At 50.6% G+C, this 56,713-nt stretch carries 58 protein-coding genes and 2 pseudogenes (1 of these 60 cut by a window edge); 23 read left to right on the top strand and 37 right to left on the bottom strand.

The features are described from left to right. A protein-coding gene (locus tag B9Z44_RS14555; RefSeq protein WP_108402986.1) for a DUF3560 domain-containing protein crosses the window boundary here: on the top strand, positions 1-140 show its 3' end. 1,909 nt of this gene lie to the left of the window's left edge; the window shows 140 of its 2,049 coding nt (coding positions 1,910-2,049); its start codon lies off the left edge, out of view; it ends in the stop codon at positions 138-140. Between the two features lie 882 nt (positions 141-1,022). On the opposite strand, the gene B9Z44_RS14550 is transcribed toward B9Z44_RS14555, so the two are convergent. Continuing rightward, entirely contained in the window at positions 1,023-1,322 is a 300-nt protein-coding gene (locus tag B9Z44_RS14550; RefSeq protein WP_108402985.1) for a hypothetical protein, read from the bottom strand. Positions 1,323-1,606: 284 nt separating this feature from the next. On the opposite strand from B9Z44_RS14550, the gene B9Z44_RS14545 reads away from it, so the two are divergent. From B9Z44_RS14545 to mobF, 5 genes are read left to right on the top strand one after another with little or no spacing between them, the layout of a single operon-like run. Beyond that, complete coding sequence (locus B9Z44_RS14545; protein WP_108402984.1) at positions 1,607-1,969, top strand: ribbon-helix-helix domain-containing protein; 363 nt, start codon at positions 1,607-1,609, stop codon at positions 1,967-1,969. Positions 1,970-1,971: 2 nt separating this feature from the next. After that, a complete protein-coding gene (locus B9Z44_RS14540) occupies positions 1,972-2,322 on the top strand; it encodes a hypothetical protein (protein WP_108402983.1) in 351 nt (116 codons plus the stop codon). After that, positions 2,319-4,346 carry a type IV secretion system DNA-binding domain-containing protein gene (locus B9Z44_RS14535; RefSeq protein ID WP_108402982.1) on the top strand — a complete coding sequence of 676 codons (2,028 nt, stop codon included), beginning with the start codon at positions 2,319-2,321 and terminating at the stop codon, positions 4,344-4,346. Before B9Z44_RS14540 ends, B9Z44_RS14535 begins: the two co-directional genes overlap by 4 nt. A gap of 26 nt (positions 4,347-4,372) precedes the next feature. After that, positions 4,373-4,816 (top strand): hypothetical protein, encoded by a 444-nt coding sequence (locus tag B9Z44_RS14530; protein ID WP_146180639.1) that lies wholly within the window; start codon positions 4,373-4,375, stop codon positions 4,814-4,816. Between the two features lie 8 nt (positions 4,817-4,824). Beyond that, positions 4,825-8,214 (top strand): MobF family relaxase, encoded by a 3,390-nt coding sequence (gene mobF, locus B9Z44_RS14525; protein ID WP_108402980.1) that lies wholly within the window; start codon positions 4,825-4,827, stop codon positions 8,212-8,214. A 60-nt stretch (positions 8,215-8,274) separates the two neighbouring features. On the opposite strand, the gene B9Z44_RS14520 is transcribed toward mobF, so the two are convergent. The 7 genes from B9Z44_RS14520 to B9Z44_RS14490 form a co-directional block, all read right to left on the bottom strand. After that, complete coding sequence (locus tag B9Z44_RS14520; protein WP_146180638.1) at positions 8,275-8,817, bottom strand: DUF2726 domain-containing protein; 543 nt, start codon at positions 8,815-8,817, stop codon at positions 8,275-8,277. A 140-nt stretch (positions 8,818-8,957) separates the two neighbouring features. Continuing rightward, a complete protein-coding gene (locus B9Z44_RS14515) occupies positions 8,958-9,866 on the bottom strand; it encodes a hypothetical protein (RefSeq protein WP_108402978.1) in 909 nt (302 codons plus the stop codon). Positions 9,867-9,874: 8 nt separating this feature from the next. Continuing rightward, positions 9,875-10,204: a hypothetical protein gene (locus B9Z44_RS14510; protein WP_108402977.1), complete on the bottom strand. Its 330-nt coding sequence runs from the start codon at positions 10,202-10,204 to the stop codon at positions 9,875-9,877. A gap of 8 nt (positions 10,205-10,212) precedes the next feature. After that, entirely contained in the window at positions 10,213-11,631 is a 1,419-nt protein-coding gene (gene traN / locus B9Z44_RS14505; RefSeq protein WP_108402976.1) for a conjugal transfer protein TraN, read from the bottom strand. Beyond that, positions 11,628-12,698: a hypothetical protein gene (locus B9Z44_RS14500; RefSeq protein ID WP_146180637.1), complete on the bottom strand. Its 1,071-nt coding sequence runs from the start codon at positions 12,696-12,698 to the stop codon at positions 11,628-11,630. Before B9Z44_RS14500 ends, traN begins: the two co-directional genes overlap by 4 nt. A gap of 65 nt (positions 12,699-12,763) precedes the next feature. Further along, on the bottom strand, positions 12,764-13,309 hold the full coding sequence (locus tag B9Z44_RS14495; protein ID WP_108402974.1) for a hypothetical protein: 546 nt from the start codon (positions 13,307-13,309) through the stop codon (positions 12,764-12,766). Then, a complete protein-coding gene (locus B9Z44_RS14490; protein WP_108402973.1) occupies positions 13,306-14,586 on the bottom strand; it encodes a tetratricopeptide repeat protein in 1,281 nt (426 codons plus the stop codon). The genes B9Z44_RS14495 and B9Z44_RS14490 overlap by 4 nt, the downstream gene beginning before the upstream one ends. Before the next feature lie 84 nt (positions 14,587-14,670). Here B9Z44_RS14490 and B9Z44_RS14485 point away from each other — a divergent pair, with 84 nt between their 5' ends. The 3 genes from B9Z44_RS14485 to B9Z44_RS14475 are packed head-to-tail and all read left to right on the top strand — an operon-like array spanning position 14,671 to position 17,169. After that, complete coding sequence (locus B9Z44_RS14485; RefSeq protein ID WP_108402972.1) at positions 14,671-16,143, top strand: GspE/PulE family protein; 1,473 nt, start codon at positions 14,671-14,673, stop codon at positions 16,141-16,143. Continuing rightward, a complete protein-coding gene (locus B9Z44_RS15385; RefSeq protein WP_245912847.1) occupies positions 16,125-16,751 on the top strand; it encodes a thioredoxin domain-containing protein in 627 nt (208 codons plus the stop codon). The genes B9Z44_RS14485 and B9Z44_RS15385 overlap by 19 nt, the downstream gene beginning before the upstream one ends. A 55-nt stretch (positions 16,752-16,806) precedes the next feature. Further along, the gene (locus B9Z44_RS14475; protein ID WP_146180636.1) at positions 16,807-17,169 is read left to right on the top strand and encodes a hypothetical protein; all 363 of its coding nucleotides are present in this window, start codon (positions 16,807-16,809) and stop codon (positions 17,167-17,169) included. A 61-nt stretch (positions 17,170-17,230) separates the two neighbouring features. Here B9Z44_RS14475 and B9Z44_RS15090 read toward each other — a convergent pair whose 3' ends face one another. From B9Z44_RS15090 to B9Z44_RS14375, 22 genes are all read right to left on the bottom strand, one after another. Further along, positions 17,231-17,515 carry a hypothetical protein gene (locus B9Z44_RS15090; protein WP_146180635.1) on the bottom strand — a complete coding sequence of 95 codons (285 nt, stop codon included), beginning with the start codon at positions 17,513-17,515 and terminating at the stop codon, positions 17,231-17,233. A 41-nt stretch (positions 17,516-17,556) separates the two neighbouring features. After that, positions 17,557-20,535: a conjugal transfer protein TraG N-terminal domain-containing protein gene (locus B9Z44_RS14470; RefSeq protein ID WP_108402970.1), complete on the bottom strand. Its 2,979-nt coding sequence runs from the start codon at positions 20,533-20,535 to the stop codon at positions 17,557-17,559. A 7-nt stretch (positions 20,536-20,542) separates the two neighbouring features. After that, positions 20,543-22,021: a conjugal transfer protein TraH gene (locus B9Z44_RS14465; RefSeq protein WP_108402969.1), complete on the bottom strand. Its 1,479-nt coding sequence runs from the start codon at positions 22,019-22,021 to the stop codon at positions 20,543-20,545. Positions 22,022-22,031: 10 nt separating this feature from the next. Further along, positions 22,032-23,003, bottom strand: a complete 972-nt coding sequence (traF, locus tag B9Z44_RS14460) for a conjugal transfer protein TraF (protein WP_108402968.1) — start codon at positions 23,001-23,003, stop codon at positions 22,032-22,034. 7 nt (positions 23,004-23,010) lie between these two features. Further along, positions 23,011-23,517 carry a signal peptidase I gene (gene lepB, locus B9Z44_RS14455; protein WP_108402967.1) on the bottom strand — a complete coding sequence of 169 codons (507 nt, stop codon included), beginning with the start codon at positions 23,515-23,517 and terminating at the stop codon, positions 23,011-23,013. After that, positions 23,514-23,933, bottom strand: a complete 420-nt coding sequence (locus tag B9Z44_RS14450; protein WP_108402966.1) for a hypothetical protein — start codon at positions 23,931-23,933, stop codon at positions 23,514-23,516. Before B9Z44_RS14450 ends, lepB begins: the two co-directional genes overlap by 4 nt. Further along, positions 23,930-26,512: a TraC family protein gene (locus B9Z44_RS14445; protein ID WP_146180634.1), complete on the bottom strand. Its 2,583-nt coding sequence runs from the start codon at positions 26,510-26,512 to the stop codon at positions 23,930-23,932. Before B9Z44_RS14445 ends, B9Z44_RS14450 begins: the two co-directional genes overlap by 4 nt. A 60-nt stretch (positions 26,513-26,572) precedes the next feature. Continuing rightward, positions 26,573-26,956, bottom strand: coding sequence for a hypothetical protein (locus tag B9Z44_RS14440; RefSeq protein ID WP_108402964.1), 384 nt, complete (start codon positions 26,954-26,956; stop codon positions 26,573-26,575). 11 nt (positions 26,957-26,967) lie between these two features. Continuing rightward, positions 26,968-27,657, bottom strand: coding sequence for a TraV family lipoprotein (locus B9Z44_RS14435; RefSeq protein WP_108402963.1), 690 nt, complete (start codon positions 27,655-27,657; stop codon positions 26,968-26,970). Then, positions 27,654-28,886 (bottom strand): TrbI/VirB10 family protein, encoded by a 1,233-nt coding sequence (locus B9Z44_RS14430; RefSeq protein ID WP_170108518.1) that lies wholly within the window; start codon positions 28,884-28,886, stop codon positions 27,654-27,656. The genes B9Z44_RS14435 and B9Z44_RS14430 overlap by 4 nt, the downstream gene beginning before the upstream one ends. Beyond that, the gene (locus B9Z44_RS14425) at positions 28,886-29,818 is read right to left on the bottom strand and encodes a TraK domain-containing protein (protein ID WP_108402961.1); all 933 of its coding nucleotides are present in this window, start codon (positions 29,816-29,818) and stop codon (positions 28,886-28,888) included. Before B9Z44_RS14425 ends, B9Z44_RS14430 begins: the two co-directional genes overlap by 1 nt. Then, positions 29,815-30,411, bottom strand: coding sequence for a TraE/TraK family type IV conjugative transfer system protein (locus tag B9Z44_RS14420; RefSeq protein WP_108402960.1), 597 nt, complete (start codon positions 30,409-30,411; stop codon positions 29,815-29,817). The genes B9Z44_RS14425 and B9Z44_RS14420 overlap by 4 nt, the downstream gene beginning before the upstream one ends. Next, positions 30,392-30,790, bottom strand: coding sequence for a hypothetical protein (locus B9Z44_RS14415; protein ID WP_108402959.1), 399 nt, complete (start codon positions 30,788-30,790; stop codon positions 30,392-30,394). The genes B9Z44_RS14420 and B9Z44_RS14415 overlap by 20 nt, the downstream gene beginning before the upstream one ends. Next, positions 30,783-31,253: a hypothetical protein gene (locus B9Z44_RS14410; protein WP_108402958.1), complete on the bottom strand. Its 471-nt coding sequence runs from the start codon at positions 31,251-31,253 to the stop codon at positions 30,783-30,785. The genes B9Z44_RS14415 and B9Z44_RS14410 overlap by 8 nt, the downstream gene beginning before the upstream one ends. Positions 31,254-31,318: 65 nt before the next feature. Next, positions 31,319-31,819, bottom strand: coding sequence for a TrbC family F-type conjugative pilus assembly protein (locus B9Z44_RS14405; RefSeq protein ID WP_108402957.1), 501 nt, complete (start codon positions 31,817-31,819; stop codon positions 31,319-31,321). Between the two features lie 4 nt (positions 31,820-31,823). Then, positions 31,824-32,843 carry a TraU family protein gene (locus B9Z44_RS14400; RefSeq protein ID WP_108402956.1) on the bottom strand — a complete coding sequence of 340 codons (1,020 nt, stop codon included), beginning with the start codon at positions 32,841-32,843 and terminating at the stop codon, positions 31,824-31,826. Continuing rightward, positions 32,840-33,490, bottom strand: a complete 651-nt coding sequence (locus tag B9Z44_RS14395) for a conjugal transfer protein (protein ID WP_108402955.1) — start codon at positions 33,488-33,490, stop codon at positions 32,840-32,842. The genes B9Z44_RS14400 and B9Z44_RS14395 overlap by 4 nt, the downstream gene beginning before the upstream one ends. Continuing rightward, on the bottom strand, positions 33,487-33,978 hold the full coding sequence (locus B9Z44_RS14390; RefSeq protein WP_108402954.1) for a lytic transglycosylase domain-containing protein: 492 nt from the start codon (positions 33,976-33,978) through the stop codon (positions 33,487-33,489). Before B9Z44_RS14390 ends, B9Z44_RS14395 begins: the two co-directional genes overlap by 4 nt. Before the next feature lies 1 nt (position 33,979). Then, the gene (locus B9Z44_RS14385) at positions 33,980-34,195 is read right to left on the bottom strand and encodes a hypothetical protein (RefSeq protein WP_170108517.1); all 216 of its coding nucleotides are present in this window, start codon (positions 34,193-34,195) and stop codon (positions 33,980-33,982) included. A gap of 50 nt (positions 34,196-34,245) precedes the next feature. Further along, positions 34,246-34,953 carry a DsbC family protein gene (locus B9Z44_RS14380; RefSeq protein WP_108402952.1) on the bottom strand — a complete coding sequence of 236 codons (708 nt, stop codon included), beginning with the start codon at positions 34,951-34,953 and terminating at the stop codon, positions 34,246-34,248. Between the two features lie 2 nt (positions 34,954-34,955). After that, positions 34,956-35,309, bottom strand: coding sequence for a hypothetical protein (locus B9Z44_RS15085; protein ID WP_146180633.1), 354 nt, complete (start codon positions 35,307-35,309; stop codon positions 34,956-34,958). A gap of 2 nt (positions 35,310-35,311) precedes the next feature. Then, entirely contained in the window at positions 35,312-35,644 is a 333-nt protein-coding gene (locus B9Z44_RS14375) for a DUF5658 family protein (RefSeq protein ID WP_108402951.1), read from the bottom strand. A 72-nt stretch (positions 35,645-35,716) separates the two neighbouring features. Here B9Z44_RS14375 and B9Z44_RS14370 point away from each other — a divergent pair, with 72 nt between their 5' ends. The 9 genes and pseudogenes from B9Z44_RS14370 to B9Z44_RS14345 all read left to right on the top strand — a co-directional run bounded on the left by B9Z44_RS14370 (position 35,717) and on the right by B9Z44_RS14345 (position 42,444). Then, complete coding sequence (locus B9Z44_RS14370) at positions 35,717-36,346, top strand: phospholipase D family nuclease (RefSeq protein WP_245912846.1); 630 nt, start codon at positions 35,717-35,719, stop codon at positions 36,344-36,346. Positions 36,347-36,355: 9 nt separating this feature from the next. Further along, positions 36,356-36,496: a hypothetical protein gene (locus tag B9Z44_RS15285; protein WP_211308725.1), complete on the top strand. Its 141-nt coding sequence runs from the start codon at positions 36,356-36,358 to the stop codon at positions 36,494-36,496. Between the two features lie 83 nt (positions 36,497-36,579). Further along, positions 36,580-37,610 (top strand): annotated as a pseudogene (locus B9Z44_RS14365) (IS110 family RNA-guided transposase). Between the two features lie 316 nt (positions 37,611-37,926). Beyond that, positions 37,927-39,141, top strand: a complete 1,215-nt coding sequence (locus tag B9Z44_RS14360) for a DUF1173 domain-containing protein (RefSeq protein ID WP_108402949.1) — start codon at positions 37,927-37,929, stop codon at positions 39,139-39,141. A gap of 12 nt (positions 39,142-39,153) precedes the next feature. Beyond that, positions 39,154-39,339 carry a hypothetical protein gene (locus tag B9Z44_RS15080; protein WP_146180632.1) on the top strand — a complete coding sequence of 62 codons (186 nt, stop codon included), beginning with the start codon at positions 39,154-39,156 and terminating at the stop codon, positions 39,337-39,339. Positions 39,340-39,592: 253 nt separating this feature from the next. Then, entirely contained in the window at positions 39,593-39,862 is a 270-nt protein-coding gene (locus tag B9Z44_RS14355) for a hypothetical protein (RefSeq protein ID WP_108402948.1), read from the top strand. Next, positions 39,859-40,086 (top strand): hypothetical protein, encoded by a 228-nt coding sequence (locus B9Z44_RS15075; protein WP_146180631.1) that lies wholly within the window; start codon positions 39,859-39,861, stop codon positions 40,084-40,086. Before B9Z44_RS14355 ends, B9Z44_RS15075 begins: the two co-directional genes overlap by 4 nt. A 95-nt stretch (positions 40,087-40,181) precedes the next feature. Continuing rightward, a complete protein-coding gene (locus B9Z44_RS14350) occupies positions 40,182-41,744 on the top strand; it encodes a DUF5666 domain-containing protein (RefSeq protein ID WP_108402947.1) in 1,563 nt (520 codons plus the stop codon). A gap of 176 nt (positions 41,745-41,920) precedes the next feature. After that, positions 41,921-42,444, top strand: a pseudogene (locus B9Z44_RS14345) (MarR family transcriptional regulator). A gap of 928 nt (positions 42,445-43,372) precedes the next feature. Here the strand turns inward: B9Z44_RS14345 and B9Z44_RS14335 are convergent. Continuing rightward, on the bottom strand, positions 43,373-44,566 hold the full coding sequence (locus tag B9Z44_RS14335; RefSeq protein WP_108402945.1) for a hypothetical protein: 1,194 nt from the start codon (positions 44,564-44,566) through the stop codon (positions 43,373-43,375). Between the two features lie 692 nt (positions 44,567-45,258). Between B9Z44_RS14335 and B9Z44_RS14330 the strand changes: the two genes are divergently transcribed. Further along, the gene (locus B9Z44_RS14330) at positions 45,259-45,789 is read left to right on the top strand and encodes an outer membrane beta-barrel protein (RefSeq protein WP_108402944.1); all 531 of its coding nucleotides are present in this window, start codon (positions 45,259-45,261) and stop codon (positions 45,787-45,789) included. A 501-nt stretch (positions 45,790-46,290) separates the two neighbouring features. Here B9Z44_RS14330 and B9Z44_RS14325 read toward each other — a convergent pair. From B9Z44_RS14325 to kynB, 5 genes are all read right to left on the bottom strand, one after another. After that, on the bottom strand, positions 46,291-46,746 hold the full coding sequence (locus B9Z44_RS14325; RefSeq protein WP_170108516.1) for a hypothetical protein: 456 nt from the start codon (positions 46,744-46,746) through the stop codon (positions 46,291-46,293). A 96-nt stretch (positions 46,747-46,842) separates the two neighbouring features. Further along, positions 46,843-47,244 (bottom strand): hypothetical protein, encoded by a 402-nt coding sequence (locus B9Z44_RS14320; RefSeq protein ID WP_146180629.1) that lies wholly within the window; start codon positions 47,242-47,244, stop codon positions 46,843-46,845. A gap of 129 nt (positions 47,245-47,373) precedes the next feature. Beyond that, on the bottom strand, positions 47,374-48,237 hold the full coding sequence (gene kynA, locus B9Z44_RS14315) for a tryptophan 2,3-dioxygenase (RefSeq protein ID WP_108402941.1): 864 nt from the start codon (positions 48,235-48,237) through the stop codon (positions 47,374-47,376). 23 nt (positions 48,238-48,260) lie between these two features. After that, positions 48,261-49,547 carry a kynureninase gene (kynU, locus tag B9Z44_RS14310; protein WP_108402940.1) on the bottom strand — a complete coding sequence of 429 codons (1,287 nt, stop codon included), beginning with the start codon at positions 49,545-49,547 and terminating at the stop codon, positions 48,261-48,263. Positions 49,548-49,563: 16 nt separating this feature from the next. After that, positions 49,564-50,190 carry an arylformamidase gene (gene kynB, locus B9Z44_RS14305; RefSeq protein WP_108403060.1) on the bottom strand — a complete coding sequence of 209 codons (627 nt, stop codon included), beginning with the start codon at positions 50,188-50,190 and terminating at the stop codon, positions 49,564-49,566. A 97-nt stretch (positions 50,191-50,287) separates the two neighbouring features. Here kynB and B9Z44_RS14300 point away from each other — a divergent pair, with 97 nt between their 5' ends. The 4 genes from B9Z44_RS14300 to B9Z44_RS14285 are packed head-to-tail and all read left to right on the top strand — an operon-like array spanning position 50,288 to position 55,205. Next, complete coding sequence (locus B9Z44_RS14300) at positions 50,288-51,502, top strand: acyl-CoA dehydrogenase (protein WP_108402939.1); 1,215 nt, start codon at positions 50,288-50,290, stop codon at positions 51,500-51,502. A 3-nt stretch (positions 51,503-51,505) separates the two neighbouring features. Continuing rightward, complete coding sequence (locus B9Z44_RS14295) at positions 51,506-53,554, top strand: 3-hydroxyacyl-CoA dehydrogenase NAD-binding domain-containing protein (protein WP_108402938.1); 2,049 nt, start codon at positions 51,506-51,508, stop codon at positions 53,552-53,554. Beyond that, positions 53,551-54,756, top strand: coding sequence for a 3-oxoadipyl-CoA thiolase (gene pcaF / locus B9Z44_RS14290; protein ID WP_108402937.1), 1,206 nt, complete (start codon positions 53,551-53,553; stop codon positions 54,754-54,756). The genes B9Z44_RS14295 and pcaF overlap by 4 nt, the downstream gene beginning before the upstream one ends. Before the next feature lie 8 nt (positions 54,757-54,764). After that, the gene (locus tag B9Z44_RS14285) at positions 54,765-55,205 is read left to right on the top strand and encodes an acyl-CoA thioesterase (RefSeq protein WP_108402936.1); all 441 of its coding nucleotides are present in this window, start codon (positions 54,765-54,767) and stop codon (positions 55,203-55,205) included. Between the two features lie 76 nt (positions 55,206-55,281). Here B9Z44_RS14285 and B9Z44_RS15070 read toward each other — a convergent pair. Further along, a partial coding sequence (locus tag B9Z44_RS15070; RefSeq protein WP_483868533.1) for an NHL repeat-containing protein occupies positions 55,282-56,713 on the bottom strand: 1,432 nt, incomplete at its 5' end.

Here is a 56,713-nt window from a genome sequence, read left to right as displayed (position 1 = left end):
AACGCCTCGGAGGCCTTGCCCGACAAATGGGCGGCACCTTTGAGAATTTGCCCGAAGGCAGCTTTGTGGCCAGTGGCACCAATGTGCGCGCCGCAGTCTTTGCGGTCAACGCTCCGCAAGCCATGAGCGCCGCAGCCTAAAGCCCAAGGGGTCAGCCGCCAAGCTGGCCCCTTTTGGTGTTGGTTGGATTTCGTGGCGGTTCGGCGCTGAGTCGTCCAGGTCTGGATGTATCAGCGCCGAACGGTTGCCCTCTTGCGAGGACATGCGGCCCGAGGGCCTTTTTGTATTAGTTCAACTGGTTTGGTAGTTTCGATATGTTCTGGTTTTTGAGGCGGTTCGTCGCTGAGTCTCCCGTGCGGTCGTTATCAGCGCCGAACGTGTGGCCTCTGTGTGAGGCCATGCGGCCAATGGGCCTGATGCCTCGGCTCGTCCTTCGCTGCGCTTGAACCTCGCCGCACGTCTCGGCGTCATTTGCCGAGACAGTAGCCAGTTTGGCCTAGGGCCAAAATTCCTTATTCGCCGCATCGGCTTACCTTGCTACTGTCGAAGCACTCCGAGCAAGTCGGGTGCATCGACGAAAGGTTGCCCACAAGCCACACCTCCCACTCTCCGAGACTTTCCCACGCAAGGTGGAAAAGATTCTCGGAGCCCCCCACGGGGATTATGAATATCCCCGCTGGCGGCTTCGGGGTCCGTGCGTTTGTGGACAACCGCCACGGCTCGCCCTTCGCTTCGCTGGGGCATTGCCTTTGGTTGCCACCTGAACGGCTGGCAACACCTGTTTGCTTGAGCGGCCTATCGCCGCTGAGTTCTGTCTGGCAAAAATGAACGGAGGTTTCCCACAAACCCACTTCCCACTCCTTCGGACTTTCCCACGCCAGGTGGATAAGTCTCGAAGTCCCGACTACGCGAATTATTGAAGATTCGCTTCGTCGGCGTTGGGGTCCGTGGATTTGTGGAAAACCTCCGTTGGTCTGTTGACGGTCTACGGCTCGTTCAGAGCAAAGCCCTGAACATTGCCTTTAAGCGTCCGCTTCCTGCGGAAGTGCGGACTGTGCTTTTTCTAGCAACGCTTTGACTTGTGGCATAGCTGCCGCCCAAGCCTCAACGTCGAAAACATCCAAACCCTCGGTCTTATGCAAGGCTGCTACCGCCCGAGAGTTTTCTTCGCGCTCCTTACGTTGCTCCTCGCGCAATTTCTCGCGGAGTTCCTTCGTCTTCTTCTCCATCTCCGCGAGACGTGCCTCAAGGTTCTTTGCCCGTGACACTCGTGGGGCTTTGGGGTTCTTGCTGTCCGTTTCCTGATTAGCCACTTCGGTCATAAATCGCTCTCTTTCTTAAAATGTTCGTGGTACTTGTGAGGGGTTCACGTGCGTAGTTTAGTACTAAGAAAGGTAGCTGTGGGCAAAGACACCTTGAATAAAGAACACACATTACGCACGTTATCACGAGCCGCCTAAATACCCATCTAAGTCCCTGCTGGTACGGGTTTCGGTGATATCAGGTGTGCGGTGCGAAATGTAATCAAATGATATACATAAATTATTTACAAGGCCTGCGGCCCTACTTAGAATGTATATCAAAAGATAACGCCTAAGGGGAAAGAGTGAAAACTAAGTCTGTACTGTTGCGTTTGGATGAGGCTGATGATGAAGCTTTGACCAAAGAAGCCCGCGCCCGCAAGGTCTCCAAGGCCGAGCTTTTGAGGGTGTTTCTGCATGAGGGCTTGGCGGGTTTTGACCGCAAGCATGAAGACCTGATCAACCGCGTCAACACCATCGATGGAAGGGTTGCACACATTCTTGAGCTTGCTGCCGTAGGTGCCGCGATGCTCTCGGCAATGGATGTAGGGCGCAAGCCAGATGAGCGGGTAAGCGAGATGACGGAACACCTCAAGCAGGGTTTTGAAATTTCACAAGCGGTGCTGGTTGGACAGCAACGAGGGCTGTTCAAAAAAGGAGGCAATTGACCATGTTCATGAATACTAGCCCCGAAGGGGTCAATCAAATATCGGATCTGGTGGTTGGCGTTTACCGCGCAAACGCAACCGTCTATGTGTCGCCAGATCGCCCCTACAAGGCTGTTTTGGCCGAGTTTGGCCCAGAGTCTGATGGACAGGTTACGTTCGCTGAATTGCTGATCCACGCGCCCGATGGTGGGCTCTTTTACAGAAACTTCCTCAAGATGCCTGATGGGCTTTGGCGCGATAGTTGTGGTGAGAAGCGTCCGAATCTAGGCGAACTGTTTCCTGCTGAACTTATGAGTTTTCAGGAAATTGAGCAAATGCCCTTGCCCTCTCAAGTTGTGGGAGATCGCGCATGAAGAACGCCGCCGCCAGTCACGCAGGTATTGGGCGAGCTGTTTTCGCCACTCGCCTTAATTTATCCATTCAAGCGGCTGTTATGAGTTTTTGGCTGGGCGCAGTGCCCTGCTTCTTTTTGCCCTACATCCTTTGGTTCAACGGGGCTACAGATCGCGAAATTGACATTGTTCGAGTGGCTGCGGTCGCTAGGTATGCGGAGCCGGATATCCGCTCAAAGTGGGAAATCAGAGATTCAACTGGTCACTACAAAACCATCGAAGCAATTACCGATGACGGGCAACGGGCGAGGTCTCTGAAGCCTGCACAAGTAAGACAAGCTCTAAACAAAGAGTGGTCGGCTGTTGATGAATTTCACTGGTATTTCATCCTGAGCATGATCTTGCCGTTTATTGGCTACTTGGTCGTTTGGCTGATCTTGCAGCGTATTGGTGAGCGCAACATGGAGGACAAGCGGATTCGCGGAGCCCGTGAGGTTGTCAGCCAAACTGAGCTTGATCGAATGGTTCGGTTGAAGGATGGTGGGCAATACAAACTGGCAGAAGTGACACTCCCCGCCTCCGCTCCGATGACGGGGATTTTGATGCAGGGGGCACAAGGCTCGGGTAAGTCGTTGGTGATTCACGACTTGATGCAGCAAGTGTTTGCGAAAAAACGCAAGAGTGTGATTTACGACCAGAGCGGCGAATTCTTCCGCGCATATTTCCGTCCAGGCAAGGACTATTTCTTTAATCCCGCATTGGTTGGTTCTGTCCCTTGGTCCATCTTTTCGGAACTCAAGTACGTTTATGACGCCGACACCTTCGCGCACGCCTTCTTGCCTCCAAAGGGAGGCGTTGTGCATGGCGCAAGTGCATTTTTTGAAGATGCGGCTCGGGCGCTGTTTAGCGTCATGCTGCTCCGGCTTGCGAAATATGGCGCGATCGATACCCGCGACATTGCGAAAGCAATTTTCGAAATGCCAGACGATGAAATGGAAAAGCTGATTGAGAAGTCGGTGGCAAGTTCAGCGGTCGGCGGTGATTCGAAAGGTCAGCGCCAAGGTGTTATCTCTTCAATTGCGATTTACCTCAACGGTTTGAAAGCGGTCCAGCCAGGCAACTGGTCAATCCGTGATTTTTTAGAGTCAGATGACGATGCGCGGTTTTTCATTCTTGGCACGGATGACACCCGTGCCATGTTTTCGCCGTTGTATCGCCTCATCCTAGCCTCGGCGTTTGCAATGATTTCGGCAAAGCAAGAAATTGTTCATGAAGACAGGTATTGGTTCTTCTTGGATGAGGTTCACACCCTTGGCGACATCAAACTGGATGAACACCTCGCCACCTTGAGGAAATTCGGCGTTTCGATTGTTTCGGGTATTCAAAGCGATTCCCAATACTGGTCTTCTATGGGCAAAGATCGTGGCGACACGGTCATGAACTGTTTCAACACTGTGCTCATGCTTCGAATGAATGAGGCCTCCATGATGGAGCGGGCTGCGAAGCGTTTGGGCAAAGTCGAAATGGAAACGGTTAGCCAAAACCAAGCACTTGCGGTCAACGAAATGCGAGATGGCGCTGGCGTGAATATTCAAGATCACGAGAAGTGGCTGATCATGCCCTCGGAAATCGGTGGGCTAGACAGTTGCACGGGCTTTCTCAAGTTGGTCGGAAGCTACCCTGCCGCAAAGGTTGATTACCGTCACTGGTTGCCCTCTAAAGGCCGCTGGGGTCGAGCCTATGTTGAGAAGTTCGCCGCTATCCAAGACACACCCGAACGCGACCCCTCCTTTGTCATTGAACGAAATTGGGCCGCTGGTTCGGTGGACCCACTTGTGAAGATCAGCGAAGCTGTGAAAGCAGCCAGTGAAGATGATTCTGCAACGGATCAGGACCTTGCTGCAGAGGCTGAAAAGGTGGGTTCTCAGGCTATTGGAGGACAAGAGTTAAGGCCCGAAGCTCAGGAAAAGACGGTGGTGGTCACGGCTCCAGAGCAAACCAATGCGGCCAGCATGATGATCAATAACTTGTTGGGGCGGGAATGAAAACAATCCTAATTCGAATCATTTTCATGGCCCTGCTGGTGGCCTTCATCTTGGCGTGGTTCTTCATGCATGAGGTGAACATGAGGTTGGCCAACTCTGCAACAACGATGTTTTCTGAGGCTCCGCTCTCTTCTACCTTAGGTGATGACAAAACCTCGCGAATCGTTGGCTACAAGTTGACAGATGAAAGAACAGATCCAGCAATGGTGGTGGTGGATAGCCTTCAAGCCAGCATGCCAGATACATCCAATGTGGTTGTGAGCCTTCGGTTAACCAACAAAGGTGGTGCCGATTGGCCGTGGCTTCGCGTGTATTTGCAAGACGCCCAAGGTCGCACAACTCGCACCCTTGACTACTCTCCTCAGAACTACCCACACGGGACAAGTTTTATCTCTGAGGTCGTCAGCTTGACGATCCCGCTTCGTCCAGGTGAGCAACGCTTCACCGCTTCCGCATTTTTTCCAAACTGAGGGACAACATGATTACCTTTCACGCAATTGGATCTGGTTCAGATGCTGCTAGTTACCACGACCGCGCCTTTTCAGCCGAGGGGAATGTCCGCGATGCAGACAACTACTACATGGATGAGTCCGCAGGGGCGAAATGGCAAGGCAAGGGTGCGCGGATTCTTGGCATAGAAGGCCAGCGGGTTGAGCGTCAGGACTTCATCGACGCTTTGGATGGCAAGCTTCTAAACCCTGAAACTGGAAAAGTACAAAACTTGGCCAGCCGAGGCAATGAAGACAGGCGTGCTGGTTTCGATATGTCGACAGCGCCGCCAAAGTCTGTGTCGATCATGGCCCTTGTCGCGGGGGATGACCGACTCATAAAGGCTCACGAGATCGCCAACGCCAAGGCGATGGGGTGGATTGAAGAGCACGGGGCGATTATTCGCGTCAAGGACGATCAGGGCCAAAACGTCAAAGAGCAAACGGGTAACTTATTGTGGGCCACCATTCGCCACGAAACAAACCGCAACAACGAGCCGCAGCTGCACAACCACAACGTGGTGATGGCTGTGACCTACGACTTAGACCGGAAGACCTGGCGAAGCCTTACCAATGACGAAGTGTTGAACCTTCGCAATGGCGCTGATGACATTTACAAAGCGGTGCTTTTGCAAGAAATCAAGCGCGCTGGCTATGAGGTCGAATTTTCAAAAAACGGTCGAGATTTTGAGATCAAGGGTTTGAGCAAAGAACACCTTGAGGTGTTCAGTGGACGCAGCCAGCAGATTTATGACGCAATCAAAGAGCGTGGGTACGATCCAGAAGAGGCGTCTTGGGCCATGCGACAAGCGGCGGCGTTAGATACGCGATCAAAGAAACAGGAGCTTCCCTCTGGTGTTTTGCAGGAGGTTTGGACTCAGCAAGCGCAAGCAAAGGAGATGAACCTAGAGGGATTGGTTGGCGAGTCGAAAGAGCGCGCTGCAAATGCCAATCCAGCGGCTATGCGGGAGGAGGAAAAGCGTTTGTCGGTCTTGGCTGTGTCTGAGGCCATTGAACACCTGAGTGAACGCGAGCAGTCATTCACGGTCGCGCAGTTGGAAAAAGAAGCCGTTCTCATGGGCAAGGTTCCGATTGAGGACGTTAAGGTGGCAATTCGCGAACACCGCGAAAACCACGTTTTGATCGAGCGGGACGGTATGCCTTCGGGAGCGACCTGGTACACCACACAAAAGGCCCTAGACCCTGAAAAGCAAATGGCACAAACCATTTCTGAGGGCAAGGGCCAAGGGTTGCAAGTCGTGGCCACAAAGGAAGAGTTTTCTAAGCTTTTGGGTGCTTTTGAGGCACGAAAAACAGCCGAGATTGGTAAGCCCTTCAAGTTGTCGGATGAGCAGGTAAATGCCGCTAAAAATCTGCTGATGCATGGTGACAAATTCCAAGCAATCCAAGGGGATGCGGGCACTGGCAAGACCGCTGCGCTTGAGTTTGTTCGCGAAGCTGCCGAAAAGAAGGGTTGGGCGATTCAAGGGGTGGCAACCACATCCTCCGCTGCTGAAGAGCTGCAAGCAAGTAGCGGAATCAAGAGCAATACGATTGCTGGTTTCTTTGCCGAGCGCAATAACGCAAGCAAAGAGATTTCGATGGAGATCGAGGCGCTCAAGCATCAAATCAGACAGGGCGCCCCTCTCCAAAATCGCGAGGACATCCCGCGCATCGAGGTGAGAACGCTTCAGTCGAAAAGTTTTGACCTAAACTTTGGGACGAACCGATACACCTTTGACCATCAGCGCGAAACAGTTCACAAGACAGGGGGCGACTTACTTAGTCGGGTTGCCGTGGCTATGGTGGACGCTGCCGAAAAGATTAAAACCAATTCACAGGATGCAGGTGAGGCTCAAACGCTGGGGGGCAAGCTGAAGGCATTCGCGACTGAGAAGGTGACAAACATTGCGGAGAGCCTTGGGAACACCCTCATTAGCTATGAAAAGGTGGGTGTGGTTGAGGCCACCGCTGCTCGTAATGCGTTGATCAAGAGCAACCGCGAGGAACGCATGGACAAACTGGTTGGGCAACTCAATCAGAAAGAAGCGCAGTTGGCCAACTTGCAAAATCATGGCAACGTTGTTGGCAAACCGACCATGTTTGTCATGGATGAGGCGTCTATGACGGGCGTACATGACACGCAACGATTCATTGGTTTTGTTGCGAAGCATGGTGCTCGCGGTGTATTACAGGGGGATATCCACCAGCACGGCAGTGTCGCCGCTGGTAAAGCATTTGAGCAAGCGCAGGCCTCTGGTATCAATTTGTCGGTCATTGAGCAAACCAAGCGTTTTGACAATGCGACCCCGCAAACTCAGGATGCGGTGAAATCGATCAAGGGTCGAGGCTATGCCGATGCAATCGCCATGCTCGACCGAACTGAAGTAGAGGGGGCGCAGCTTGCCCCCAAGGTGGCTGAGCGCTATCTGGCCAACCTAAAAGAATTGCAGGATAAAGGCATTGCAGACCCGACTGTTGCGGTAGTGGCCGTGACCAACAAGGACCGCAAAGCGGCAAACTCTCACATCCATGATTTGCTGCAAGCAAACAACTTGTTAGGTGCTGACACCTTCGCCAAGGAGCATTTCGATGATCCGCAGTTGACGACCGCGCAGAAACGAAACGCAAGCATGCTCTCGGGCGCTGGAGTCGACCGATTGGTGTTCAACCAGGACTACAAAGAAAAAGGCGTTGGCCGAGGTGACGTGATCATCGTCAAGGGCTACGACATCGAGCACAACCGCATCCTTGGAACCATCGAGGGGAAAGGGATTCAGATCAGCATCAACCCTGACAAGCAAATGAATTTCTCGCCATACGTGCTCGATGAGCGAAAGTACTCGGTCGGGGACAAAATCGAATCTCGGGCGATTATTCGCGGCGGTCAAGGTCGAGAATCGTTTGTCATCAAGAACGGCAAGCGCGGGGTGGTGGTTGGCTTAGATGGTGGCGGTGCGGTTGTGCGATGGAAGGATGGCCAAGTAACGCCGTTGCCAAACAAATCCATGCGGTTCGCGGATTTGGGCTACGCGCACACCACGATCAAGGATCAAGGTGCTACTTATCAAAGAATGATCATCGCGGCCTCAGAAACGGGCGCAAAGGTGTTCAATCGACAGGCTACCTATGTTGCCGCTACAAGGGCAAAGGACAACACGGAAATCGTCACGAGTAACTATGAGGCCCTGCTCAAGAGTGCGGGTAAAGAAGTGAAGAAAACCTCTGCGCACGACATGGGCAAATTGGACTTGGGACGTGGCGAGTCAATCTTACGAGCTTTGGAGCAAGAGAAAGCGGTGATAAAGACGTCACAAGAGGTTGGCGCACACATCGATAAGGCTCTCAATAAAGACGCGGCTATTGAGCAAGGTCGTTAACTGAGCGTGGGCCATTTTGTATAAAAAGAAATGGCCTACGACGACGATTCATTTAAGGTTTTATGGGCGTTGTTTCCTGAATTCTTTCGGGTTGTAAATTGGATTAGATTGATTTGTCTGCGCTACGCTTTCGATGCTTACTTTGATGGATTGTCTAATTTCAATCATGTTGTAGTTGTTCTGCGCTTTTATCCAGACAAGGGGTAGCCCGACATCCTTACAAACCTTATCCAAAAAACCATCACGAGATTTCCGATCAAGCCTATCGTGTGATTTATCGTTCAACTCAATGGCGCAAATTACAGCGAGTGTCTCTGGGTGGCAAAGGCAAAAATCCACGTGCTTTTGAGCAACCTTCGCCAAGTCACGCATAGATGATTTACTGCCGTATTTGCCTTTAATGGTGATCAGATCGGCTACACGCACCTTCCCAAACACCAAGTAATCGCCATTCACGGCTCTCACCAGATGCTTATAGAAAATTCGCTCAGCTGGCGTGAATAAAAACTCGGCGCGCTTGTATGGCTTTCTTGGAATCAGAGCAAAGAAAATTAGGCAAAAAAACAATAGCCCAAGGGCTATTAGTTCAGTGTTGAGTTTCATAATTTCATTCACTTGGCGAGCATGGCAATTAAACCAATAACAAGAATAGCCAGTGAGACTTGATTCAAGAAACCGAACTTCTTCCCAGTTCTCTGGACGAAGCTATCTTTTTCTTTTTCAACCAATTTGAGCCCCTGAGCTTATTGTTTACAAGCCGGATTATCTTCGGCTACGCAAGCGGCCCACACATCCTTGCGAAGCTGACGATTTTCTTGTCTAGCTTTTTCAATGTCGACGGTTGTCGATCCTGCTGCAGTTAGGAGGTAAACGGCTTGGATCAAGGCGCCCTCTTCTGCTTCGGGTGTTTTGCCGTTCTTATAGGCGATAACGATTTGCCCAACACGGTCGGGCGCGGCTGTCGTAACACGTCGAATTTCGATTTCCTTGTAGCGGCATTCGGGCTTGGAGCACCATTGCTCAAGATCCTGGCCCGACAAATCGACGGGAACTAGGCCTCCTTTGTATTGAGAGACTGCGCTGTAGATGCTGTCTGTGATTCCAGAGCCTAGCGTAGCGTGTGAGCCGCCCACAGCACCATATCTGTCTGCTGCTGCAATCATCGTTCCAACCGAAAGAAGCCCGCCAATGAACTTATTGCGGGTTGTTTTGCCTTGCAGGTCGTCAGGGTTCCCTTGGTTTGCAATCGTCTGCTTGAAGGCTGCGGTCTGATAAGTTTGGACAGTGCCGATTTTTTCCACAGGGATAGAGACAGGCAACTGGACCGTGAAAGAGTTATCGCTGCTGCGGGGTAGTTTGAATCCTGCTTGATCCAGCTTTTGAGCGACCGCGTTTGTGATCGGGTGGTTGCTGGCTGACTGCGTTACGTTTGGATTGCCGAACAAATACTTCTGATCGTTCAAAAGAACGGTGTACCAAGCTGTTTTATTTTTATGGGCTTCTAGGCTGGACTCCAAAGCTGACTTGTCACCAGACCATTGATCAATTGGGCGCACAACAAAGACCTTCGCGCTATCGGTTTCAAAAACCAATGGCGCGGCCATAGCCGTGGTTGCGGCAAGTAGTGAAAGCACGATGGCAATTTTCTTCATTTTCAACCTCACTTTTTAACGTTTAGTTTTTTCTTGATGTCTTCACAGGCGGCAGCTTGTTTGGCAAAGGCGGCAAGATCTTCTGATTGGTTCTGGTGCTGAGCCTTGAACTCCTCAAGCTCCTTCTTGGCCATTTCCGTCTCTGTTCTGAGTGTGCCAATATCGTTTGTGAGCGCTGTAATTTGCTCTGTGCCTTTTTGAAGCTCTGCCTTCATCGTTTCGAGGGTGGCGTTCTTCTGTTGAATCAAGAAATAGCCACCCCCGAGGCTTGCGACAAGCAGGGCGCAAAGAGCAAGGGTGGTTCCGTGGCGCTTGATGAAAATTTGTGCTTTGTTCATATGGTTCCTTATGGTGCGTAAGAGGGAAGATTGGCTGAGCCGCTTTGGGATGTGCCAGAGGTTTGCTTTTGCATGATTGGCGTGTAGTTGCCCGAGATATTCGCTGGCATGTTTTTCGTGGCTTGTTGGGTCATTTGCCCTGTGAATTCACGGAAGTCGATTTTTGTGAAATCGATCTTGCTGATTTGATCAACAGAAATCCCTTTGCAGTCGCTTGTGTTCAAACCAAGTTGGGGTTTGCCTTGCATGTTGATGACGCGAGCAAGAACTGAATTGAACGAGCAATACGTCGAGGTCCATTCAATGCAGGTACCGATGATTGGGATTTTTTTCGTGCATTCCTCTTTGACGAAGGTGCTCAAATTTGCACCCATGTGCATTGAAAGCATTTGCTCTTCTTGTGAACAGCTTTTAAGCGACTGAATGACTTGAATCGCCACCAATGCCCCAAACACGTAAGGGTTGAAGGTGACGGACGTCATTGAAGAGCCCTCACCAAAAGTTGCCAGCGTTGTGTTTGCACCCATAAAGCCGGAGCCTTGTGCAGCAATGCCTGATTGATATGTAAAACCGTAGGCGCTCAGCGATGGGCCTCCTGCCGCAAAGTTTGTGGAGGTGGGAACTGTGCTTGAATAGTCAGCGATTGATGCTGCTGCGCTTTCTGAGAAGTTAGACACCAAGCCTGAGGCGTATTGCCCCCCGGTATACATCGCGTCATAGACATAGGGGCTTGCCGCGTCGACCGCGACCTGTCCGGCATATTTCACCGCAGAGTAGGCTCCGCTAAGAGCCAAATTCATCATCACTGAGTTTGATGTTGCGCCCGGGGCGCTCTTGCAGCAATTCTTGATGCCGAAATAACCCTTGCGACACGTCTCAGCAACGCCTGCAAAGATGTTCTGACCATTTGAGCCGTATGTTGCAGACTCTCTGAGAATTTCTTGTGCGAGGGCCGCTTTCTGAAAGGTGTTGTTGGTGTTGACAGGATCGGTCATTGAGTCGCTGTTGAACACGCCCGACGAACATGATAGTTTTTGTTCTTTGGTCTCTTCTTTTGTTTTGCAGCTATAGACGTTGGTGTAGCTGCTGCATTGGCCGTTTTCGGGGATGACGTCCGTACATTTTGAGGACACGATCTCGCAAGCTTTGTTTGTTTCATACGGGGTGCATGTATTCACCACCGTGGAAGAGCATGCGAAGTCATAGCTGTATTGCCAACAGGATTTCGGAATGCTGACTGCTCCGCCTGGCGTTGAAACTCCTGCAAGGCATGCAACCTTGCCGCCGATGTCCTTGCATGGGGTGGTGTCTACGCAGGTTTTGGTGTTTGGAACTGAGTGACAAGCCCCTGCCGCATATTGCGAGAATGAGCTGGTCCATGCGTAGCTGATTAGGACCGCAGTCGCAATGATTCGAATCTTTTTCATGGCGTCCCCAGCTGAATGCCTGCGCTCTGTTCAAGCGATTTACATTGGTTGTCCCAATAGCTGTTGTACTTGGTGACCATTGGCACTTGGAAGCTATTGCTTCCTACATATGACGTGCCCTGGCAATCGTTGTAAAACTCGGTCGTAATTGAGCAAGTCAAAGAGGTGCAGCTTTGCGAGTAGTAAGTTGAGTAGCAATAGCCTCCGCTGTGCGAATTTGGACCTAAGGTTCTAGGGACGGAAAAACCAACCCGACCTGCAATGTCTCTGGTTCCTAACTCAGTGTTAGTGGCACCGTTCGATTTATAAATCGTGAATGCGTGCATACGGTAGCCAGTGCTGGTGCAAGTGAAGTCATATGCAAGCTTGTCGATGCATCCGGGACACGGATCAGCAGTTACCCTTGTTAAAAATTGACCTGCCGTACACCCAGGCTCTTGAATGGCGACCACCTTTAAGAATTGCGAACAAGTGGCCACGTCTGTATTCACTGACTTCACGCAAGTGTTCTGCTCATATTCGGCAGGCCGAGTAACTACAGCCTTTTGAGTGCAAACCTGTCCTGTCATTGATCCGGCGTTAGCTTGCGCGCTGCCAGCCGCTCCAAACAATTGATCTGTTGACTTGACTCGCTCTCCAAAGTTGAACTGGTTGGCCCCCTTGCCGTATGAATCGGCACAGTAAGAGCTATTCAGTTGACTCTGGGAACTGCCTCCGCCGCTTTTGTTCACGATGGCGGCTTGTGCGCCCAATGGCGTGAGGCAGCGTTGACTTAGAAAATTAACCGCCGCACACTCTTGGTCTCGCGCCGCATCACCAGAGCCGGGTGTGTAGGAGGCGCACTTGTCCATCGCTTGATTCCCAAATCCTGCAAGACCCATTGTTTTTGCGCTGTCCATCGCTTGGCTGCTTGTTTGTGGCGCTGAGAAGCCGCCAAGCCCTGTTGGCGTCTGTGAGGGTGCAGATGTTTTGCCGCTCCATGCGCTGGAGTTCACCCCTGCAGGATTCACCACCTGACCTGGTTGTGTTGGCACGATGCTCTTACCAAAGGCGGTGCCTTGCGACATCACACTTTGGTCTTGTGCATGACTGAAGGTTGAAATTGCAATCAGACAGAGCAAAGCTAAACGCCTCATTTGCCGCCTTCCCCCGTTGGCTTTTGCGAAGCTTTAGCGGCCTTCGCCTTAACTTGCTCATTGCTCAAGCCTCCGGTCGCCAGTGCATTTTCAATTGCCGCCTCTACTTCGGCAGTGTCTTGCGCGGGGGTTCCGTCTGGGCACGATGCGCCCACCGGATAAAGATGGCCAGGATGACTCTTGCACATTTTTTTCGGGGGCAAGCCGTCTTGGCAAATATTGAGCTGTCCACCAAGGTCATCCCATGCGATGTGGGCAGATGGCTGTGAAACGAGGAAAGCAACGCGACCGCAGGTGGGCTGCTCTTTGAATCGGGTGATCAGTTTTGCAAAGACCATGATCTGGCCGTTACTTCCAGTGCGCCCGCGAATGGCTTGGACGAGCGGTGCAAATTGTTGGTCGTTTGGCAACTCAACGCTTGCTTGCCCCTTGGTCAGTGCTTCTGTGAAAACGCTTGTCGGCATGCCTTGCGACATTGCCGAAACTGAGAACGCCAGCATGGCAAACATGCTGGCTAATCGGATATTTGGACGCAGTGTCATCGCTGGGTTTCCTTTGTGAGTAATGGCTCAAACAGATCTGTTTCGGCCTGTGCGAACGGCAAATAGGGCACGGTCCAGGAGTAGTGGAATTTGTTGGACTTGCGCATGTTCTTTAACGTCTCAATTTCCATTGGTACGAAACTGGCTACGCCTGCAATGATTTGTTCGCGCTGAACGCTCCACCCCTTTTCGCTCCCAACCATCTTTCCAACTTGGTCGACGCAGCGCGCTGCTTCGTCTTTAATGTTGGGAAGCGTTGCTCTTCGGTAGTGCCTATTGATCAAAACGTATTTGCAAAACGTGAAGTTGTTGTCCGTCTTGATCAGGGGTTTTGAAATCTTGGCAATCAACGAGTAGCCATCGTCAGCACCTGTTGCAATTGAATCGCGCAGCCAACCCACACGAATTGGCAGGCTCTCGGTGTCCCCTAGCGAGGCTCGTGGGATGTGCGCCAAAGCTGAGTTGCACCCCTTCGCAAAACGAACGGCTTCGGGTTGACGGTTGGTTCTAAACGCAAGGAATGACGCGAGGCCGCACACTCGCCCTGAGGTATCGTTTGCAAGCGTCATGGCCTTTGCCATCCATGCAAGGCCGCGCTCTAGGTCTGGAGCATTCCCAGACTTGCCGTATGCGGCAATCAGTCCCAAGTTGTAAAGGGACGGTTGATAGTTTTGGGAGGCTGCAAGTTGGTAATACTTGGTGGCTTGACTGAGACTTTTGGGTGCCCCATAAAGTCCGTGCTCAAAGCTGAAGCCCAAGAAGTGGACCGCCTCTGGCTTTCCATTTGATGCAAATTCTTGGAGACGGGCAATTACTGCCCTTTGGTCTGGCTGTTGTCTAGTAACCAGCGAGCGTATCAACGCAATGATTTCTGGCCCCTCTTGGCTAATCACGATGTGCTCGCCGTACTTGAGTTGCCCGCCAATTTGAGCGAGTTTTGGAAGGGTTGCGCCTACTTGCTCAACCAAACTTGGCGTGGCGCTCGCGACAGATGCTTGATTGAGCTGTTGCTGGTTCTTCGTTTCGTTTTTGATGACGAGCGAATTCAAGGCTGAATCAATGGCCCCTTGCTGCGCGTTTGGATTTGCCGCCAAAGCCGTGGCTCGGGCTTCTTTTTGTTGAGCGGCGGCTTGCCTGTCAATTGCAACTGATTTGGCGACCTGGCTCTCCACCGTCGAATAGGTCTGAGAGCCCGATGTTTGAGCGAAAACACCACCGCTCAAGCCCATCATTACGCCTGAAAAACCCGCTATAAGTACGATTTGTGTATTCGTCATGTGAGTCGCATTAACTATTCAGTGTTAATATATCACAAGTAAATAAAAACGTTTATTTTTCAACTCCAAAAAAGGAACATTTCCATGATCGAACAGCTCTTGCCAGAGGTGATGGACATCGACCATCTAACCGACAGGGAGCAGCGTGAAGTGATGGTGGTGAAGCACGATGCTGTGCTTGGACCAATTGAGAGATTCATTCGTCGCGCCTTTGTCTGGGCCATCGTTACTCGCTCTTCTGACGTTCATATTGAGGGTCGAGGAGACAAAAACAGCCCGACCGTCCACATCCATATCCGCTCGCCCAAGGGGATGGTGAATATGGAGTACCACGGAGATCACGGGCGTCACTTTGAATCAAAGTTATTTGCTGTCACAGGCACACCGCAAGGGGGTAGCACTGGCATGACCGTATCAACGCGCTTTTCGATGGCGCTTCCTGCAACGTATGCGCGCAAGCATGGCCTCACCCCACGCGAAGACAATCCTTATGCGATCGACATGCGCGTCGAGTACATCAAAACCTTCGACGGCTTCTGCTTCATTTGCCGACTTCTTGACCAGCAAAGGAGGCCTGCGCTTGATGAACTAAACCTCTCGTACACGCTGCTCCACGCGATCAAATCTGCGGCTGAAGAACCAAGCGGTTTGATCTTGGCCAGCGGCCCTACGGGCAGCGGAAAAACCACTCTTCTCAATGCCGTTCTTGGTTACCTGAACGATGGGCAACGTTCAATCGTGACGATTGAAAACCCCGTCGAAGTTCGACTACGGGGGGCGGGGCCTATCAAACAGCTGCAAACACAGGGCGAGTTCACCTTTGCGCGTGCGCTTCGTTCCACCTTGCGCGCCGATCCTGACGTTATCTTGATTGGCGAAATCCGCGACGAAGAAACGATGAGGATTGCCATCGAAGCCTCAAAGACAGGTCACCTCGTGCTCTCGACAGTGCATGCAAACAACGCTCACGAAACAATTGCGCGCTTGGTAGACCTCGGAGCTGACCCACTGAACATCGCTGACTCGCTCAAGCTTGTTCTCGCACAGCGTCTCATTCCTACTTATGCGGGCTCTCTGCATGAACGAACACTGACCCAGGATGAAGTTAGCTGGCTCACGCTCAACGGAATGCCAGGTAAAACAAAAATCTTGGAAGTCGATTCGCACGAAAAGACTGGCAAGGTGGCCATGATCGAGGCCATCCAAATGGATGATCGGATGAAACAAATCATTCGGGCGGGGAACATGGACCCAACAGCCCTTTACAGGGTTGCAAAAGATCAATCGCAATACGAATCTTTGGCCTCTGCGGGTGTTCGCGGAATTGAAAGCTCGCACTGCAAACTCAAGGACTGCATGGTCTCGCTGGAGTCAAACACTGATGCACAAACAAATCCAAATATGCGGATTCGCTTAGCTTCTGAGCACAACGTATCGCTGTCGGAAGTTGCTGCAGCGATCGATGCGACTTACGTCTCAAGGGATAACAAAGGGGGCGATTCTGTGGAAAAAATCTTGAGCAAAAGAAAGGGGGGCCTATGCGTCGCCGCAGTTTAATTCTCGCTTGCACGGCAATTGTTGGCATGCGCGAGGCGCTCGCGCAAAGCAACTCTCAAATTGATCAGCTCAAACCATACTTGCAGGTCAAGCCCATACCCGGAGAGGAGAAAACGGTTCGCGTGTTCTTCTCGCCTGCATGCCAATACTCGCGCATGTACTTGCAGTTTTTCCGCAACCTCGCTGCAACTCTCCCCGAGGACAAGCTCTTCGTCTACACCCCGCTGGTGAACAAGGCAGATGGAATGGCTTACGCAATGGCGTTTGCTGCTGTACAGCGTTACCACCCCACTTATCTGAATGCATTCATCGAAGTGTCCATGATTGCAACTCAAGACAAGGGAATTTCCACTACAAGCTGGGCAGGAATTGACCGCTTGGGACGAGCATCGAAACTTCCAGTTTCACTGCCTGCGCTAGTCAAAGCCAACAATGCACAGATCATGAAAGATGTAGAACTTTATGTGTCTGTACGGCATAATTTGCAGGTTTTAAACACGCCTGCGGTCGCCGTGGCGGGTACTTATGTGGTTACACCTGAATTCACCAAGGGTGACGCTGCACTATTCAGTCAGCTAGTAAATGGGATTATTTCAATGGCGCGGTGAGGCCCTTGTCAAATCTTCTAGCTGACAAACCAACAATGACAGAGCAATGATGCAAATGAGCACCCTAACCCGGACACAAAAGAAAAAAATCGCCGATGCATTATTGCGAGGCATCAAAGATCCAGTTATAGCCAAGGTGCTCGAAATATCCGTCGAGGATGTTGCCAGAGAGCGCAAGAGCAAAGGTCTTAGCTGCAAACAGGTGACCGAAACGCGATACGAATACTGGAAAAAACTTCTGTACGCTGGAAGAAGTCTCAAAGAGATTGGCGAGCTGTACGGCGTGAGCCCATATTCCGTCAAGTTGATGCTCTGGAAGAAAGAGAGGTTCAGCATGATGGACGTGAGAAAGAAAATCTCTGCCGAACGCGCCAACAGTAGCAGGCAAGCCCGAACGTCGGCCAGCTTCAACTGGTAAAGAAACGCACAAAGAAGAACGCCCGTGAATCGACGGGCGTTTAGCTTTTTGGCGGGTGCGCTTAGAAGGTGTGCCCCGTAGAGCCGAAGGCGTTGCCGCAGACGTCCACGCCGCCAGCCATTGGGAGGCCGTTCACATTGGTCGGATGAACGTCGATAGAACCAAAGGAGTTGCCATTGACGTCTACGCCTCCGACCATTGGTAGTCCGTTTGCGTTCAATGAAGAATATGCCGCACCGTGGCGGATTGCGGCGCTGCTTTTGCGCCGACGAGCGACAAACACCCCCACCAAAATAAAGGGGGTGAGAATGACAGTTAAGCCTACTACGAAATCTGAATCAAGCATGGGGCTCTCCATTTGTACTGTTCATATTATCTGTAATTAATTTATTTTTTACCGTCATCCAGTTTCCCGAATTCAACTCGCTCATTCGTGCCGCTAGTGAGGAAGTTTTTGGTGTTCTCGCCAATGGTTTTCGCCGTTCTAATTGCTGTCCCATCGCCTGTCACTTGGTTTAATCCTGCTGCATCGGTTTTCGCAAATGCATCTTTCACCTCTGGAAGAGTTGCGTTGACTGTTACGGATGGGGTTGTGGGTGGGGGTGGTGTCCCAGTGCCCGTTTTAGTTGGTGCGGCGGCTCTTGGTGAAGTTGCTCTAGGTGTCGACTGAGGGACGGGCGGGAGGAATTTCCCAGCTCGCTGATCAAGGTTTCGTGCGTCGACTCCGGTCTGATCTTCGGGGCGATCTACCTTGTGGGATAGTCTGTCCGTTGGACCAAATTCTTGCTGAAGGCCTGAGATGGCCATGCCTTGCTTAGTCAGATAGTCCGAGGCCATTTTGCGTTCGTCGGTGCTGGCGTTTCCATCATTGAACAAACGAACTGCTGCGTTGTGGCGAATTGCAGCTTGGCGTGCGAGCGGGCTCATTCTGACTTGATCGGAGGCTCCAGAGTCCACCATTTGAGTGGCATCGCGCATGTGCTTCGCGGCGGCTGACGATTGTTCAAAGTTGCGCCCCTCCGTGAGTTGGAAATCGCGCATGCCTTTGTTTGTCTGGATGGAGTGCGCCAAACTCTCTGAAGAGTAGTTCTGAGCAAACGAAACCAGCGAGTTCGTATTCGAGTTATTTAGCCCTGATGAGTCCTTATTGCTCAAACTTTCCGAAAGCGTGCTTGTGTATTGCTGCTGCTTGGAGTACATGGCCTCAAGGGCTTTAACCTTGTCTGTGCTGCTGCCGTTCGTCTTGGCTGTTCGAAGTTCATCGCCAATCGCTTTTTCAACCGCTTTGGCTTCCTCGACGGACTTCGATCTTCCAGCTGTTTGAGTGCGAGTCAAGGAGTCGTTTGCGGTAGTGCCAGTATCAGCTCGCAATGATCCTCCCGCCCCTGCTCCTGTTTTGTGTTCTCCGCCAGCGCCGACCGAACCAGCAGCAGAAGCACCCGCTCCAGCTGTTGTCGAATTTATGTTGGACTTGCTGGATGAAGCGTTGTCGTTGACGTGCTCGCTGTTTGAATTCCGCATAGTTTCAGCGACTCGATTGCTGATCGATTTCGCTGTTGATGTATCAATGCCTGAACGTGTAGCGTTTGACAGCGAGCCTCTCTCTGTGAAGGCCTTTGTCAAAGACTCACCCTCTGTAATCGTTTGTTGACGAGCGGTCTCCTCGCTTTGCGCTCTATGAGCTTGTTGGGCCAATTGCCCATACTGAGCGTTCTGATTCACGGCTTTAATCGCGCCCGTCTCCGCAAGCGTGTTGTAACCCGCACCTTGTGAGGCGCTTGCAAGACTTGAATTTTGCAAAATTGGAGCGGTGCTCATCGCCTGAGGCGTTGTTGCGGGCGCAGCCTGCGAATCAGGTGGACTCATGCGACTGGCCACCGAAACCATCGCGCTTGTCGCACTCAAGCCAAAAATCATGCTCATTAATACGGGCAAGCTAGACATGATGTGAGCTGCGGTGCCAACTTGAATGCTGAATTGCTTGTAGGCCTCAACTGCTACAGCCTGAGACAAATATCCACCCTGCGTGATGCTGGTGAGGAATGTTGCAACTTGCATATAGATCATGCCGTTGATAATCTCTGCGCCCACGTTCAGCACCAAGAGTGGCCAAACCATGATGTGTACAACTGTATAAATTGATTTGCTGGCGTTTGATCCAGAAAACATCATGAACAGCACGACCACAGGGCCAAGGCCAATAATCAGTGCCATGATGTGGTTTGCAAAGCTGCCAGCATATTTCAGCATTTGAACCTCATTGGCGGCGCGCTGGATGTTGTTACGCTCGATCTCAAGACCTTGAATCGCGGCTGCTTGACAGGTCGTTTTGTTTGATGCGTCGGATCTCAAGCAGTTGAGGTCAGAGGTCACTAGCTCAGAAAACAAAAGATTGATCGCCTCGGCATTTGCTTGGGTTGTTCCATCGGCGAGTGCGCTTAGTGATGTGTTGGCCGTGCGAACTGCGGTGTACTGTTCAGCAAACTTTGTGAAGCTGTAATCAGCATTTGGGTTTGGCTGATCCGCTCCGTTCACTGCGCCTTGAACAACTCGCGAAAATTCCTTTGAGTTCAAAGTATTACCAATGTTGTCGGCCACGATGTACGCAGCATCTGCACAAGTCGAGATCGACTGCGAGCTAATGTTCATATCGGTCACCAAGCCTGTTGTGTTGAGCGAGGCTTGATACAAGAGTGCGCCTAGGGCGGTTTTAGGGATGCCATTAATAGGGATTGATTCCGCGATGGTTGCGCCCGTATTTCCAGCATTCATCACCTTGGCGATGATTTTTGAGTAGTCTGCTCCCGAGTCAGAGTTAATACAGGCACCAACAACACTTTTAACTTGTGAATCAACTGAACCAAGGCGCATGATTGCTGTCCTTGACGTGAGCAATACCTTCAAAGGGTTTACAAACCCATTTCCACTTGCGGAAATTGACGAGTAATTGGTTCCAGCACTTTGATACGCTGTTTCGACCAAGGCGCCCAGCTCTTGGCTTAATTCACTAGCCATCGCGGGGACTAGGGCAATTACAAACGGCACATTGTCTACTTTGGACAATTTGCCATTGATGGTGCTCTCAAGATTGACTGAAACCTTCATTCCAGGAGCGGTTAGTAACGAGGCAAAGATGAGGGGCATGATGATGTCGAAAGCGCCCGTGCCCATTGCGGATCCGCCGGTGCCACCTACAGATGCAAACGTAGCTTTCGTAACAGTACGGATGATGTTCCAAGTGGAAACAAGCAGGGCAAAGCCCCAAATGAATCCGGTCTGATTGACGATCATTGCCACGCCATTCAGGATGGCGTTGAGCATGGTGAGGTCGGCGCTAACCGAATAAATCGTTAGTGTTGGAAACATACTCGCCTCACTTCGTGTTGCCGTTCAGGGTGGCAGAAGTAGATAGCTCTTGTGCAATCTTGAGTACCGTGTTGTCTTTCACGCAGGCGGTTTGTCTGTCCATATAGTCTTTGCGAAGGTTCTCGATATTGCGTTTCGCGTCGTCATTCAAGATGTGGCTATTGCCGTATTCGACAGAGTTCGCCGACTTGTAGAGTGCTTCACCAAAACGCGCAGCAACACAATCGGAAAGGTAAAAACCAAGACGCTCAGCCATCGAAACGCGATATTGCGGGTTCGACGTTTTGGAAAGCAGCGCAATAACCGGGAGTCCCGATTGCTGCATGAACTGAATCTGGGCCGTTGTGAAGCTAAACATTTGTCCGCTATTGATCTTGCCCACGATAGATGCAGGGTCGACCGTTCCGGATGTGACGGACCCAAATAGCATTTGATTAACCCAGCCCTGAATGCCCTGATAGTTGAAATTAGCCTTTTGCATTTGTGTACAAATTTGTGGGTCGAAGCCGCCATTTGCCACGCCCGCACCTGATGGATTTGCACAGCGGTAGAGCGTCAGTGGTGTTGTTGCGCGGATTGACCCCGTACCACCGCCTTTGACCATGTCGTCCAACGTGAGAGTTGCAGGGCCTCTGCACTGAATGCGACCAGGTGTGCTACCGACGCCTGCTGGGCTACTGTCTTGCTGACCTGATTCGTTTGAAGTGATACATGGAACGCCCGAAACCTCGTAACCAAGGAAGGAGATCAATATTCTGTTGTTCAGTGAATTGGGATCTGTTGCATCATCACCCGTTCCATCGTAATTTCCGAGGCCGGCCATGCCGAGGATGTTGGATGCTCCAGATGCAATGACCGCCTTCACAGTAGAGTTTCCTGCTTTTGGATTTACCTCTCCCGCCTTCTTGAAATAATCATTAGCATCACTTAGATAGCCTTGAAGTCCAGACATGGCGTCTGAAAATATGCTTTTTTGTGTAGCGCCTACGCTCCCCGCCCCGCCCACAGCATCTGAAATTGTGCGTTCTGCCTTGTCTACAACGAGGTGCGCCATTTGGCAGGTGTTTTTGCTCAAATTATTCAAGTTCTGCATCAGCGTTTGAAACTCGGTCATGAGTCCGTCGAGGCTTGGTGAGATGGCCTTGATAGCCGCCTTAAACGCAAGGCCTGCCGCATTGGCTGCAACTTTTCGGAAGATGTCTACAAGCTGCTGATGGTTGATAAAACTGAAGGAACCGCCGTATAAGTCCACGCCTCCGCACCCAGCGTTGATGCGGGGAGAGTCAAATGCAATGATGGTCACCGATTTGATGGGGGCTCGCATACTGAAGCTACCGCCGAACATTCCCACCCTGTCTTTGGTGGTAATTTTCCCGCTCGATGTGGAGTTGCTCATGAACATTGAGTTCAGGTCGCCCATGATGCCTGCGTTGGCCAGCAAGGGGGTTGCGAGTGCGATGGATGCTGCGAGATGGCGTAATTTCATTTCTGTTTCCTCACTGGTACTGCTTGAGCAAAATAGGTTGCAACTTCTTCTTGAACGTTTCTGGCTTTTCTGGATCTAGCGTCAAACTCTGAAGGTCCTGAGTGGATGCAACGCCACGGGTCCAAACATCGAGATCGCGAGTCGTTTCGGCAGATAGCAACTTCATGTTGTGGCCAGCAAACGCAATTAACTTCGTCAATTCGTCTGCTGCATAAAAACCTTGCGAAACAACCAAGTACTTGTTCGGGTCTGCATCCCCTTCGTAGCCCTTTGGTTTTGGCACATAAACGATGGAGGGGGTTAACTTCAAATCAAGTTTTTTGTATAGCCCGTTATCAACAACAATCGGGCCTGCGTAGCCCTTGGGTCTTCTTCCGTCAATTGAGACAACCAATGTCTCCATGCCGTAGTTAGTCTTGAGCATGGCTAGGACGGGCACTTGCATTGCACAAAATCTGCAGCCCCCATCTACAAAGGCAACGAGTCCGCCCACTTCGCCCAGCTCGCGCACAGCCTTCTGTTGCGCGAGGTAGTCAGCGTTCCGGATGGATTGAGCGCCTGCTGATGCGTAGGGAACTCGATTGTTTTCGTTGAGCAAGGGGTCTTCGTTAACCACCTTCATGTGCATTTCTTCGAAGCGCTGCGCCTTGTCCATGATGATTCGCTTGGCATACAGGTGCGCTGAAATATTTTCTTCTGATGGGTTATCGATGGCTCGCTTTTCCAACATCGGGTAGTTTTTGATCAACCATTCGACATCAACTTTTTGCTCTCCTTTTGGCTCTTGCTTGCCCTCTTGGGTGAGTGCGGGTGGTGTGACTTGTTTTGGCTTTGGTTGGGCCTTTTTCTGAGGGGCTATGTAAGGGGTGTAGTTAGTAAATGCATCACCATACGCATCGTCTATGCGGACAGTCTTGTCACTTTGCGCGTATGAACCCGCAGCAAAGGACAGCGAAACGAGGAGAGTGATTGCATTCTTCATGGTTGCCTTAGAAAATCTTGTAGCCTTTGCCGACCACTGAGCCGACATCCAAGTAGCCCCAATATCTGGAATCGTTGGACAAGGGGTGGGTTCCTGTCATAAAAAATTTGCCTGCAGGAATCACTTCATCGCGTTCGAATGCCTTCGTAGAAACTTTGGTGACGTCTACCAGTGGCAGGCCCATTGCTACCACCTCACCATTGACGAGAACTTCTTCGTCAGTTACTTGCAAACGGTCGCCTGGCACCCCACTAACCCTCTTTAAGACATAAGCTTGTTTGATGTAGGCCAGCGCTCCTGAGGGCTCCCAGAAAAGCAAATCACCCCGCTCGACATTGGTGGGGTGTTGTTTAACCAGGAGCGAGAGGTGCATGTCTGGTAGACACTTCTCGTCATTGGGATCGAAGCCAATCGTGATGGGTGATTTAAACCAGTAATAGTTCACCGCAAGAAGCGCAACCAAAAGAGCGCCCCAGACGACCCTCCTTTGTTTTTTTTCGTCGACCGCACTCATTTCGGGCTCGCTGGAGGCGCGATCGCCTCGGGAATGGCTGCTGGTTTTGTGGTTGGTTGGGGCTTTTTAATAGCTTCGCGAAGTTCGGCTGTAATGTCTTTGGTTTCCGCTGGCAGCGCTGCAACCATGTAATGCCCCGCTTCGTCCTTGCTTGAGTCAATCACGACGTAGCCAAGGTCCGCGTATTTCTTGAGGACAGCAATGACTGGTTGAGAGATTTCCTTCTCCATGATTTCAGGCGCGGCATCATGGCGATCCAAAACGGCTTCGAGAATCACGGCACCACGCTCAGCAATCACGACTCTTGGTGCATCGCCCTTGTACTCGATGCCAGCATAAAAACCTGCCGCCATGAATACAAGCGCTGCGACATACGGCAAATCACCAGACAAGATGAGGTCTTTTAATGATTTCATTGGGTTACCTCATTTACGCAGTTGAGCAACTCAGCCTTGGTCAGCTGAGAGTCTTCAAAGAACAGTTGGTCAATCGCGGTTTTCAAAAACTGCAAACGTGAACGCTTCTTATCGCCCATCACTTGGTAGACCGCATCGACCGCGCTAATACCCTGCTGCATCAGCTCAAACACAGCATCGCGAGCATCACCTTCGGAGCTGAACAACGTCGAGGTGAATCTGTCGACATAAAGTCGGGCAGCTTCGTAATAGCGATCACCAACAAACAGAATTTCCGAAAAAACACCTTTGCGGGTTTCGATGCTTTCGACCATGCGCCGAAAGAACGGATCGTGAGCAAATCCAGTCAGGATGTTGTGCTCGAAAAGTTTTTTCACCTCTTCTGACTTCTGAGCCAAGATCAGCTTCCACGCAGACTGGTTGAGAATGATTCGACCTGTTGAGGTCTCGGACAGTTTGAGCAGGGATTGCACAATAGTCCAAACACCAACACCATCTTTTCGTCCCTTGAGGTAGATGCCTTCCATTGCAAGTGCTGCAGCTTCGTCGTTCAGGAGGTCGAGGCCTTCGTCCACCATCACCAACTTGCGGCCCTTCACAGTCTTGATACGCGACATGAGCATGTTCAGTACAAAGAACATGACACATTTACGAAGGTGGCCATCACCAGACAACCCGCCCAACTCAAACACAGTGAATTGTTTGGTTGGGTTGATCGTGCCTTTGCCACGGAAGAATTGGCCACGGGTTGGGCTTTCCAGAAATGCTTTGAGACGAGGCCCCAAGTTCCCTGCTGCTCGCTCAACTTCGTTCAAGTCGACTTTGTCGCCTGCTGAGGCGCGAATGATTTCCAAACTGTCAACAACCGTGCTGATTTCCGCATCGCCTTGTTTTTTTCCGTAGGCGGCGCGAACGGCCTCAGTCATTGCAATACGCGCACCAGAATGTGGAACCTCGCCTTCAAAGGCCATCAGTAGCAGCAAGGATGTAATGACTTCTTGTTGTTCATCAAATTCCTGATCATTCAGGCCCGTGAACGGATTCAGGGAAGGCATGTCCGTAGTGCTAAGGGAGAATTCGTTGAACTCACCCCCAACAGACGCGCATAGTTTTTTCGCGCTGCGACCGTTGTCGAATAAAAAGATGTTCGCACCTTCGGCGAGGTTGTTCTTGATCAGGTATTGCAAAACAAACGATTTACCCGAGCCAGGGGCGGCAGCAATAACGCCGTTGAAGTTGCTATCCGAAACAAAGGGATCAAAGTAATGCGCTGCGCCTCGGCGAGTGATGAACATTGAGCCTGTGTTGTTTGTGTGGACACGTGCGTTACCAGCGTGATCGCCATAAACGGGCAGCAAGCAGCCTGCGGCAGACGAAGGCATGATGCATTCGCTTTTCAATTTTTCAGCGATGCTTGGGGCGAAATTCAAAGGCAGCGCCTGAGCCCAGCGAACGATTCCATCGTTTCTCACCAAGCGGCCATCAAACCCCAACTTGTCGAATGTGCCCTTGAGGGTCGTGGCAACGTCAATTGTTTGTTCGCGAGTTTTTCCAAATACAAAAGCGGTTGTTGACACATAGACGAACTTATCTCCGTCCGTGCTGCACATATTCTTCATGTAGTCCAGGTCGACCATTGCCTGCGCTGGGGCTTCATTGCCCAGCTTGAATGGGAGAGTCTGTGTGTTTTGACGCGACTTAATGGCGTTCTCAACGCGATCCATCTCTTTGCGTTGATTCGCCACACGAACGGTTGTCGTGAAGATGAAAGGCGTAAGAATTCGCTGTCCACCACCATCCCTTGAGGAGCCGCTGTTGAATGGGGCGCCAGATAGCAAGCTCGTGAGGCCGTGATAGCCTTCTTCTGGGTACTTCTTGGCGGTCACTTCGGCGCAGTATGTCTGCCCGTCGAATATCCCGACCTTGCTGTCGCGAAAATCGATGCTTTGGTCTGGGCCAAAGACTTGGTGGCGCAACTCAAGCAGCTCGTCTAACTCGACGTTGCTCTGAGGCGTATAAATCGAGGCAAATTTTCTGTAGTAACCCAACAGCTCGCCAGCTTTAAGAATTTCTGCGTCTGCGAAACCGCAACCACGCATGTTATTCAGAAAGTCTGCTTGCAATGAGGCTGACTCTGAGAGAGTTTCGGCGTTCAAGTTCTTAACTGGCACAGCAAGAGACACGATCAAAGATCTCTTGTTCAACAGAGGAACGTCCGCTTGCCAGGCCACTTTAGTGGCGAACTCAAATACACTTTTTTGCTTGTTCACAAGCTCTGAAACCATTTCACCGCCGTGCGTCTTGCCTTTGGCGTAAAGGCGAGCAGCTTCGTAATCTGGTTCAGATATCAGGCTCACTTGAATCAATGAGTCGTCTGGGCACGATTTGAAAATGTTCTGAACAACCGTGCCGAACTCACCGCCCCCGCCTACCAGTGGACTCATCAAATAGGCGCGACCAACATAGGTCTTGTCTTGTTTTGCCTTAGAGACAATCAGATGATCATTCGCCGTGTACGTGTCCAGGTGGATCAAGTCTGAGGCGAATTGAGTCTTGAAATTTGGGGTTCGGAGAGTCACGGTTATTCCCTTTTGTTTGATGAGGGACTCAGATCGACTGAGCGTCCCCATTGCTCAACATTACTTCTGGTATTCGATTTGGGTAGGAGCAACGGTGATGGATGCTGGTTCGCCAGTGGCCGTTGCCATTGCGCGCACAACACCTGGGCCGATCAAAGCGAAACCGAGAATTGCCAAGATCAAACCAGCCGATCGGTAGCCTGCGCCATGCATCAATTGCCATACGCAAACGAGCAATGAGGCAAATGCCAAAACGAGCACCCAAGTGCTGCTGAGCATGCCTTGCAAATACGTGACCATAGAGTCCCATGAGCTTGCTGTCAGGGCGGTTCCACCGTTCAGGGCGGCGAGCGTGCCAAGAACGGCCAGAACTGAGAGGACCAATGTCGCGCTCATTTGCAAAGTACCAACGTCTTGCGACGAGAGTGGGGAGGTGTTTTTCATGAGGTTTCCTTTTACTTAGGCATGGTTTGCGATCCACTCACAGCGGGATCAAATGCTGATTCGGACTGCTCGGAATTGCTTCCTGGCTGATTGAATTCGTTTGAGGGTGCGCCCTGTGGTCGTTGAGCGTCACCGGGGGTTGTATTGGCCGCTGGAGTGGACTGCGGCTCCAAAGGGCGATGTGGATAGACGCGTTGGTCACCAATGACTGAGCTACCTTGCCCATCAAAACCAGCCCAACGATTGCCACGGATTTCCTTGTAGACAACAGTGTTTTCAGTCAAGACATCGTTGCCATCCACGAAGCGTTTGACCCATACGCGTTGCACCACTGGCCCTTCGCGAACTGGTGCGCCAAGCAATGGAGGCTCTTGACGCACTTGGTGTGGCAGAACCACGGGACGGGCTTGCTTGGGTTTGCTATTCGCATTCGATTCGCCCTTTGCTTCTTCATCGGGTGAGATGCCAATCAAACGATCAAGCTCTTCCATCTGAAAATCTTTGTCGAAGCGGCTTTGCGGGATCTCGCCTGAAGTCGAAGCGTCAACCGAGCGAAATGAGCGGCAATAGGGGCTCTTGGCGTCTTGACGACGATTGCAGTCAAACTTCACCTCGCCCACGGGATTCATTTGAGAGGCGCAACCCTGCAAAACAAGCAAGGCACAAACGCTGGCCAAGATAGAAAACTTGGTTGATTTCATTTTTGGATTCCTTTTTTCGTGCGTTTGAATTCGACGGACTCTTTCAAGATCCAAGTGATGCGCGTACCTGCCAACACTTCAATCACAGGAAAAGTCTCACGAGCGAACTCAAGGTAGAAGCGAGAGAGCTGCGAAGCGGCGTTAGACACCCCTGTACCAACTGCTGTGCGAGCAACCATTGATGGGTCTGGCGTTTGGTATGCAGTAGAGCCACCCGATGCGGTGTTGTTGAAGCCGGGTACTGCAGTCGGCGCGAGTGCGGTGCCAAGGCCTGAAGCGATGCCAGTGATGAAGGCTTGCGCCAAAATCGCGCCCTGCTTGCTCACAACCTTCCCCGCCAAACCTTGAATGCCGTCTGCGTCGACGCCATAGGCCTTGATAGGAGCCTCAAATACGTCTCCGTTGGGGGCTACGCATGAAATGGTGTCGCTGATCGCGTAAGCGCGCTCTGCGCTCAAAACCGCAATGCCTGAGCCGCCCATCAGGCAGTCACCAAGGTCGCTGAGCTTCCAGCCGTTAGGCAGTGTTGCATCGCCCTTGATCTTCGTAACGAAAGGTGCGCCCACATTAATTGCCGATGTAGACGAACCAACTGTGCCTGATGTAGCACCACCTGGACGAGCGTTAATGCCCGTGAGCATGACGCCCTCAAGCGCCGAGTTGATCGGGATCACAATCTTTGGCTCTGGTGTTTTTTCCTTCTCTGTGATTTTTTCGGCTGGCCATGTCTTGAGTTGTGGCGCTGCGGGCAGAGGCTTTGGCTCATCCAGCGTGGCAACTGCCGCTCCGCGAGGTGCCTTTTTCGGGTCCAGTTGCGCCAAATCTAAAGCTGCGTCAACGTTCGGGTTTTGTACACCACCAGGCAAGGGTCGTGATAAATCCACAGCAGGCGGGGTTGCTGCGGTTACGCCTGCTGAGGGAAACTGTTGTGAGTTCTTTGCGGCCTGAATTTCTTGCTTAAGTTGCTGAATTTCCGCAGTCAGGTCTTCTAAGCCTTGATTTCGATTCGTAGATGGCAGCGCTGTAAAGCTATACGACTCGCCGGGCTTCTTTTTCAATTCGTCAGCTGCGGCCTTTTCGATACGCTTTTGTTCTGCGGCGTTTTCTGCTGCTTTGTTCTTCTGTGATTGAACGAAGATGAACACGGAACCCAAAACGAGGATGGCAACAAATATGCCCTTCATCTTTGGGTCAAGTTCCTTCCACTTTTCGACTTGTTCTTCAAACATCATTGCCCCTTTGTTTTTTGCTCTTTACGAGCGAGAACGATGACTCTTGTCGACTCGCCCGCCTTGAGATTTGGTTTGGGGTGAACTGAAATCGCCTGAACTAAATCGCCATCAAATTCGCTTTCACGAATACTTGTTGCCGCTGGTCCTGGGTTCAGAACTCGGTAGACAAAGATGTCTGCTTCCCTGTTGCTCAGCTTCTTCTCAACCTCGACCAACAAACCATTCATGGCAATTGGTGGAACCTTGATTTCGACAATTGAGTAGCCATTGGGCGTTGCGTTCAACGCAACCGTTTCCATCAGGCTTTGAGTGGAAGCAACGTACTCGCTGCCCTTGTTTCCTTTTGCCGAGTCAGATGCGGCGCGAGGTGCAACGTCTTCAACAATGATTGTTTGGCTGGCAATGCCTTTGGGGATTAATTGCAGACCAAGAACTGGCCCGCTGCCATCGTCTGTTTCGATGAAGATCGGGACGGCTTTGGTTACGCCTTGTTTGAAAGCAACATAAATGTTGTTGCTCTTGGCTCGTTTGTCGATCATTACATCGGTGGTGCCGATGACATGCGGATTAACAAATGGGAGCTGGATGCGGTTTGGTTCAGTAGAAGACAAGTAGACGGACACGCTGCCGCCGTTGTTCATCTGAATGGTTCTTGCTCGGGTGAAATCAAGTGCGCTTGTAGACGCCCCCTCGATCTTCATGACGCCTGGGAGATTGATCTCTTTGGTTGGGATATTTTTTACCGCTATTGCCGAGTTGACTTCGGTCGAATTCCACTCTTTCTTGGGCGCGACTTTTTTGACGATCTCGACATGCTGCTTGTCGGATGCTGGCGTGCTTTCTGGGGCTGGTGCATCAGCCCATACAAGGCTTGCCAGCAGCAAACTGGCCAGCGCAACTAAAGTACGTGGGTATTTGTGCAGTTTCATTTTGAATTCGCCTTAATCCATTCGGAGTTGTGAATCTTTTCGCCGGGGTACACCTTGATGTCGTCAACCCACAGTCGATAGTTTTCGATGTGGATGGCGTACTCATAGACATAGGGCTCTGCAGAGTCCTTTGCGGCATTCACCGTGTGTTGCTCGCCCACGATGAAGTGCTTGTTAATTTGCTCGTCATAGACGTAGCGCTTAAAAACGAAATACGAGCTACCCAACTCGCGCTCGGCTTTTGCCTTCTCAACCCTCAAGTCGATTTCGTGGCTCAGGCGCGTATAGGCCTCAGGCGAAAAATACAACTCAAGGAATTTCTTCTGGTATTCCGCGTTCGCGGGATTGAGGTTTCCCAAGTTATTGGTGATTGCATTCAAGGTCGCCAGTTGTGCGTTCTTGTCGAAGGAAGTTCTTTCGATGATTGAATTCGCAGGCATTCCTGGCGTCTGCACCATGATGATTTCGCTCTGGCTCACCAGCTTGAAGGTCACGCCAACGCAAACAAGAGCGGAAGCCAAGACCGCGTAAGTTAGGTGCTTGTTTCTCGTGCGAAGCTCTGACACCGCCTCGTTACGCTGATTCATTTCCATTTGCAGGGCTCCTTGTTGCTTTCTTCGTGAACTCGTCAACGACTTGACTTGCTGCGGGGTTGATGATTTGGTTGTCGCCAATGAATACCGTTTTTTGGCTTTTCAAAGCATCCGAATATCCAGACAGGCCAACACTGAACAGAAAATTTCTGAAGGCTCCTGGAAGGGTTCTTGATTGCCAGTCGATATAGACGCGGTTAACTGCGTAACCCGCAATCGGGATGCCGAGAAAGCCAACGTTCCCCATATCCAAAGCTGAGCCGCAGAAAAGACCAACAAAGACACTGCCAATCACGATGACTGCGTCCTGTAGTTCGACACCAAGGAAGGCCACCCCCGCATCGCCACGCTTGGGAATCCGGAATGACTGATTAATCATGGAGAGGGACCTCCGTGCAGGTCAGGTGTTCGCGCCAGTCATCTGCATTTGCACTCTCCAAAACAGGAACGCATACCTGTGAATCGCGCACAACCACCTTGGGCCAGTTCATCTTTTGTGCGGCAAGGCTTGGGTTCGCCTTACGCTTTGGCTTTGGTTGCATGGCGGCGATTTGGTCTTGCATCACCAGCCAAAGGGCCTCTTCTTCTTGGTAGCTAAAAAACTCGTAGTCTTTTCGCTCAAGACCACCTATCGCGAATGCCTTGTTGGACGCGCCACCGATCACTCGGTTGGCAACTGGTTCGCCGTAAAGAAACTGCCCCTCTGGAGTGGCGAAGTTCACCCATCCGGCACCTCTCTCACCTGATATTTCAAAGCGCGCAGGAGCTGCAAATTCGGCGGCAGAGGCTGTCGCCGAGACTGCCGAAATCGCTACATAAATGGTTAGAAAAATTCGTTTCATGCAATCATTAGTATTAGTTGTATGGCCGAGATTCTACCTGACAAGTAAACAGAAACATATACTTTTCAGTTCGAAGAGAAAGATTTTGTATAAATTTCTGAAGCCTTTGTTTTGACCTCAGAATTTGTGGACCGCTGCGCAAAAAACTTGAGCGCGTTGGGCAATCCGATGTCGCCGCTTACGAGGGCGAAGTCGTTTGATGAAGGATTTATTTCCTTAGCCAAAACAAAGGCCGGGGTGAATTTGATCCCGAATGTTTCATAGAGTTTTGGGTGGATCGTCCACGATGGTGGGCTCTTCCCGCAGCAGTTCGCATTGATGTCTGCAACGTATGCTTTAGCCCCATCGAGGGTGCCTGTCTTCTCCTCAAACCCACGCAAAACAAGCGTTGACTTTGTGAGCGATGCTTCTTTTGCGAGCTGCAAAACTGCCGCCCGAGGCATAGCAGAAGAGACGAAAACATAGGACGCCCACATCGGTGGCTTAAATGAATCAGCAAGGGATTGGGCACCTGCCGCGAAGGTCGCGAGGGCGAAACAAAATGCGAGTGCGATCTTTGTCTTCATGATTTCAGTTCACCGGAAAAGGTTGGCAACAATCTTTGCGCTGGAAAACAAAATACCCGTAGTCCTTATCGTTGGGCCTAGCCGCGCCTACTTCTTGCAGAGCAAGTGGTCGACCGATTGGGGTACACATGTTGTCTGGGAATGGAAACACGCGGTTCGTTTTGTATTGCCGCTTGTCCATGATGATTTGAGGCAATCCCATCGCGCCGCAGGACTGCAGGGCCTCTTGCCCGGCTGGGCTTTGTTGCGCTCCTGCTGCGTGGAGCTTTGCGAACAGACGTGCGAGAACTAAGTGCGAAACTTGTTCTGGTGTGTTTGCAATTCCCACGTTTCCCGTTAGTGGGTACATAGGGCCCCATGCGCCTGCGGTCCAGAAGAGCGAGGCAATTGGAAAAGACGCTGTCGCAGCAATAGCATCCGGCATCTCGGCTGCAATGCTCGCAATACCAGCAAATGGATATGCGTAGGGCGTCAACATCAACGAAAGGCTGTCGTCATTCCAAGTTGGGTCCGCCCAACTAATGAATGGAACATCAAAGGACCGCGAATCAAAGCACGGCGAATTTGCAATGACGCCCAGGGCTGTCATGACGGGGTTGATGTATTCATTAACGTGCATAAAGGCCGACTTAGCTCTGCCGCCAATTTGCTTATTTATGGACTTCTCTCCGCCATATTCACTTGCGTTGTAGGGGGGGCTAATGTCAATGCCACCCAGAAGGGGCATGCAGCCAGGTTTGTTGGTTGTATCAACCATGTATCGCGGCTCCCAAAATGACATGGGGGTACCTGCTGACAAACTACTCGCGCAAATACACACGGGAAAGTGGCTCGCTCCGGTTTCGTAGTCATCTGCGCTCACGCCCAGATTCAACAAACCACCAGCCAAACCAATGGGAAACATGCAGTCGTAACAGATGTCTGTGATGAGGTTTGGGAACTTGCCATTGCATGCCGACTGTGGAAGCGCCGACCATGAGGCGAAAGATAATGCAAGGCCCACCAAAGCTTGAATAAATTTCATTGAATGACTCCGTATTCAACAGCAAGTCGATCTCCACGCTGCGTCAAGGCAACAGGGACGGAATTCAAATCAATGCCATACAACCTTTGCAAGCTAGAGATGATCATTTTTTTCTGATCGAAGTAGAAGGGAATGGTCTTGCCGCCCCACCAGTTCGCATCTTTGTAACGAACCCTTAGGTCATAGTGTGAGCCTGCTGTGAGAACGATCTTCAATGGCTCCTTGCGACCGCGCATGATTGCGTAGTCAATTTGGCGCTGGTCTCGGCCATCAATAAAAATCAAGCCAGAGGTCAATGGTTGGATTTTTAGAGGCTCAACAACCGTGCCTTTTCTCACGACCACTTGTCCACTCTCGTTCTTGTAGTCCTGGGGGATGGTGAAGCGCAATTCGCGCATTTCGAGTCGCGGGGCATAACTGCTCTTAATGCCAAGCGGCGCAGGATTTTTAATAGCGTCGATTGTTTTTGCTTGATAGTCGCGCCAATATTTATCAACCTCGCCAGAGTTTTGTTTTTTGCGAACGATGTCTTTCATTTGTTCGCGTCCGTCTTTGTCGGGTGTGTATACGGGGCCTTTGGCTCCAAGGTCTTCTGCAAGTGCTGATGCAGCCAGAAGAGCAAGCAATGTGGCTAGTAGTCTTTTCATTCGATCACCTGCATTGAATAAACAGTTTTGGGTTCGGCTGCGAGGCTTAGCGGCTTCTTCGTCAGGCGCTCAAGGTGTTTGAAAACTTTGGCGGCGTAATTGATCCTGTCCGCTTCCCGCTCTGGCTTGCCGCCAGCGTTGTAGGCGCCGACAGCGCGCCAAGTCGGCCCGTGCTCTTTGATGGCCATCGAAAGAATCCAGGCCCCTACATGCACGTTCACGCAAGGGTCAAGTATTGACTGCTCCGTGATATTGAATCGACGAAGCGTCTTGAAGTGCTGTGAGTTGATTTGCATCAGCCCAACATCGACACTGCCGTTATCATTAGTGTGTGTCGCGTGTGGTTTGAAATCGCTCTCTTGTTTTGCGATGGCCATAAGCAACCGCTCGTCGACGCCGTAGCGTTTTGCGGCCTCTGCAAAACAGAAGGCATTGGCCCATGTTGTTGCAAAAGCCAAAATGAAACCGAGCGATCGTTTGGCTCTCATATCACTCAGCTTCCTTGTTTTCCTTTGGTGCGGCATAACGTCGTGACAAGAGCTTCACAACAAAAAGCAAACCGTGTAATGCCTCGCAGATCAAGGCGAAGAACACAACAGAAATACCCAAGGAGATGATCACTGGTCCAGCAGAGCCTAGGTCTTCGGCTGAGAAAGCCATGAACAAACCAGTTAATGCCAAGGCCAGCATGACCGTGTGAAACATCACTTTGTTGTTTGACTCGCCACAAGGTTTGGTTTGACAAGCATTGCCACTCATTGCTTTGCTCCTTTTGCGGCGGCGATTTGAGCTTCGATACGTGCCAGTGGAATTGCACCTGGAATCACTGTGCCGTCTTCAAAGATCAGCGCAGGCGTGCCTTGAATTTGATGTTCTTCACCAATAGCCAGATTGCGACTGATCGGGTTGTCGCATGTAGCGAATTTGGGCCTCTTACCTTCTAACAAATAGTCTTTCCATGCTGCTTGTTTATTTGGAGAGCACCAAATGCTCTCGGCAATCACTCGGGCATTGGGGTGAATGGTCGTCAGCGGGTAAGGAAACACGAACACTTGAGTGTCTTGCAGGCGGCTCAAATCGTTTTCCAATTGCTTGCAGTATGGGCAATCTGGGTCGCTGAACACATACAGCTTGTTCTTGCCTGAGCCGAATTTGATCGCGTCTTTGGTGTTGAGCTTGGAGGCGTTGAGTTTGGGCTTGTGGGCTTCACTAATTTGAGCCGTGAGTGATTTGTTTTCTTTTAGGTCGACTACGTCACCGTTAATCAAGATGGACAGGTCATCACGTACAAAAATCACTTCGCCACCTTTGACGACTGAATAAAAACCTGGAAAGGCTTTTTCTACTTTTGCGCCTTGAGCGATTGGGAATCGCTTCACCAAGTCTTCCATGAAGTCAGCACGAGCCGTAGCGCATGCAACAAGCGAACAGAGTGCGACCACGGTTTTAAGTTTCAGATTCATGATCAATGGCTTTCTTTGGGGTTGGGTTTGTTGAGGCGAACCATGAATTCCACGATCGGGGATTCATGGCGATGAAGAAACATGAGAAGAGAGTTGAGGCTTGCCCAGTTGCGGATCAAGTTGTTGGGCGTGCTGAGTACATAAAGCTTCTTGCTGGATTTGCGCTCGGCAAATAAAGCAAAGCCGCTTGCGTATTCCTGGACAAAGATTCGTTGAAGGTCACAGGACTTCGCAGATTCGCTGAATTCACTCGTGCTAATCAATTGGGCGCGCTCACCATCGAGTTCTGGCATTCCTGACAGGAGTGAGCCAACGGCTCTTCGTATGGGGCGAATGGGCTGTGCGGAGCTTTCCATACTCAACCCACGTAGTTGTTAATGACGGTGCCCGCGTATGCCAAGCACATAACCACAAGCGCAACGGCAACTGGCGCATCCATGCCGCGAGAGCGGCTCCAGACGCGAATTAGCAAAGCGATGCTGAGCGTGGCCAAAAACTTCACGACAACAACAGCCAGCGGAAGACCGATGAAAGCTGCAATTTCAAGAATCAATTTATTGGTCTCGATCCGCTCGTTGAGAGCAATCAACGTGCTGTGCAAGTCCAGCGCCTGCAAAAGAAGAATGGCTCCGAATAGCAGCTTGACGAACGACCTGCCCGCAGTGCCTTGGGTTAGTTCAAATGTTTTCATGGCTTCCCATTTAGTAAACGATTTCGTTAACTAAGTATGCCACAATTACGGCAAATAGGATTACATTAATCCATGAATCTCGAATTTTTTAGACACCAATGGTTTAACAATGAAAAGGGCCAGCAAGTGAGCATGTCAATCCATAAATTTTTGGTGGTTCTGATGCTTTTCTGCGGATTTGTATCTTTGCCAACGACTGGAACAGCAGGTCAGGCAGTCAGGGCGGCGGGCTCACTTGAGGTGGCCTTTTCACCCGCAGGGGGCGGTGAGGAGCTTGTGATCAAGGTGATTGATTCGGCTCGATCAGAAATCAAGGTGTTGGCCTACAGCTTCACGAGTGCGCCCATTGTTCGCGCACTACTCGCGGCACATAAACGCGGTGTTGCTGTGTCCATCGTTGCAGACGAGAAGTCGAACTTGTCTGAGGGTGGAGGAAATCAAAAGGCACTAGCTGCACTGTCTGCACTAGCAAATGCAGGTGTTGACGTAAGAACCAGTAATGCCTACGCGGCCAGCCACGACAAGGTCTTATGTGTCGACAGAGTGCATGTTGAAACTGGCAGCTTTAATTTTTCAGCGAGTGCAGAAACGAGAAACAGCGAGAACGTGCTCGTGAACTGGAACAACCCGGACCTCGCCGCCGTGTATCTGAAGCACTTCGAGCGGAACTACAAGCAGTCACGTTCATTCACACCACGCTAAGGAGATGCTATGGATGCCTCCCTGCCCACGGGCAAGGAACACAGACTGTTGAACGCGATGAGTTTGAACAGCCGTTTATCAGGAAGTGAAGGCCCGAGCAATCGGGGTGGATCCTCTGATGGATACGGCATCAAAGTGCCCATGGCGTGATAAACAACAGTTTTCACTAACACCATAGAGGATCCACCATGAATCGTAATACAGGAATGAACGCAGGACAAATCATCGGCACCATGAACGGCCAGCAAGTGGTTGGGTTGGACATTGCCAAATTGGTATTTCAGTTGCACACGGTGGACATGGGGACAGGCGAGATCAACAATGTGCAGATCAAACGCGCTAAAGTGCTTGAGTATTTCGTCAATAAGCCCAAATGTCTGATCGCCATGGAGGCTTGTGGCGGGGCGCATTACTGGGCGCGTGAGCTGCTTGCACTCGGGCACAGTGTTCGAGTGTTGCACGCCAAGATTGTTCGTCCATTTGTCAGTGGTAACAAGACTGATGTCACAGATGCCAGGGGTATCTGGTTGGCGATACAGCAACCGGGGGTGAAGTTTGTGGGGATCAAGTCAGTCACGCAGCAAGCCACACTTACCTTGCACCGTCAACGCGAGTTGCTCATAAAGATGCGCAACATGCAGACCAACGCACTGCGAGGGTTGCTTTACGAGTTTGGAGCAATCTTTGCAAAGGGTAAGAAGGCCCTGTTCAGTGAGATTGAGTCGAGACTTGAAGGGCTGGCAGAAACATTGCCACAAATGGTGGCCGATAGTTTGCGTGAACAAGTGGTGCGCATCAAGGCAATCATGGCAGATATGCAGGCGATTGAGCGGCGCTTGGCACAGCAACTGCGTACAGATGAGCAGATGAAGCGCATTGCTCAAATCCCTGGCGTTGGGGTGTTGACGGCGACGGCAGCGATTGCCACGATGGGGCAAGCAGCGCATTCAAGTCTGGGCGGGAGTTTTGTGCGTGGCTTGGACTGGTGCCCAAACAAACAGGAACGGGCGGCAAGGTGCGTCTTGGCGGTATTTCCAAGCGAGGAGACAGCTATGTGAGGACATTGCTCATACACGGCGCGCGCAGTGTGCTCAGGCATGCCAAAGAGCCAGGGCCATGGTTAGAGCAACTCAAGGGACGCAGGCCAGCCAATGTGGTGATCGTGGCACAAGCGGCCAAGATGGCGCGAACGATTTGGGCGGTGACGGCCAAAGAGCAGGAATTTCAACGAGGGTTTAAGAGTGTCAGGCCGCATGCGGCGTGAGGCAAGAAAGCCTATTTATTAACACTAACTAAAGAAAGGTATGTGGTACGCCGTTGAAGGCGATGAGGTAGCAAAGAGCGAAGAGATGTGAAACGGGTCAGACCGTGGTGAGCTAAACCTGAATCAATGATCGGACATAAAGAGTCCGTTGTAGGAGATGAGGAGCTTGCCAGCGGATATGCATCGGGGCCAGTGGGCTAAATCTAGGTAACTGGGTGAATCCACGAACAAGGCCGGATATAAGTTTGCAGCCAACTTTTTCACAACAAATCGCAAATTCTGCTTGATCGCCGGGAGGCATCCATATAAGACATTGATGCCCTCGTACTTGATCAACAACACGGCAATCGATGCCGAAGGCCCAGAACTTCAAACTCTGCTGGAACACTGTTATGTGGCGAGGCTTCGCCCTTTGTGCGCCTGCAAGGCTCCAGGCGTGCCCATGTACATCAGCAAAATCGCAGGGGTTTATCACATCAAGCGCATGCCAGATTCGGGCGCAGAGCACCATGTGGCATGTGAGTCTTACGATCCACCGCCAGAACTCAGCGGCTTAGGTGAGGTGATGGGGTCAGCGATCAAAGAAGACGTAGAGTCTGGGTTGACCTCGCTTCGTTTTGATTTTGCATTGACAAAAACATCAGGACGAACAGCGCCCACTCCCTCAGACATTGAGCATGACAGCGTAAAGACCGACAGCACGAAGCTAACCATTCGCGCCCTCCTCCACTACTTGTGGGATCGGTCCAAATTGACTCACTGGCAACCCACATGGCAAGGCAAGCGCAGCTGGGGAACCATCTACAAACAGCTCACCCACTCTGCTCATGGCAACCAAGCCAAAGGCCTTGCATTGGCTGATTTCCTTTATGTGCCACAGCCATTTTTTGTCGACCGCAAAGATGAAATTGCTGGCCAACGCGCAGCGTTTTTGCACTCGCTTACTCAAACCGATGGAAAGGCTCGGCGCTTAGGCATTGTGATTGGCGAAGTTAAGGCCATCGAGAACGCTCGCTACGGCTTCAAGATTGTTTTCAAGCAAGTGCCGGATTACCACTTCATGCTGAGTGAAGATGCTCACAAGCGCATCCACAAGCGTTTTGAAAACGAGTTGGCCTTGTGGGGAGCCTTCGATGGTTCGCATCTTGTGGCCATCGCAACTTTCGGCATTGGCCCAACAGGGCTCGCAAGCATCGAGGAGATTGCACTCATGCTGACGACTGAAAACTGGATTCCATTCACTGACCTGAATGAAAAAAACCTGCTTGACCGATTGACCGAATCCAACCGAAGGTTCATCAAGGGCATGCGCTACAACATGAGCACAAAACGCCCCCTTGCGTCGGTTGAACTTGTCGACACTTCCCCCGCACCCACGGCCATGTTCATCACCCCTGCCGACACGGATGATGCCTACAAGCAGGACTTGGCAGACCTAACTGATAAGAGCAAATTGCTCAAATGGGTTTGGGACATTAGCTCCGCGATGCCTCACATCCCAGAGCGAACCAACAAACCAATGCCCCAATAAATGGAGAGTTGAATGTCTTCTAAAGCGCAATTCAATATTTGGGTCGCTGAAGATCCAACACAGTCAGGTACTGCGTTTGCATTCCATTCTGACCGCGACGACTTCCCTCTTTTTGTTCAAGAGTGGCGCGAAGAAATGCTTTCAAGCTACAACGCCCCTATCCGCCTCATTAAGCGTGAGCTAGGGCGCGAATGCTAGATCGCTGGGATCGATTCAAAAGCTTTTTGTGCCAAGTTGTAGAAACCGCATGTAGTTGTGGCGAAACCATTTACATAGAGCACGGACGGTTTGACTTAAATCGAGCCGATGGCAAGCGCCCGCACTACCGGGAGTCCGCCCCCAACACCTGGGCCCTTCGCTGTCGCAAATGTTCCGGTTGGCTGGGTGAAACGTGCGCTGTTGCATCGTTTGAATCTCACTCTCTATCCAGCAACATTTAACGGAGGTCACCATGTCACTCACCGCTCTAGAGGTTCGCTCACACTTTGCAATGGCTGTAGTTACTCGGTTCATCTATGGTGATGAGGTCGGTGAAGAGAAAGAGGCTGACGTGTACTTCGAGGTCTTCGATTTGGGCCTCCAAAGCTTTGCCCTGGGTGACCCAACCCTTCCCTTCTTGTTTCGCGATGTTGCGTTTCTCGTAAGGGTGTGGAAGGATGGATTTGCTATGGGCTTGAAAACCCTATTCAGCAATCAACACAGACAGTTTCTGAAGAAATGAATGCTGAAACACTTCATTCAATCTTGATGCAGAAGAACGTCTACGGCCTGGATGGGTTCCACCTTTCTGCTGATGAGCATGGCGTATGTGTGACAAATCCTTATGGTGTCGATTGCATGCTCTTACCAATGACGGTTGGGGGGTGCGGACAAGCACTTGCATTGGTGGCCAAAACGAAAGATCGAAAGCGTGATTGGGCCTTTTATAAATCCTGGTTGTGTTGATATCCACTTTGGCGCATGGGCTGTCGCTGCTGCCCTTAAGACTGTCTTAATCTGAGGATTGCAAACTTTCTCCATTCGTTGTTGATGGAGTTGGCATGTCACGTTCTGTTTTAAAACCAAAAGCCCTTGCCTTTTTACTAGTCGCCACCGTTTTTCTAAGCGCATGTGGTGGAGGCGGTGGCGGAGGTGACAGCGATCACAGCGATGCCGACTGGTCCACCAACCCAGCGGGTGCGGCAACATTCAATGGCGCAGCTGCCGCCTATCAGGGCTCCATCAGCGGTTTAGGCTCCATCGTGGTCAATGGCGTTCGCTTTGAAACCACGGACTCTGTGGTGTACGACAGCGATGACTTCAGCACCAACTACGACAGCAACACATCGACCTTCAGTAGCCCACTGTCACTGGGCATGACCGTCGCATTGTTTGGCGATGTCGACGATACGCAAAGCCTAGGACGCGCGGCTCGCATTCGTGTGGTCGGCGGCGTGCGGGGCACGATGAGCGCCATCACCTCTTCCGCCATTACCCTGCCAACGCAAGTCATTCAAATCAACTCTGCCACGACCTACGGCGGCACTTCCGATGGCACCTTGATTGCCGCAGCAGCGGTGACAACTTATGCCGACTTGGCAGCGCTCGTCAACACCCATCCATTGCTGACTGTGTATGGCCTTGCCCAGCCAGACGGCAGCTTTTGGGCTACCCGCGTTGTAGTTACAAATGCGGCAACACATGCGTTAGATGTGGCCGTGCGCGGCACCATCACATCCATCACAGGGAGCACCTACACAGTTCAAACGGGCCCAGCTTCGAGCATCACGGTGGACTGCAGTGCTTGCACGATTCAGCCCATAGGCAATACGCCCGTAGTAGGCGATGCGATTCGTGCATTGGCTCCACTCAGCACAGACTGGGATGGCACGACCCTGACAGCCACACGTTTGCAATTGGTCAACGCCGCTTATCTCACCCGTTTCAATGGCGCCCCCAGTGCCTCGACTTACGTCAAGATCAAAGGTGTTGCTACTCAAACGAACGGCAATTGGTATGTGGGAGGTGTTCAGGTCAGTGGCGCCACATTGACGGCCAACACGCTTTACGAAATCAAAGGCACATGGTCAGGCTCGACATTGGTAGCGTCTCGGGTAGAAATCGAAGGCCAACGTAGCTTTACCAACGGCTACAACCAGGCTGTTACTTATTCCAACGAGTTTTATGGCGCTGTCAGCAACTTGAGTGGCAACACCTTCACTGTTCAAGGGGTGAATGTGAACGCAAGCTCTGCCTACTTTCCCAGTGGCTCCATTGCTAACCTCAGCAATGGCACTTTTGTGGAAGTCAAAGGCGTCTATCAGAGCGGCACCTTGAACGCGACAAAAGTCGAGATCAAATACGCATCCAACAGCAACGCCAGCTCGGGCCGTGTGTTTGAAATGTATGGTCAAGTCGGTGGCTGGTCTGGCATTAACAGCACCTTCAACTTGACGCGTTTGGGTGTGACCTACACCGCACAAACTTCAGCCAACACCCGATTCAAATATGGCACGCCCAGCAACGGCAGCTATGTGGAAGTCAAAGGCTATATGGACGCCAACAATGTCTTCCAAGTCATCAAGCTAGAGCTGAAAAACGGCTATCACGACTACGACGATTGACGCTTTATCCATGTCCATACCTCAAAGGGGGCTCTCAAGGACGTGGAGCCAATAACCTCGCGTGCGTCCGTCATGCGCTGTACGACTGGTGCTGAAAGTCATTCAAGTTTGTATATTTTGAACACCCCTAATCGACCTGCAACCCAATGGCCATGCGGGTTTAGTAAGGAAATGTATTGAATTCGACACCTCATCAAGACTGGCGACAGGCACATTTAGGACGTTTGCTTGGTCACGCCATGCGTCGCTTTGACGAGCGCGTGTTGCATCTCATGGCGCACAACGTCGATGTGCCGTTGGCACTATCAAACCTCGCCGCCCGCGCCCAAGTAAGCGCCGCACACATTCACATCACACGCCACTCAGCCTTGAAGGCTCGCGCTTAATCGACCTCGACCAAAGTGCCGGCATGACCAAACAAGCCATGGGCGACTTGGTGACTCAATGTGAAGCATGGGGCTTGGTTCAGCGCGCACCAGACCCAAGTGACGCCCGCGCGCGGCGCATTGTGTTCACCGACACGGGCCTTGCTTGGCTGCGCGCTTTTGAGCAAGCCGTGGCGCAAACCGAGGCGGAGTTTCGTCAAGAAGTGGCAAACGACGTGGCCACGGTGATTTCTTTGGGGTTGGAGGCCTATGCGGGGGCTTACACAGACACAAAATTTGCCCTTACTTCTCGGGCTGCTGCGGAACGTCACTGAACATCCCGCACCAGTTTCCATAATTTGTTGATTTTCATAGGAACTCTAAGACTTGCGTCAAAGTTTTGCCATTCATACGTTATTTGCATCAATAGAGAAGCAAGTTTTCTAGGGCATCAAAATTAGCCCGATTGCTGCAACGACCAGTATGCAGCGATTGCAGTCGGCAGACGCAGCAAGACATGACAACAGTAATGCTACTAAGCGGCTCTTCGTTTTGGTGGCTGGGGCTACATTGAGTGGCGGCTATGCGGGGTACTGCAGTCCTAGGCAGTGAACTACACGACAAACGCGAATTTACCGACCGTACTTCGACTGCCTGTACTGGCGGTTTCAACCCCCCAGCGGACATTAAGCCTCACTAATTCGCTGTCGGCAAGCGGGCTTTCAGCGTTCGAATATAGCGAGAATGGAACAACTCTAGCTATAAATCATTATGGAGGTGCTGATCGTCGAGAACCTCCACGAAGGCAAAGGTAATCGTCGGCTATGGTCGGTTTAGCTATCCGCTGTCTTGTGTTGCGCCGCCAAGTCGGGGGGCGGGTGCAGCCTTCCTCGCGCCTTTGCCTTGGCATAGGCAAGCTTGCCCACTGTCTGCTGCTTTTTGGCATCACCGGCGGAGGTGAAGTCAACCAGTGTATGTGCGGAATTGTCGGAAATTGGGTCGGCGTAGGAGGCAAGACCGAGATTCGCGAATTCTTGTATTGAAACGCCCCACGTTCCACCTCCCTCATTCAGTTGCTTTCGCTGGAGATATCTCTCGTAAGCCTCACGGGGGGACAGAAGGCTCTCTCTGTCTGCAGATAAGTGGCCCGCATCCTTCTCGGTGGGCGTAAATGACCGCGCCGAAGGGCGACCCTCGGTGATTTGGCTCGGATGAACCTGTCTTGTCAGAAGCTCAGCGCTTGCGGGAAGGAGGGATGCGTCGTTAATTGGCATCTGGCATTTCTTCGTCCGACGACATCGCGTTGATGAACGTCATGAACTGAGACATGAGTACAGTGCTCTGCAAGTCGATCACCATGTTGATGTCGTCGGCAGTGTCTGTATTCACAGCATTTAGGGTCACTTGCGAGCCTGTCTCGTTAACTTCGGCACTCGCCTCCCATGCACCAATCGACCACTCGGCTGCAATTCCTCCGCTCGGAAGCGGATAGAGGTGTGGGAGTGGAACGGGCTGCATGGATACATCTACCAAGAGGCACCGCATTGCTTCGATTGCTGCCGTCGATGGGACAGGGTTCTCGTCGTCGTACCAGCCTGCTGGAGTTGCTCGTATATCTTCCAGCCGGGACTCAAACGGCTGTGTCGCGCCACCTTCGCTGTAGATGACGTTCACTGAAAGAAGGCGGCGTAGGCGCTCGTTCTTGTCGTACAGACCTGTGCCGACCAGTCGCACGTTTTCGGAAGCGCGGTTGTAAGCTTTCTTGAACTCGAACTCCGTTGACGGTTGGAAATCGAAACTCCCACCGTTTACGTCGAGCACATGAATTGCGCCTTGCGCAACAACGCCGCCGTTCAGCACGAACAGCGCATCGACCGCGTTCTCATACGTGGTCTCTCTAGAAAGGACAATCTTCTTCCGAATGAAGGTGTCGTAGCGAACAGCCTTGGCACCACCAAATCCCAATTCGATGAACTCATCTTCATGCAGGCTTTGACCGAACGAATTGAAGAGCCCCGCGAGTTCGACCGGAAACTCTTGAGGTACGCTACCAGTCGATCCCACTGAGTCGATTAGATTGTCAATGTAGTCTCGCGCATCATCAAAGTCTGGATAAGGAGACTGATCGAATGATGACTGATTGGCAGCAAACTGCAACGGTTGCTGCGAGGCCACAGGGCGCAAGCGCGGCATGTACGCGACCGCACTGCTGCCACCTTCAATATGTGCCAGCCCGATCTGAAACGAATCTTCAAATCCTTTTGGGACTCGAACGCGCTCGCCCATTCTTCTCCTGAAGAGCATTTTCGCCACTTCCACCACCAGCTTGCGATACGCTGCGAGGTCAGGTAAGACCTCCAGCGGAATCGTATGAGAGTCGAAGCGGCCTCCGGCGAACCGAAAGCGAGCAAACGCATCTTCGGCAGCAGCTTCAGAGTTGATGGGAGTGTTGGGCACGCTGAAATGTACTTTGGGAAAAGGTCTCGGAACTAATCAACATTTAGCATTATTTTACTCCCCAACAGGGAAAACGATACCGGGAATCGAAGCTTCCCTTCGAGGTACCCCGGAGCTACACGTATCGACAACTAACAACTTTGGTTTTGAATTAGGACCTTGGAGACCTTAATGTGGATAGGGCCGGATGGTGCGCTGCGCGGGGCTATGTAGATGGGATTGAAGCACTTGCAGACGGACTCAACGTTTATTGGCGACGTCTCGGTTGACTTTCTACAGAGCCGCCAGACCCGGTTGTTTGGGCATGTGGATAAGTATGGCATATCTCCATTTAAGGTTCAACAACTGCTCCGACGTGGACGACTAGCGGAACCACAGCCCCGCGCAAAGCTGACAGTCTAAAACTTACTGAAACTGGCTGCTTGATATAAATCGAGGATGGAGTGGCAAGTTTTCTCAAATTACGAACTTGAATGACTTTCAGCAGCTGGGTACCAGTCTCGGCGCAGCCTTAACGTACCTTTAATTTGGGGGTTTGAGACGGTCCCCTTTATATGACATCACTAGAAACAGAATTGAATGGACCAAATGCAAGTGTTGTTTTTAGACGAAAAGCAATAGATAGTATACAAATGATGTATCATCCGCATGGCTCTAAGTAGAGCTTAAATACTAACTCTGAAAGAAAGAAAATGAAAACTACCAAAATTGTATTAGGTACGCTCTTCTCACTGTGTGTTACCGGCACAGCGCTCGCTGACTCTTACAAGAATGATTCTGGTTACTATGCCGAGCTCGGTTATACCCCTTTGTCGTTGGGTGACTCCACTGCAACAGTTAAACCAAAACTGGCACGTTTTGGTGTTGGCAAGAATGTTCATGAGAACCTCGCTGTAGAAGCTATGTATGCAACCACTGTGTCCAAGGACACATATCAAGGCGCGGATGTCACATCTAGTGGATATGGCCTCTTTCTTAAGCCCAAAATGGAAATTGCCAAGAACACTGAACTCTTTGGCCGCCTTGGCTGGTTCAAAACAAACCTTAAGGTTAGCGCATCTGGTCTTTCCGCAGCGGATTCAGGATCTGACTTCAGTTACGGTTTAGGTGTTCAAACTAAGTTGACAGATACTTTGTATGGTCAGGTGGACTATATGAATTTCTATCACAAAGATGGCATCACCTCCAAAGCTTTGAGCTTCTCAATCGGTGCGCGTTTCTAAATTCTGAGAACCGATCACGATTACCAGCACATGTAGCCTTGAGGCAATGAGCTGGAAGAAAACTCCTATCGGGAAAACAGCTTGGGATGTCTACCGGCTTTTCTAACGCACCGGTAATGAAAAGCATGAAGTCTCGTGTTCTCGATATTTGCTCCTCTCAAGTCATGGCTTGAGGGGCGCTTCAAAATGTCGAATGGCCCATCACATAGCCATGACGCATTAGGTCACCAAACAAAACTCCTTCGTCCAGGACATGTCGATGGCGGTGGTCGTATGGAAACCTTTTTCCTGCATGCTTGAAATGTGAACCGAGAGGTTTCACACCATGGGCATTGTCGAAACCAATGAGTCGAGTGTTGTCCGACACATGCAGTGCCAGTCTGTACCTGATGCCGTGCAAACGTTCCGCTGTCACACTCACACTCGACACGTCCATCCTGACCCGGTAGCCGGCATCATTCTGGACCTCAATATTTCCATCCTCAATGGACCAGTGTCAACTTAACTATGAACAATTGCCGTAGGCTTGCGATGTATCTTGATATCTTCTATCAAGCTCAAAAGTCTTGCAGGGGTAACTTGCTCGACCACGGCCTCATATATTTCAACAACCGTGAGAATTCCCGCTCTTTGCTCCATCTCTAGATTCACGCATATACCCTCATTCATTAACTGCTCATAAACAGTAAAGAGGTATGCGCGTGCATTCAGACAACATTGATGCAATGTGTCCTCAACTCGGAGGATCTTCAATCCTAAACATGCTGCCGTGTAGAGATTGCCTACATCATCATCTGTATAGGTACCGCTTGCGAGTGCCTCAAACGCAATCCTCAATGGCAAAATAACGTCAACTTTTTCATCTGGCTCAAATCGACGAGAGCTAGATAATGCGGAGTACATAGCCAACGGATTTGCACTACGTCGCTGCCGGCTGGGGACTTTTCTATGCTTCATGTAGTTTCAATGAGAAGTAACAATGCACGCAGATGACCGTTGCGACACCGAGCTCAGCAAACAACCAAAAGTAATCTGCACCGATCAAAAAGCATTTCAACCATCTATATTACGAGTCTTGTTTTGATGGAAAACAGCCATCACTTCTTGCCAAGTGCGCAACGTGACCCTTTGATCCCCTTTTACTGAAACACCTTCAGCCACCAACGCAAGTGTTTGTGCATACTTATTTGCTTCACGTGAGGACTCCTCTGCTTGCAAAAACCCCCGCTCACCGAACGCTTCGAGACGTCGTTCAGATGTTTTGTAAAAAAACGCCCGCGCCGCTCTAGATTTGGCCATCCTCTGAGCAATGGGCAACAGCGAAATAGCCACCGCTTGCATTTCATCGGTAACTACCAATACGTTGACCGTACCTGCACTGGGAAGACGCAATGTTTCAACTTCGTAAATACTGCCATCGTCAGTCGTGACTTGTTTTCTGTCACCATGACTCATCATGGTCTCCATTATGTTCAAGTGAGTGTTCCTTAACAGCATAGATGCCTCACATCTACAAGAGTCAAAACTGTTAAGACCGCGTGTATTCACTCCACACAACGAATACAGCGTCTTAGAGAAAAAGGCTTAGAGATGTGTTCGTACTGACCAAATCTCAGGGAACAGCACAACGTCCAGCATTTTTCTCAAATAACTAATGCCCCCAGTTCCCCCAGTACCACGCTTAAATCCTATAACACGTTCTACCGTGGTCACATGACGGAATCGCCATAAACGGAAAGCATCTTCGACATCCACCAACTTCTCACCTAACTGGTATAGCGCCCAGTATTTCGTTGGGTCTTTATAAACAACAAGCCACGCTTGTTCCACTTCCTCGTTTCGACTGTATGCACCACGCCAATCACGATTCAGATGTGTCTCAGGAATGTGTAATCCTTGCTTAGCCATTAAGCGCAAACTCTCGTCATACAGAGACGGGGCTTCATAAGCTTGAGTCACCCAATCAAGTAGGTTCTCTTTATGAGCATGAGGCTGCAACATGGCTGCATTCTTATTGCCCAAGCTAAACTCAATGCATCGGTATTGCCAACTCTGGAATCCACTCGATTGCATCAAATGTGGGCGAAACGCTGTGTACTCCGAGGGAGTCATCGTACTCAACACGTCCCAAGCGTGAACAAGTTGCTCCATGATTCTAGAAACGCGAGCAAGTTTCTTAAAAGCTGGCGATAAGTTTTCATTCCGTACATCACTTATTGCCTCACGAAGTTCAGCAAGCAGCAATTTCATCCAGAGCTCACTCACTTGATGCATCACGATAAACAGCATCTCATCGTGTTCTTCGGATTGTGGATTCTGCGCGGACAACACTTTGTCCAGCTGAAGATAGTCCCCGTAGCTCATCTTCCCACTGAAATCTAATTGGGCAGCCTCTTCTAAAACGATGCGCTCTCCATTAGAAGTTGCATGCATTGGGCATCCTGTCATGGTTAGTCTCCTTGAATTTAAAGTTAAGTTACTGCGTTCTTATGTGCAAATCGAGGGTCGCGCCACTCTTCGGTTTGCATCACTTTGTGAAGCTGATCTACAGCTTCCCATACGTCTGAGAAACCAAGGTAAAGAGGCGTAAATCCGAATCGCAAAATATCTGGGTACTTCCCACCATCACCAGCTCGGTAATCTCCTAAAACACCTCGAGCAATAAGAGCCTGAACAATTTCGTAGGCCCCTTCTTTGGCAATAAGGCTGACCTGAGACCCCCTCTCATCAGGCTTGCGAGGTGTCACGATCGAAATACCGTATGGTGATAGGCGTTCATCTACCAAACGCATAAACAACTCAGTCAAAGCGAGTGATTTTTTCCGTAGTGCGTACATCCCACCTAGTTCTTGAGCAGCTAAAAAAACATCGACGCCACACTCCAATGCAACCAAACTTAAGATCGGTTGAGTTCCACATTGGAATCGGACAATGCTGGGTGATGGTATGTAGTCAGGAGAGAAATCAAAAGGTCTTTCATGCCCCCACCATCCTGCAAGCGGCTGCCAGAATCTACCCACATGTTTTGGATGTGCCCAAACAAATGCTGGAGCTCCGGGGCCTCCATTGAGATATTTGTAGCCACACCCAACCGCAAAGTCTGCCTTATCTGAATGGAGATCAACTGGAACAGCACCTGCACTATGTGCCAAATCCCAAATTGTCAATATTCCTTGGTCATGGGCTAACGCACTCACCGCTCGCATGTCGTGCATCGCACCCGTTCTGTAGTTGACATGCGTGAGCATCAACACGGCAACATCTTCCAAAAGCACAGAATCAAGCGCTTGCTCTTGCAGATCAAAGAGTACGAGCTCATATCCTCGTTCTTTGCATATTGCTTGCGCGATGTACAAGTCTGTCGGGAAGTTACTTCGTTCGCTGACGATTTTCTTTTTCGTCGGGGAATCCGACGCAGCAATACTCAGAGCAGCCGCCAGCACTTTGAATAAATTAATTGATGTTGTATCGGTTGCAACAACCTCTCCAGGATACGCACCAATCAATTGCGCAATCTTGTCACCGACTTTTCTTGGAAGCTCAAACCAACCCGAAGTATTCCAACTGCGAATGAGCTCATTTCCCCATTCATGCTGAATGGCCTGAGTGACTCTGCTCTGTGCCGTCTTTGGTAATGCGCCCAAAGAATTTCCATCTAAATAAACTAGGCCTTGCGGCAACTGAAACATATCCTTCAACACACACAATGGATCTTGTCGATCCATTGCTTGGCAGTCTTCGTAAATTAGCGGCTTCATAAAACTCCTCTTAAATTCACAGTTCACGCAATACAGCTCTTACAGGACTTGCATCCGCTGTCATCAACTTCAGCGGTAATGCAATCAATTCGTACTCCCCCTCTGGGACCTCATCCAAATACAAGTTCTCTAGCACTCGCATACCTTTCAGACGCAACACTTCATGACTGGGTAGGTCTTTGCTATCGCTTGGATCTACGCTTGCGCTGTCTGTTCCAATCAAACACACGCCCAAACTTGCAAGGGCAATTAGCGTCTGCGGTGCAAACGCCTTACCCTTCGGATCAAACTCATTCAGTGGGAATTTCTCATATCCCCTGACAAGAACACGGGGAGCGAGATTTCCAAATGCATGCTCTAAGTCCGTGGGTTGAATCAAAGCACCTGCATTTCTGGCATCAATCACGCTACATCTGCCTAAAAAAGGCATGAGCGCTAATTCACCTGCCGTTTTCCCATCAACGTCGTAATGCAGTGGCGCATCCGCGTGTGCACCAATGTGCGGTGAAAACGTTAGTCGACAAACATTTACTGGGCAGGAGTTCCCAATTTGAGCAACCCAGCCCTGCTCATACGCTGTGTCTCCAGGGAAAACGGGACTGAACTCGGTCACCGGCGGAGAGATATCCCAAAGTTTCTTCATGGCCATAATGTAACCCCATATAATTCTTTTATAGCCACTATGTTAATACCTTAGTCAAAATAATGTGTTTGATAATCAACACTCAAAGGAGTCCGAAATGCACACCCCCACCTTTCACTGGAACGACCCATTCTTGTTGGATCAACAACTAAGCGAAGATGAACGAATGGTGCGCGATGCCGCTTTTGCTTACTGCCAAGACAAATTAGCGCCTCGTGTCCTCAACTCATTTCGGCACGAACAAACCGATGTAGAAATCTTTCGGGAAATGGGTGAATTGGGCCTGCTTGGACCAACCATCCCCACCGAATATGGCGGTCCTGGTCTGAACTATGTTGCATATGGCCTCATCGCTCGCGAAGTCGAACGGGTAGATAGCGGTTACCGCTCGATGATGAGCGTGCAATCTTCATTGGTTATGGTCCCAATTCATGAATTCGGCACCGAAACCCAACGTCAAAAATACCTACCAAGACTTGCTAAAGGCGAATGGATTGGGTGCTTCGGACTCACAGAGCCGGATCATGGCTCTGATCCCTCGAGCATGGCTAGCCGAGCAAAAAAGGTAGATGGTGGCTACATGCTCAAGGGCAACAAAATGTGGATCACCAATAGTCCAATTGCCGATGTATTTGTTGTTTGGGCTAAAACCGACGACGGTGCTATTCGTGGCTTTATCTTGGAAAAAGGATGGGAAGGTTTAAGTGCGCCCGCCATACATGGCAAAGTTGGCTTACGAACATCAATCACCGGAGAGATCGTGATGAACGATGTATTCGTTCCAGAAGAAAACATGTTTCCGGAGGTGCGCGGCCTTAAAGGCCCCTTTACTTGCTTGAATAGCGCCCGCTATGGCATTGCTTGGGGGGCGTTAGGCGCGGCAGAAGATTGTTTTAATAGATCACGTCAGTACGTCTTAGACCGCAAACAATTTGGTCGCCCATTAGCTGCGAATCAGCTGATACAAAAGAAATTGGCAGATATGCTGACTGAGATCAGTTTAGGAATTCAGGCATGTTTGCGATTAGGCAGAATGAAAGATGATGGTCTAGCTGCCACAGGAATTACTTCCATTCTCAAGCGCAACAGCTGCGGGAAATCCTTGGACATCGCGCGAATGGCCAGGGACATGATGGGAGGTAACGGCATCTCCGACGAGTTTGGCGTTGCACGTCACTTGGTAAATCTAGAAGTGGTCAATACCTATGAAGGTACTCATGACATTCATGCACTCATCCTCGGCAGGGCAATCACGGGGATTGCCTCTTTTGGCAATGAACCGCATCTACCTCAAGGCACACAAGAGTCCTGAATTATGGTACTTATCTCGCCCGTTCAAGGCCAAGTTAAACAAGGCGTCTACGTGATCACGTTAGACAATCCGCCGGTTAATGCAATCTCTATCTCAGTTCGGCGCGGGCTCATTTCCGCAGTTAATGATTTCGAACAATCAAATGCGCAAGTAGCTGTCTTGGTTGGCTCCAATGGCACATTTATCGCAGGAGCAGATATCCATGAGTTCGCAAGGACCTCTGACGGACCTGTTTTATTGGATGTCGTTCGCGTTATAGAGAACTGCAAGAAACCCATTGTTGCCGCCCTCCAAGGTGCCGTTCTAGGGGGAGGTCTAGAAGTGGCATTGGCATGTGACGCTCGAATCGCGCATGTAGATACTGTCATAGGTCTACCAGAGGTATCTCTTGGGATTATTCCCGGTGCGGGTGGTACTCAATTGCTTCCCAGAAGAATCGGCATTTCTCGCGCTATTGACATAATCTGTGGCGCGCAACGACTTTCCGCAGAAGAAGCAAAGCATCTTAGGTTAGTTGATTCGGTGGTTTGTTCAGATATCTTAGTAGCGGCCAACCTGTTCGCGAGAAATATCGAACATAAATCTAGTGTTCGTGATGAGCTGGTCCCAAACGAAGATCCTGCCCTTATAGATCAGGCCATCAATCGATATACAAAACTAGGTAGATGTCGTCCTGCTATTGCAAAGGCGATTGATCTCATTCAAGCAGCTGCAAGACTTCCTATCGAAGAGGGGCTCGTACTCGAAAGCGCAGCTTTTCTTGAGCTAAGAAAATCTCAAGAGGCCCAAGCACTTCGGCATTTGTTCTTTGCAGAGAAAACATGCAGAAAGCCCCCGCAGACAAAAGAAGTTGCCCCCATCCCCATCAATACGGTATGCGTAATTGGCGCTGGGACGATGGGAACGGGAATTGCAATTTGTTTACTAGATGCTGAGTTTTCCGTTATGTTGTTAGAGCAAGACAAGGAAGCTTTAGATAAAGGAGAAGAACGTATCTTCAGTCACTACCAAAAACAAGTCGAGACTGGTAAATTGTCACCTGTTGAGGCAAGCAAATGTCTATCTCATCTGTTGTGCTCATTGAATTGGGAAGAACTTGCTAAAGCAGACCTAGTCATTGAAGCCGTCTATGAAGACATGCTTGTCAAGCAAGACGTTTTCAAAAAGATCGATCAATTCGCAAACCCAAATGCAATTCTGGCCACCAACACCTCCTACCTCAGTGTCGATAAGATTGCATTAGCTACCACTCGTCCAAAGCGGGTCATAGGGCTTCATTTCTTCAGTCCAGCTAACGTGATGAAGTTATTGGAGATCGTGAATGCAAAACAAACTTGTCTAGAAACTCTGCATGCTGTCATAGCCTTTGGAAACCGGCTCAACAAGTACCCAGTGGTCACGAAAGACAGTTTCGGATTCATTGGCAATAGAATTTACAACGCATATCGCACACAATGCGAATTCATGCTGGAAGACGGTGCTTGGCCTGAAGAAGTAGATGCAGCGCTTGTTGACTTTGGTATGGCTATGGGGCCATTCACGGTGGCCGATCTCTCGGGTTTAGATATCGCATGGCGTATGCGAAAAACACAACGCAAAAACCAAGAAACACGCTACGTTGATATCTTAGACACCCTATGCGAACTAGGACGTTTCGGACGTAAAACAAGCGCCGGCTATTACGACTACACCAACGGCAAAAAACAAGCCAACACCAGTGAACTCGTTCGCCAGATTATTGAGAATGCATCTCAACGCCGCAGGATCAAAAGGCGAACGTTGAATTCTAAGCACATCCAGAACCGCGCACTGCTGAGTATGGTCAACGAAGCTGCATTGCTTATGCGTGAGGGAGTTGCACAGCGTGCCTCGGATATTGATGTGGTCTTTGTGCATGGTTACGGATTTCCTCGTTGGCAAGGGGGCCCCGTCTTCTGGGCTCGGCAACAAGATCGCCAACAGCTTCAAAGCGACATCGCGGGGCTTGCAGAGCACGGTGGCAACAGTTTCGTACTCGCGGATATATCCATTCTCTTTGAGAGTTCACCATGAATCCTGAAGCCTTTGTCTGCGACGCTATTCGCACCCCTATTGGGCGTTATGGGGGCGCCTTAGCCAAAGTGAGAACCGATGATCTTGCCGCAATACCTATCCGCACACTGATGCAAAGAAACCCCAACATCGATTGGGAACAGATGTCTGATGTAATTCTTGGCTGTGCTAATCAAGCAGGTGAGGATAACCGCAACGTAGCACGTATGGCCAGTCTTCTTGCTGGCATGCCATCTAGCGTTGCTGGCGTAACAATCAATCGTTTATGTGGCTCAGGACTTGATGCAATAGGCACAGCTGCACGCGCTATTAAATCTGGGGAAGCGCAACTAATCATTGCAGGCGGCGTAGAGAGCATGACACGGGCCCCGTATGTGATGCTTAAATCTGAGACCCCATTTGCACGTAGCAATTCTTTTTTCGATTCGACAATCGGTTGGCGATTTGTTAATAACGACATGAAGGACAAATACGGCATTGACTCCATGCCAGAGACTGCCGAGAACCTCGCTGTTCAATTCAAAATTCCTCGAGAAGAACAAGATCGTTGGGCTTTGCGCAGCCAACTGTGTGCGCTTGCAGCTCAAGCCGATGGCCATCATGCTCGAGAAATCACACCTGTACTAATTCCACAAAAAGGAGCGAATCCAATTTCTGTGGACGCGGATGAGCATCCAAGGCACACAAGTTTAGAAATCTTGTCGTCTCTTGGCCCCATTACACATAGCCAAGGAACGATAACTGCAGGAAACGCCAGCGGAATCAACGATGGTGCTTGTGCCCTACTCGTAACGAATGAGAAGAGTGCCATCAACAATGGACTAACCCCAAGAGCTCGTATTGTTGCCATGGCCGTTGCAGGCGTGGAGCCGCGTTTCATGGGCATTGGTCCCGTTCCTGCAAGCGAGAAGGTTTTTGCACTCACTGGTTTGAAAATGTCCCAAATGGATGTGGTCGAGATTAATGAAGCTTTTGCTGCTCAAACACTCGCCGTCATGCGTGGACTCGGACTGGAAAATGATGACCCGAAAATCAATTCTTGGGGTGGTGGCATTGCACTGGGACATCCACTTGGAGCGTCGGGTGCTCGTCTAGTTACAACGGCAATCAATCGACTCCATTACTCACAAAAGAGATTCGCTTTGTGTACCATGTGCATAGGCGTTGGGCAAGGCATCTCGGTTATCTTAGAACGTGTTTGACAAACAGCATGTCCATCGTTGTTACCTACAATAAGCTAGTCGAATTTGGTGATTGCGATCCCGCTCGTATCGTGTGGTTTCCAAACTACTTTAAATGGATTGATGCAGCATCGAGAAACTACTTCACCCAACGTGGCGTTCCCCCATGGCATGCAACAGAACGTGAGTTCGGAATTCTAGGAACCCCAGTCGTTGATACTCACGCACAATTTACCAACACAGCGAGCTACGGCGACGTTCTGTCGATCCACACGCGGATCACGCAATGGCGAAAAACGAGTTTTGTAATGCACTATGAGGTGATGCGTGATCATTGTTCAATCATGACCTGCATCGAAACAAGAGTCTTTGCTAAGCACGTTGGCAACACTCCTGATAGCTCACACCATCAGATTAAGGCCATTCCAGTCCCTGAATTCATCAAGCAACTCTGTGGCTTTTCACAATGAAGTCCCGCTCACAATAAAAAGAGGCAGTTAGCTTGGTGCTCAAACTGCCTCTAGATGAACCACTGTTAACCCATATTTACGGCGAGATAGGAGAAATCTTGCTAACTTTACGCCCGTAATATTCCGTCACATACAAAACCCCATTCGCATCTGTTGTGATTCCTGTGGGGGCGTCGAAAGTTGCTGCAACACCAGAACTCAGTGTAGGAGCCAGCGTAGTGACAACACCTGCCGCAGTGATCTTGCGGATCTTGTTATTTCCTTGATCCGCTACATACAGGTTTCCACTCGTGTCTTTGGTGATGCCGTATGGACTGTTGAATTTTGCATTTGTTGTCGTGCCTTCTGCAAAGCCCTGCGACGAGCCCGCGAATGTCGTCACGGTGTTTGAGGTGTCTATCTTCAGGATCAGACTGTTCGTGTAATCACTGGCATAAATGTTGCCACTCGCATCAACTACAACACCTAATACAGATGGGAAGTTGGGTAGCGGGATTGATCTGCTCAGCGCACCAGCAGACGTAATAACTGAGATGTAGCCAAACTGATCCGATACATAAAACTTGTCGGTTTGACTGTCAAAGTAAATCGCTGCAGGCGTAGTGATGTTCGAATCAATTGCGTTTATATCAATAAACGTAGACACAACACCCGCACTTGTGACCTTCTTGATTATGGTTGAGTCTGTTTGAACAATGTACAAGTTCCCACTTGCATCAAAAGTCAAGCCGACTGGTGATATCAATCCTGAGACAAAGGCTGATTGCTGGTTGCTTGTGGTTATCTTGGAGACAGTATCCCAGGCACTGGAAACGATAGGAACAATACCTGGGTCACTTCCAGAATCATCCCGCCATTGAGCAACATAAACATTTCCTTGCGCATCCACAGCAACGCCGGTGGGGGCTGGGTTATCAGTTGCCGTGCTCACCAGCGTACTTGCCCTTGATGCTGATTCAACACAAGAGACAGCCACATTTGTGACATTACTTGTCACCGAACCACTACTAGGGTTGGCTGTAACAGAACACCACCTGAAGCCCTTAGGTTGCGTCCCAACCGTCACGGCGTAGCTTGCACCACTGGCAACACTTGTAGAAAATGCGAAACTTATAGCTGAACTACCGTTACCGCTACCTAAAACGGTAAGGGGGTCTGTGTTGTTATTGTTCAACGTGACCTGCAATCCATTTGGAAGCCCAGTAATGCTTCCACTAATAGTGTAGGTACTTGCCGGAGCATTTGCACAAACGATACTCACACTGGTCACATTGGCTGTTACACCCGCGCCGCTACCAGAGTTGTTTGCGACTGAACAAACTTGTCCCGTGGGTTGCGTGCCAACTGTCACGCTATAGCTTCCATTTAGCGCTACAGGTTGCGAGAACACAAAACTGCTGTTAGAGGTCACAGTGAGCGCATCTGCTCCATTGTTTTGCAGCGTCACCTGCTGCCCGTTGGACAACCCGGATACGCTGCCTCCAATCGTGTAGCTATTGGCTGTAGCT

The sequence above is a fragment of the Limnohabitans curvus genome (assembly GCF_003063475.1).
In the GTDB taxonomy this organism is placed as follows: Bacteria; Pseudomonadota; Gammaproteobacteria; order Burkholderiales; family Burkholderiaceae_C; genus Limnohabitans; species Limnohabitans curvus.
The sequence above is the reverse complement of the archived record's forward strand: the minus strand, read 5'-3'. Positions and strand labels throughout refer to the sequence as shown.

Bases quoted from the DNA above. Each gene is read 5' to 3' on its own strand.
- B9Z44_RS14550 (WP_108402985.1), bottom strand. From the start codon at position 1,322: ATGACCGAAGTGGCTAATCAGGAAACGGACAGCAAGAACCCCAAAGCC.
- B9Z44_RS14540 (WP_108402983.1), top strand. From the start codon at position 1,972: ATGTTCATGAATACTAGCCCCGAAGGGGTCAATCAAATATCGGATCTG.
- B9Z44_RS14535 (WP_108402982.1), top strand. From the start codon at position 2,319: ATGAAGAACGCCGCCGCCAGTCACGCAGGTATTGGGCGAGCTGTTTTC.
- B9Z44_RS14530 (WP_146180639.1), top strand. From the start codon at position 4,373: ATGGCCCTGCTGGTGGCCTTCATCTTGGCGTGGTTCTTCATGCATGAG.
- mobF (WP_108402980.1), top strand. From the start codon at position 4,825: ATGATTACCTTTCACGCAATTGGATCTGGTTCAGATGCTGCTAGTTAC.
- B9Z44_RS14520 (WP_146180638.1), bottom strand. From the start codon at position 8,817: ATGAAACTCAACACTGAACTAATAGCCCTTGGGCTATTGTTTTTTTGC.
- B9Z44_RS14515 (WP_108402978.1), bottom strand. From the start codon at position 9,866: ATGAAGAAAATTGCCATCGTGCTTTCACTACTTGCCGCAACCACGGCT.
- B9Z44_RS14510 (WP_108402977.1), bottom strand. From the start codon at position 10,204: ATGAACAAAGCACAAATTTTCATCAAGCGCCACGGAACCACCCTTGCT.
- traN (WP_108402976.1), bottom strand. From the start codon at position 11,631: ATGAAAAAGATTCGAATCATTGCGACTGCGGTCCTAATCAGCTACGCA.
- B9Z44_RS14500 (WP_146180637.1), bottom strand. From the start codon at position 12,698: ATGTCGCAAGGCACCGCCTTTGGTAAGAGCATCGTGCCAACACAACCA.
- B9Z44_RS14495 (WP_108402974.1), bottom strand. From the start codon at position 13,309: ATGACACTGCGTCCAAATATCCGATTAGCCAGCATGTTTGCCATGCTG.
- B9Z44_RS14490 (WP_108402973.1), bottom strand. From the start codon at position 14,586: ATGACGAATACACAAATCGTACTTATAGCGGGTTTTTCAGGCGTAATG.
- B9Z44_RS14485 (WP_108402972.1), top strand. From the start codon at position 14,671: ATGATCGAACAGCTCTTGCCAGAGGTGATGGACATCGACCATCTAACC.
- B9Z44_RS15385 (WP_245912847.1), top strand. From the start codon at position 16,125: ATGCGTCGCCGCAGTTTAATTCTCGCTTGCACGGCAATTGTTGGCATG.
- B9Z44_RS14475 (WP_146180636.1), top strand. From the start codon at position 16,807: ATGAGCACCCTAACCCGGACACAAAAGAAAAAAATCGCCGATGCATTA.
- B9Z44_RS15090 (WP_146180635.1), bottom strand. From the start codon at position 17,515: ATGCTTGATTCAGATTTCGTAGTAGGCTTAACTGTCATTCTCACCCCC.
- B9Z44_RS14470 (WP_108402970.1), bottom strand. From the start codon at position 20,535: ATGTTTCCAACACTAACGATTTATTCGGTTAGCGCCGACCTCACCATG.
- B9Z44_RS14465 (WP_108402969.1), bottom strand. From the start codon at position 22,021: ATGAAATTACGCCATCTCGCAGCATCCATCGCACTCGCAACCCCCTTG.
- traF (WP_108402968.1), bottom strand. From the start codon at position 23,003: ATGAAGAATGCAATCACTCTCCTCGTTTCGCTGTCCTTTGCTGCGGGT.
- lepB (WP_108402967.1), bottom strand. From the start codon at position 23,517: ATGAGTGCGGTCGACGAAAAAAAACAAAGGAGGGTCGTCTGGGGCGCT.
- B9Z44_RS14450 (WP_108402966.1), bottom strand. From the start codon at position 23,933: ATGAAATCATTAAAAGACCTCATCTTGTCTGGTGATTTGCCGTATGTC.
- B9Z44_RS14440 (WP_108402964.1), bottom strand. From the start codon at position 26,956: ATGAAAAACACCTCCCCACTCTCGTCGCAAGACGTTGGTACTTTGCAA.
- B9Z44_RS14435 (WP_108402963.1), bottom strand. From the start codon at position 27,657: ATGAAATCAACCAAGTTTTCTATCTTGGCCAGCGTTTGTGCCTTGCTT.
- B9Z44_RS14430 (WP_170108518.1), bottom strand. From the start codon at position 28,886: ATGTTTGAAGAACAAGTCGAAAAGTGGAAGGAACTTGACCCAAAGATG.
- B9Z44_RS14425 (WP_108402961.1), bottom strand. From the start codon at position 29,818: ATGAAACTGCACAAATACCCACGTACTTTAGTTGCGCTGGCCAGTTTG.
- B9Z44_RS14420 (WP_108402960.1), bottom strand. From the start codon at position 30,411: ATGGAAATGAATCAGCGTAACGAGGCGGTGTCAGAGCTTCGCACGAGA.
- B9Z44_RS14415 (WP_108402959.1), bottom strand. From the start codon at position 30,790: ATGATTAATCAGTCATTCCGGATTCCCAAGCGTGGCGATGCGGGGGTG.
- B9Z44_RS14410 (WP_108402958.1), bottom strand. From the start codon at position 31,253: ATGAAACGAATTTTTCTAACCATTTATGTAGCGATTTCGGCAGTCTCG.
- B9Z44_RS14405 (WP_108402957.1), bottom strand. From the start codon at position 31,819: ATGAAGACAAAGATCGCACTCGCATTTTGTTTCGCCCTCGCGACCTTC.
- B9Z44_RS14400 (WP_108402956.1), bottom strand. From the start codon at position 32,843: ATGAAATTTATTCAAGCTTTGGTGGGCCTTGCATTATCTTTCGCCTCA.
- B9Z44_RS14395 (WP_108402955.1), bottom strand. From the start codon at position 33,490: ATGAAAAGACTACTAGCCACATTGCTTGCTCTTCTGGCTGCATCAGCA.
- B9Z44_RS14390 (WP_108402954.1), bottom strand. From the start codon at position 33,978: ATGAGAGCCAAACGATCGCTCGGTTTCATTTTGGCTTTTGCAACAACA.
- B9Z44_RS14385 (WP_170108517.1), bottom strand. From the start codon at position 34,195: ATGTTTCACACGGTCATGCTGGCCTTGGCATTAACTGGTTTGTTCATG.
- B9Z44_RS14380 (WP_108402952.1), bottom strand. From the start codon at position 34,953: ATGAATCTGAAACTTAAAACCGTGGTCGCACTCTGTTCGCTTGTTGCA.
- B9Z44_RS15085 (WP_146180633.1), bottom strand. From the start codon at position 35,309: ATGGAAAGCTCCGCACAGCCCATTCGCCCCATACGAAGAGCCGTTGGC.
- B9Z44_RS14375 (WP_108402951.1), bottom strand. From the start codon at position 35,644: ATGAAAACATTTGAACTAACCCAAGGCACTGCGGGCAGGTCGTTCGTC.
- B9Z44_RS14370 (WP_245912846.1), top strand. From the start codon at position 35,717: ATGAATCTCGAATTTTTTAGACACCAATGGTTTAACAATGAAAAGGGC.
- B9Z44_RS15285 (WP_211308725.1), top strand. From the start codon at position 36,356: ATGGATGCCTCCCTGCCCACGGGCAAGGAACACAGACTGTTGAACGCG.
- B9Z44_RS14360 (WP_108402949.1), top strand. From the start codon at position 37,927: ATGCCCTCGTACTTGATCAACAACACGGCAATCGATGCCGAAGGCCCA.
- B9Z44_RS15080 (WP_146180632.1), top strand. From the start codon at position 39,154: ATGTCTTCTAAAGCGCAATTCAATATTTGGGTCGCTGAAGATCCAACA.
- B9Z44_RS14355 (WP_108402948.1), top strand. From the start codon at position 39,593: ATGTCACTCACCGCTCTAGAGGTTCGCTCACACTTTGCAATGGCTGTA.
- B9Z44_RS15075 (WP_146180631.1), top strand. From the start codon at position 39,859: ATGAATGCTGAAACACTTCATTCAATCTTGATGCAGAAGAACGTCTAC.
- B9Z44_RS14350 (WP_108402947.1), top strand. From the start codon at position 40,182: ATGTCACGTTCTGTTTTAAAACCAAAAGCCCTTGCCTTTTTACTAGTC.
- B9Z44_RS14330 (WP_108402944.1), top strand. From the start codon at position 45,259: ATGAAAACTACCAAAATTGTATTAGGTACGCTCTTCTCACTGTGTGTT.
- B9Z44_RS14325 (WP_170108516.1), bottom strand. From the start codon at position 46,746: ATGAAGCATAGAAAAGTCCCCAGCCGGCAGCGACGTAGTGCAAATCCG.
- B9Z44_RS14320 (WP_146180629.1), bottom strand. From the start codon at position 47,244: ATGAGTCATGGTGACAGAAAACAAGTCACGACTGACGATGGCAGTATT.
- kynA (WP_108402941.1), bottom strand. From the start codon at position 48,237: ATGACAGGATGCCCAATGCATGCAACTTCTAATGGAGAGCGCATCGTT.
- kynU (WP_108402940.1), bottom strand. From the start codon at position 49,547: ATGAAGCCGCTAATTTACGAAGACTGCCAAGCAATGGATCGACAAGAT.
- kynB (WP_108403060.1), bottom strand. From the start codon at position 50,190: ATGAAGAAACTTTGGGATATCTCTCCGCCGGTGACCGAGTTCAGTCCC.
- B9Z44_RS14300 (WP_108402939.1), top strand. From the start codon at position 50,288: ATGCACACCCCCACCTTTCACTGGAACGACCCATTCTTGTTGGATCAA.
- B9Z44_RS14295 (WP_108402938.1), top strand. From the start codon at position 51,506: ATGGTACTTATCTCGCCCGTTCAAGGCCAAGTTAAACAAGGCGTCTAC.
- pcaF (WP_108402937.1), top strand. From the start codon at position 53,551: ATGAATCCTGAAGCCTTTGTCTGCGACGCTATTCGCACCCCTATTGGG.
- B9Z44_RS14285 (WP_108402936.1), top strand. From the start codon at position 54,765: ATGTCCATCGTTGTTACCTACAATAAGCTAGTCGAATTTGGTGATTGC.